This window comes from Pantoea sp. SM3, from assembly GCF_000963995.1.
Taxonomy (GTDB): Bacteria; Pseudomonadota; Gammaproteobacteria; order Enterobacterales; family Enterobacteriaceae; genus Pantoea; species Pantoea rwandensis_B.
Window position 1 is genome coordinate 1 of the sequence record NZ_JZRD01000039.1, and the last position, 56900, is coordinate 56900.

The following is a 56900-nucleotide window of genomic DNA, read 5'->3' on the forward strand; positions in this document are numbered from 1 at the left end:
CTGATCCTTAACTGATCGGCATTAAGCCCATTGTGGCTGGCTTTTTTTTGCCCGGTCGCCATAAGTGGCAACCCTACGATGATATTGCGTAATGCTTGTCACTTCAGTGCGCTTTGGTCGCCATTAATGGCGCCCCTACAAAGTTGGGTATGGTATTCGTAGGGGGCGCATTTATGCGTACCGGGTTAAATACGCACTCATTGGCTTATCTACGGGGTTATTCCCGCCGCCGTCTCAACGCCAGCCAGCCCGCCACCAGGGTAAACACCAACACCACAATCACCAGCAGTAAGAAACCGTGCGGATTATTCGCCAGCGGAATCCCGCCCACATTCATACCGAAAAAGCCGGCAATGATGTTAATCGGCAGCGCCAGCACGGTGATCACCGTCAGTAAAAACAGCGTGCGGTTACTCTGCTCCATCAAACTCGCGGCAATCTCTTCCTGCAACAAGCGAATGCGTTCCATCAGTCCCGCCAGGTCATTCAATGCGACGCTGAACTCTTCGGTAAAGATGCGCAGTTCGCTTAGCGGTTCGCGCTTGAGCCACTTTGGTGGCCGATTTAACAAACGAAATAGTGCGGCGGGTTCCGGTGCCAGCAAACGCTGCACACGCAGTAGCATACGGCGTAAATGGCCCAACTCACTGCGGTTGCTTTTAATCGCGGCACTGAGCAAACGCTCTTCAATGGCATCCACCGCCTGACTGGAGCGGCGCACCACTTGCTCTAGTTGCGCTTCCTGCTCACCCAGCAACCACAACAGCATCGCATCCGGCTCGGCGAACGGGAGACGATCAATTTGCTGATGCATGCGCTCAATCATTCCCACCGGACGATAACGCGCGGTGACAATGGTGTGCGTACAGCACCAAATCCACAGCGTGGCATTCTGTGTACTGCGCTCTTCTTTACTGAAAGTCACATCATTGAGCACGGCCAGCAGCGCATCGTTTTGATGGGCCAAACGCGTGCGCGGTGAAGCAGAATGGATCTCATCGAAAAAATCATCGTCTACACTAAAGTGGTCCTGAACCCAGCGCTCGGCACGGGCATGATTCAGGTTGATGTGTAACCAAAGAAAATAGGATTCCGGCAAATTCTGCTGCGCGAGCTGCGAAGCTTCACGCGCGTTGAGCCGCTGTGGCGGTGCTTCCGGCGTGAACAGATACCCATGAATGAGTCCGGCCACTTCATTATTGAAGTCCGGCAATGAGGCAAGCGGCAAGACAGGCTGGAGCATGGCAGCGTGAGGATCCCGAAGCGGTCAGATCCACAGACTGCGACAGCCGTGTTACAGCAAGATGACAGAGCGTGATCGCGATCATCATTCTGTCATACAAACCACGTATCACACTGCGGGTAACGGATGCCAATCGAGCATCGTCAATCCACACCGGGGTGTGTTATGGCTGAAAACAGTTTACCTGCATCTACATCAACATCATCGTCCCAAAACGGTCGCCCGAATCTTAACCAGGGCAATGGAAAAATCTCACGCATCATCTTCCTGATCTTGCTGTGCGGCGGCCTGCTGTTCACCGCCATCAACCTGTTTAATGACGTTGAGGAGACCGGCGCGCCTGTCACCAGTTATACGCCGTTCCTGCTGCTGGGCGTGGCTTTAGTGATTGCGCTCGGCTTTGAGTTTGTTAACGGCTTCCACGATACCGCCAATGCCGTCGCCACCGTGATTTATACTCATTCGCTGTCGCCGGGTGTTGCCGTGGTGTGGTCTGGCTTCTGCAACTTCCTGGGTGTTTTGCTCTCCAGCGGGGTGGTGGCGTTTGGCATTATCTCACTGCTGCCGGTGGAGCTGATTCTGCAGGCAGGTAGCGGCAACGGCTTCGCTATGGTGTATGCGCTGCTGTTCTCAGCGATCATCTGGAATCTCGGCACCTGGTACTTCGGCCTGCCGGCGTCCTCTTCGCACACGCTGATCGGTTCGATCATCGGCGTGGGCGTGGCGAATGCCCTGCTGCACGGTCGTAGTGGTACCAGCGGTGTGGATTGGGATCAGGCGATCAAAGTGGGTTACGCCCTGCTGCTGTCGCCGATTGTCGGCTTTATTTGTGCGGCGCTCCTGCTGCTGGCGATGAAGGCCTTTATCCGCAACCGCCAGCTGTATGAAGCACCAAAGGGCAATCAGCCTCCACCGGCATGGATTCGCGGCCTGCTGATCCTGACCTGTACCGGTGTCTCATTTGCCCACGGTTCAAACGACGGCCAGAAAGGCATGGGCCTCATCATGCTGATTCTGGTGGGCACCATGCCCATTGCTTACGCCCTGAACCGTTCGCTGCCGCCGGATCAAATCCCGCGCGTGGCCGCGTTAACCCAGGTCACCGAACAGCAGTTGCTGACGCTGCAACCGGCACCCGCCGCGATGCCCGCGCCGCGTGAAGTGCTGACCGAGTACGTGCGCACCAGCCAGAACCGCCCTCAGGTACTCCCTGCCCTCGGCATGATGCTGGGCGATATCGGCGATCAGATCCGTCGTTATGGTGCGGTGGAGAATATCCCGGCTCAGGCGGTGACTAACACCCGTAATGATATGTACCTCGCCTCCGAAACCATCAAACATCTGCAATCGGCCAAAGTCGCGATGCCGGAAGAGATTGCCAGCAATCTCACCGCCGTGAAGAAAGAGTTGGATGCCGCCACGCGCTTTATCCCGATGTGGGTGAAAGTGGTGGTGGCGATTGCCCTTGGCCTCGGCACCATGGTGGGCTGGCGCCGCATTGTGATCACCGTCGGTGAGCGCATCGGCAAAACCCATCTGACCTACGCACAGGGTGCCAGTGCGGAGCTGGTGGCGATGGCAACCATCGGCGCGGCGGATGTGTTCGGTTTGCCGGTCTCCACCACTCATGTCCTGTCATCAGGCGTGGCCGGTTCGATGGCCGCTAACAAATCTGGCCTGCAGCTCTCGACGATTCGTAACCTCGCGCTAGCGTGGGTGCTGACACTGCCGGTCTCAGTCTTACTTTCAGGGCTGCTTTACGCTCTGTTTATTCATCTGTAACGGGGAAAAGTCATGGCGACACACGACAATAGCTTCCACAGCGAGACCTTCAATGCGCGTCTGCTGCAGGAGTTTTACGACAGCTACGACGAAGAGCTGGAAGTGGAGCTGGACGATCTGCGCTTCAATGATAACGGTGAGCCGCAGCAGGAAGGCGATAAGGCTTTCCGCCGCCGCTACTTCCGTGAGTTGCTGCATCTGCAGGGCGAGCTGGTGAAGTTGCAGGATTGGGTGATGCGCACCGGACATCGCGTGGTGATTTTGTTTGAAGGCCGTGATGCCGCCGGGAAAGGCGGGGTGATCAAGCGAATCACCCAGCGTTTAAACCCACGTACCTGTCGCGTCGCCGCCCTGCCCGCGCCGAACGATCGTGAGAAAACCCAGTGGTATTTCCAGCGCTATATCGCTCACCTGCCTGCAGCCGGTGAGATTGTGATGTTTGACCGCAGCTGGTACAACCGCGCAGGCGTAGAGCGCGTGATGGGCTTCTGTAATGAAGCCGAAGTCGAAGAGTTTTATCGCAGCGTGCCGGAATTCGAAAAAATGCTGACCCGCAGCGGCATACAGATCATCAAATACTGGTTCTCGATCACCGATGAAGAGCAGGAGCTGCGCTTCCTGAGCCGCATCCACGATCCGCTGAAACAGTGGAAATTGAGCCCGATGGATCTCGAAAGCCGCCGCCGTTGGGAAGATTACACCGAAGCGAAAGAAGAGATGCTGGAGCGCACGCACATCCCTGAAGCGCCATGGTGGGTAGTGCAAGGTGTGGATAAGAAGCGTGCGCGCCTGAACTGCATCAGCCATCTGCTGCAACAGGTGCCGTACGAAGAGAGCGAGAGCAAAACCATAATGTTACCGACGCGCGAACGCCATGAAGATTATCGCCGCGCGCCAGTACCAGAAAACATGGTGGTACCAGAGAAGTATTAGTTAACAGTTTGCACGGCTGCCTCGCGGCCGTGCTGCTGTTGCAGACGCAATGTTATGGCAAATGCGCCCAGCACCATCAGGGCCGCCGCCAGATACACTGATTGCATCCCCCAATGACCAATCAGCAATCCCGCCACCGGACCGGTTAATCCCAGCCCTAAATCAAGAAACGCCGAGTAGGTACCCAGCGCCGAGCCCTGATCCTGCTGCTGCACGCGTTTAACCGCTTCCACGCCCAGCGCCGGGAACACCAGCGAGAAACCACCGCCGGTCAGGAATGCACCGATATCCACCAGCCAACTGCTATCAGCCTGCCAGATTAACAGCAGACCGGCACACTCCAGCACAAATGACACCAGCGACACTTTCAACCCGCCAAAACGAGTGATGTAGCGGCCACCGGCCAGACGCACCAGCACAAAGCCCAGACTAAACAACGTCAGGGCAAAAGCAGCGCCGCTCCAGTCGCGGCTGGCAAAATAGAGCGTGATAAACGTTGAGATGACGCCAAATCCAATGGTGCCAAAGCCCAACGCCAGCCCAAACAGCCAGACGCGGCTGACCACGCGATGAAAAGGGATACGCACGCCCGCGGTGACGCTGACCGCCGCTTTACGGCTCGCCATGCAGAAACCGATGACGCCCATCAACGCCACAAGCCCGGCAAAGCCGCTGATGCCGAACATTTGATTGAGCAGCACCCCGAGCGGTGCGCCTATCGCCATCGCAAAGTAGGTGGCAACGCCATTCCATGAGATCACTCGCGCCGTCTGCAACGGCCCGACAATGTTCATCCCCCACAGCGTTGAGCCAGTACTGCTAAAGCTTTCACCCACCCCCAGAAACAGCCTTCCCACTGCCAATAGCGCCAGACTGAGCATCGGCACATCGGTGAACAACGCAGCGAAAAGGGAAAGTACGCCACTCATGCCGCAGCACACCAACCCCATCATCACCACACGTTTCGGGCCATAACGATCGGCCAGACGGCCCGAATGCGGACGGCTGAGCAGCGTGGCGAAGTACTGCAGGCTGATGATCAATCCGGCGATGAATGAACTGAACCCCAGTTGGTTATGCACAAATCCCGGTAGCACCGCGAGCGGTAGCCCTACCGAGAGGTAGCAGAAAAACGTGAAGACAATAACGGAGATGATGCGTTTATTTAACTGAGCATGACTCAGTACAGCGGCGTCAGACATAAGTGATGGCATTACAAATGAATGTGAAACGCTACTATAGCGCAATTAGCGTTGAGCTTGAACCTGACTTTACATGGGACTGTGTCATAGGGTAATTCTGTATAATTCCATTATCAGGCTTATTTAAATATCGCCCCGGCATTTCACCTTCGATTAATAACAGAAATTAATTCAATTTCTTTTACACATCAGCCTGACAAATCTGAAAAAAAACCTTTTCGGAAAACGATTATCCAAAAAATATTCCATTAAAATAGCAACAAAACCAACTGTTAATCTTTTCAGGTCGCGCGAATGCTGAGAGAGGCGCGCGCAATCATTCACATTAAGACATAGATTCCGCCCCCGATTGCCTTTAGGTTACAGACTAATCAATCAAATACCGATCGTTACTTTCGGTGCGTAATAGGCATAACGGCAACGTTGAGCCTGTGCACCCGCTTAAGCCAATTTCTGACCTCTGTTCATTCTGTTCCCTACCGACCAGGAGAGATTATGAAGATAATCATCAGTGGAAGCGGATATCCTGAAAAAAGAAATATCATCACTAACCCACACAACAAATATATTGATTGCCGCAAAAAGAATATCTATTTCTATTTAAATGCCGTCAAAGCAAAAATCTTACATAAAAATAAACAATTTATTTTTCTTCCGCTCCCCGGCTTACTGCCACACGATGCGGATGTCATTCACCTTTTCAATGAAGTGGCCGACACAAAAAGGAACTGGATCGCCACCTTTGAAACCGAGATCCCACGCGTGCTGCCGGTGCCCGGTGTGGCAAAATACGACAATCCTGAATTGAAGTCGCAGCTGCGATTAATCGCGAAAGCGGAATGCCTGACGTTGATTGCCATCTCGCAAGCGACCCTCGACATCCAGTGGAAGCTGCTCGATGCGTTTCCCGCGATCAAAGCCGCCGTCAGACACAAGCTACACGTTCTGCATCCGCCGCAACCGCTATTGTGCGTTAAACCGCGCCTGATCTCGCCCGGAGAAATACGTTTCATTTTTATCGGCAATGAGTTCTATCGCAAAGGCGGCGCGGAAGTGGTACTGGCCATCTCGCAATTAACCGAAGAGGATGTGTTCACCCGCGGCCAGATTCAGGTCACGCTGATCGGTGACATCACACAGCGCCATAATATTGCCCATCGTCAATTTCAGGATGATGAGACGTTTTACACGCGCATTGAGCAGTTAATCAAAACCTCGCCCCACATTCAGCATTTCACCACCCTGCCCAACAATCAGGTATTGACCTTACTGCAGCATTCGCACGTGGGATTGTTGCCCAGCTGGCAGGATACTTACGGCTTCTCGGTGCTGGAGATGCAAGCCAGTGGCTGTCCGGTGATCACCACCAACATTCGTGCCTTGCCAGAGATCAATCCACCCGGTGCAGGGTGGCTGATTCAGCAGCCGGTCAATGACGAATATGAGTATGTGGTTGATTCTCTGGAGAGTAAATTGCAGATCCGCCGACAAATCGTGCAGCAGCTAAAGGGGCATATCATTGATATTTTGCGCAATCCGGGCGTGATCACGCAATACTCTGCGCAATCGCTGAAAAGAATTGCTGAGCAGCACGATCCGGGGAAATTCAGTGAGCAACTCGCCCTGTTTTACTCAGCCAGCAAGCAGATGCACTATACAACGGCATTTAAATGAGGAAGGGTTAAACCGGTGCGGTTAACTGAAGAGCGTGGCGCTCAATCGCCGTGGCGATCTCGGCCGATACGCGCAGGGTGCGGATTTCACTGAACAGCCCATCGGCTTCGTTATAGGCTTTTCGCAAATAGCCGAGCCACTGTTTGATGCGGGCGACGTGATACATGCCAGTATCGCCCTGCTTCTCTAACTGCGTGTATTTGAGCAACAGTTCGACCACTTCAGGCCACGGCATCGGTGCTTCGTTATATTTCACCACACGACCGAGGTTCGGGATGTTGAGCGCACCGCGGCCCAGCATCACCGCATCGCAACCGGTGACGCGCAGACAGTCTTGCGCATCCTGCCAGCTCCAGATCTCACCGTTGGCGATCACCGGAATCGACAGACGCTGGCGAATTTCGCCAATCGCCTGCCAGTTAATGCTTTCAGCGCGATAGCCCTCTTCTTTGGTGCGACCGTGCACCACCAGTTCGCTGGCGCCGGCCTGCTGCACCGCGTCGGCAATTTCAAAGCGGCGCTCGCCCGAATCCCATCCCAGACGCACTTTCACCGTGACGGGAAGGTGATCGGGTACGGCTTCACGCATCGCTTTCGCGCCGCGATAAATCAGCTCAGGATCTTTGAGTAAGGTGGCGCCGCCGCCACTGCCGTTCACCAGCTTTGATGGACAGCCGCAGTTGAGATCGACGCCCCAGGAGCCAAGCTCCACCGCACGCGCGGCGTTTTCTGCCAGCCACTCAGGATATTGTCCGAGGAGCTGCATCCGCACGCGCGTACCGGAAGCCGTTCGGCTGCTGTTGTGCAGCTCGGGACACAAACGGTAGAAGGATTTTACTGGCAGCAGTTGATCGACCACGCGTAAAAACTCAGTGACGCACAGATCATAATCATTTACCCCGGAGAGCAATTCACGTACCAGCGAATCCAGTACGCCCTCCATCGGTGCCAGTAATACCCTCATCGCGTTAGATGTTCCCGCTCTTTTTCGCTGCCGGACGACGACGACCGCTGTTGGCGGCTGGCGCATTTTGACCGGCACTGCTGCCCTGGCGACGTGCCGGGCGCGCTTCGCCTTGTGGACGTGCGCCATTGCCACCCTGTGGACGCTGACCGTTGCCACTGTGCGGGCGAGAGACATTACCGCCTTGTCCACGACCCTGACCACCCTGACCACGGCCCTGGCCGCGACCCTGCTGCTGGCGACCATTCTGGATCGGTTCCGCTTTGATACTCGGGTCCACTTCGAAACCTTCCAGCTCAATACGCGGGATCTCACGCTTCAGCAAACGCTCAATGTCACGCAGCAGTTTGTGTTCATCGACACACACCAGTGACAGCGCGGCGCCGGTTGCCGCAGCACGACCGGTACGACCAATACGATGCACATAATCTTCCGCCACGTTTGGCAACTCGTAGTTCACAACGTGTGGCAGTTCTTCGATATCCAGACCACGCGCGGCGATATCCGTCGCCACCAGCACACGAATGCCACCGGATTTAAAGTCAGCTAACGCACGGGTACGCGCGCCCTGGCTTTTGTTACCGTGGATCGCCGCTGCGGTGATGCCATCTTTGTTCAGCTGTTCAGCCAGATGGTTAGCGCCGTGTTTGGTACGAGTGAACACCAGCACTTGCTGCCAGTTATCGCGACCAATCATCAGCGACAGCAGTTCCCGCTTACGCTTCTTATCAACGAAGTGTACTTGCTGTGAAACCTGTTCAGAGGCGGTGTTACGACGCGCCACTTCAACCTGCTCTGGGTTAGTGAGCAGTTTTTCCGCCAGGGTTTTGATCTCATCCGAGAAGGTGGCAGAGAACAGCAAATTCTGACGTTTCGCCGGTAGACGCGCCAGTACACGGCGGATGTCGTGGATAAAGCCCATGTCGAGCATGCGATCCGCCTCATCCAGTACCAGAATTTCGACCTGTGACAGATCAACCGCATTTTGATGCGCCAGATCCAGCAGACGGCCCGGCGTCGCCACCAGCACATCCACACCCCCGCGCAATTTCATCATTTGCGGATTGATGCTCACGCCACCGAAGACCACCAGTGAACGGATATTGAGATACTGACTGTACTCACGGACGTTCTCGCCCACCTGCGCCGCCAGTTCACGGGTTGGGGTGAGGATCAACGCACGTACCGGACGACGGCCGCGCGCGTTAGAAGGATTCGCAGTGAGACGCTGCAACAGTGGCAGCGTGAAACCGGCGGTTTTACCGGTACCGGTTTGGGCGCTCGCCAGCAGGTCACGGCCCGCCAGCACTACGGGAATGGCCTGACGCTGAATCGGCGTTGGTTCCTGGTAGCCTTGTTCCGCTACCGCACGCAAAATATCGGCACTTAAGCCGAGAGAGTCAAATGACATGCAGGTGTATTACTCCGAACCGCCCTGTTCGCCGTCAGCGATGTAGTTTTCAGGGGGTATATGACGCAAGCCTGGTGGGCTCACGTGTGAAAAGGGCACAAACTACCATGCGTAAGGGCGGGAGTTTAGCAGGTTTCCGCTGCCACCGCGACTGACAATAGTCACGGCACTGTAACATGATGTGGGTAATCTTCCTGATGTGGCATGCGTGGTGCCGTTGCTCACCGCGCCCGTTATCGCGCGGCGTATAACAAAAAAGGAGCCGCATTCGGCTCCTTTCTGTTCGCCACTGAGCTTGAGCTTAGCTGCGTTTTTTCTCCACGCGATGCGCGGGTTCTTTCGCCAGCAGTGACACCAGTGCCGGCCCGACCAACATCACCACGCCCAGGCAACCGATCAACAGGTTGTTATGGATGAAGCGAGAGATCAGGAACAGCGTCAACATCGCTGCGCCGAAGTAGTACGTTGTCGTGACTTCTTCCAGCGCGTCACCCATGCGACGTAAACGGGCACTACGCTGCAGAGCCAGCATGGCGATAAACACCACTGCATAAGCTGCTACCAGGGTACTGCTCACTTCAACCAGCGCCTTGTGCTTCCAGCCCCAAACCAGCGCGGCAATCACCAGCAGGTGCATGGCAATGTGCAAACAGGTTTGACCGGTAACGATCTGAACACGATTAGACCATTTCATTCTCTTCTCCTGGCAGACCCAACAGGTCGCCCAAGTGTATCTGGCTGCGGCCAGACGGATTTCCTCAATGTAAAGCAAATTTCGGATAACGCCCTAATTTTCTGCGCCCTTCACCACCCATTTGTGACAAAGACTACACTTTGTGCTGTTGATGATGAAAAGGAGCGCGTCGAAGTATGCCACAAAACACGCAAGGATTTTCATTTAAAGTCCTGACGATCAATACCCACAAGGGGTTCACCAGCTTTAACCGCCGTTTTATCCTGCCGGAATTGCGCGACGCTGTCCGCGCCACCTCGGCGGATATTGTCTTCCTGCAAGAGGTGATGGGCACCCACGCTATCCATTCGCTGCACATTGAGAACTGGCCGGAAAACTCTCATTACGAGTATCTGGCCGATACCATGTGGCATGATTTTGCCTATGGCCGTAACGCAGTTTATCCCGAGGGACATCACGGGAACGCGATATTGTCACGTTTCCCTATTATTGAATATGAAAATCTCGATATTTCTGTGGCGGGAAGTGAAAAGCGCGGCATGTTGCACTGTCAGATTCGCCTGCCGGATCGCCCCGAACCGCTGCATGTCATCTGTGTGCATTTAGGGCTAAAAGCACAGCATCGCCAGGCGCAGATGAAGATGATGAGCGATCGCATCAACGCCCTGCCGCACGATGCGCCGCTGGTGGTAGCCGGGGATTTCAACGACTGGCAGGTGCGTGCCAACCGCTTCCTGAAGCGCAGCGCGGGATTGCAGGAAGTGTTCAGCATGAAAAATGGCCGCCCGGCACGCACCTTCCCGGCACGTTTTCCGCTGTTGCGGCTTGATCGCATTTATATCCGCAACGCCACCGTCAGTCAGCCCTGGGCGCTGCCAGTGAAACCCTGGTCACACCTTTCCGATCATGCTCCTTTGGCCGTGGAGATTTTTCTATGAATTTCAGCTGGCGTGAAGGCAATCAATTACGGTTGCTGGAGAACGGCGATCAATTCTTTCCCTGCGTTTCAGCCGCGATTCAACGTGCCGAGCGCTCGCTGTTGCTGGAGACGTTTATTCTGTTTGAAGACGACGTCGGCAATGCGCTGCATAGCGATCTGCTGGCGGCAGCGCAGCGGGGTGTGAAGGTCGAAGTGATGGTGGATGGCTATGGCTCACACGATCTCTCCGACGCGTTTGTGAACACGCTAACCGAAGCCGGCGTGCGTTTTCTCTATTACGATCCGCGCCCGCTGGTGATGGGCATGCGCACCAATGTTTTCCGCCGCCTGCACCGTAAAATTGTGGTGGTGGATAATGCCCTCGCCTTTGTTGGCGGCATCAACTTCTCCGCTGAGCACAACACCGATTACGGCCCGGAGGCAAAGCAGGATTATGCGGTTGAAGTTAAGGGACCGGTGGTGCTGGATATTGCTCGCTATGTGCAGCAGGCCATCGGCAGCAAACAGACCACACGGCGCTGGTGGGGAGGACGTTCGCAGCGACTGGCGGTCAACGCCATGCCCGGCGATGCGCAGGTGCTGTTTGTCTATCGCGATAACGATGACCATCGCGACGACATTGAACAGCACTATCTCGATATGCTGCGCAAGGCAAAGCAGGATGTGATCATCGCCAATGCCTATTTCTTCCCCGGCTATCGCCTGTTACGTGAAATGCGCAGTGCAGCACAAAGAGGTGTGCGCGTGCGGCTGATCGTGCAGGGCGAACCGGATATGCCCATTGTCAAAGTGGGCGCCGAATTGCTTTACAACTATCTGGTGGATGCCGGGGTTGAAGTCTACGAATATTGCCGCCGCCCGTTGCACGGCAAAATTGCGGTGCAGGATCAGCACTGGGCCACGGTAGGCTCCAGCAATCTCGATCCCCTGAGTTTATCGCTCAATCTGGAAGCCAATCTCATCGTGCACGATCGCACTTTCAATCAGACGCTGCGTGACAATCTGGAAGCCTTGCTTCAGCACGATTGTGTGCGCGTGCAGGATGACAAACTGCCGCCGCGCACCTGGTGGCATCTCACCAAAAGCGTGATTGTGTTCCATTTCCTGCGTCACTTCCCGGCCATTGCCGGTTGGTTGCCCGCGCACACGCCTTCGCTGGCGCAGGTTGATCCCCCGGTTCAACCGGAAATGGAAACCCAGGATCGGGTCGAAACCGGCAACGAAGGAGCGAAACCCTGATGAGCAAAAAACATTCGCGCTGGCAATGGGCAAAGAAAATCCTTACCTGGCTGTTCTTTATTGCGGTAATCGTGCTGCTGGTGATCTATGCGCGCAAAGTGAACTGGCAGGACGTTTATCAGGTGATCGTCGGCTATAACCGCTATGTGGTACTGGGTGCGGCGGCGCTGGTGGTGGTCAGCTATCTCACCTATGGCGTGTATGACTTGATCGGCCGCGCCTACTGCGGTCACAAACTGGCCAAGCGTCAGGTGATGCTGGTGTCGTTTATTTGTTACGCCTTCAACCTGACGCTCAGTACCTGGGTGGGCGGCGTGGCAATGCGTTATCGTCTCTATTCCCGTCTCGGCCTGCCCGGCGGCACTATAACGCGCATCTTTTCCATGAGTATCGCCACCAACTGGCTTGGCTATCTTTTGCTGGCGGGCGTGGTGTTTGTCGCGGGCATGGTGCCGATTCCGCCGCGCTGGTTTATCGGCGAAAGCACTCTGCGCATTATAGGTGCCGTGTTATTAGCGCTGGTCGCGATTTATTTATGGGCCTGCGCCTTTGCGAAAAAACGCCGCTGGACAGTCAAGGGGCAGCATTTACAGTTGCCGTCGCTACGTATGGCGCTGATTCAGTTTGCCGTCTCCAGTGCAAACTGGCTGGTGATGGGCACCATTATCTGGCTGCTGCTGGCGCGACAGGTGGATTACCCGCAAGTGCTGGGGGTGTTACTGATCAGCAGTATCGCTGGGGTGATCATTCATATTCCTGCGGGCATCGGGGTGCTGGAAGCGGTGTTTCTGGCGCTACTGGCTGGCGAGCATGTTTCGCACGGAACCATTATTGCCGCCCTGCTGGCTTATCGCGTGCTCTACTTTATTTTGCCGCTGCTGCTGGCGCTGATGTTGTATCTGGTGCTGGAGAGCCGTGCAAAACATCTGCGGCAGAAGAATGAGCGCAAGATGGCGAAATCGGACGCGGGATAACCGAAGAGAAGGTACTCACACGCAGAGGGCACCATCAATGGCGCCCTCTAAAAAATGCGGTGCAGATGGATACGGTCTACATTGATGCGCGCGGGCCAAAATCAATTTCGCCCCCTACACGCATCCTGTTCGGAGGTTGTAGGAGGCGCATTCACACAAGCCAGAAGCGGTGAGCGGAGGTTAACGGCGGTTGCCGAAAATACGCAGCAGCATCAGGAACAGGTTGATGAAGTCGAGATACAGCGTCAATGCACCCATGATTGAGTAACGGCGCAGGTTCTCTTTGTCATTGACGTCAATGGTCTCGCCAATCGATTTCAGCTTCTGGGTGTCATAAGCGGTCAGACCGACAAACACCACTACGCCGATATAGGTGATCGCCCACATCAGTGCCGGGCTTTTCAGCCAGAAGTTCACCAGAGACGCCAGCACGATACCAATCAGCGCCATAAACAGCAGGCTGCCAAAGCGGCTAAGATCACGCTTGGTGGTGTAACCGTAGAAGCTCATGGCACCGAACATCCCTGCCGTCACGAAGAAGGTGCTGGCAATCGAGGAGTAGGTGTAGACGAGGAAAATGCTGGCCAGCGTCAGGCCCGTCAGCGCCGAATAGAGCATAAACAACCCGGTGGCTAAGGTACTGCTCAGGCGATGCACCATGCCCGACAGCACAAAGACCACCGCCAGCTGCACAATGATCAGCCCGAAGAAGGTGATGCGATTGGCAAACACCAGCTCCATCACCGCCGGCGTGCGCGCTGCAAACCAGGAGACAAAGGCGGTTAGCAGCAAGCCGCAAGTCATCCAGCCATAAACCTGCGCCATATACGCCTGCAGCCCGGTGGACGCCTGCTGCACGATAGAATTATTACGTGGATATCGGTCCATGATGCACCTCTTTAAGTTAGACAAACGCTCTAAGTGTGGAGTCTACACCGCATTGCGTCAACGGCGCGTCAAGCACTGCTGATATCGGCCATTTACGCGCTGGGCAAACCAGGCGGTAGTCAGGTTGCGGGTAATCTTGGGGCTTTCCAGTTTAATGCCCGGCAGCATTTCACGCGGCAGACGTTTACCGGCCATTTTATCAGCCAGAATAAACGTCTGCTTCCAGAGCGTGCTGTTGCTGAAGCTTTCCGTATCGCCCTTCTCCAGGTCGCGACGGATTTCCCGATTGCTCATGTCCAGTTGCTTGCTCAGCGTGCGTACCGCTAATTCGGTGGAGCCCGCTTGCTCGCTACCGTACATAATCAGATCACCATCCAGCGCCAGTTTGATGCCGCTGGCGCGCGCCACGGCTGCCTGGAAAGCGGCGTTGCGGCTGGCGTACCAACCGGCATTGAAATCGGCAAAACGGTACAGCATCTGGCTGTAATCCGCCGGATAGCCGAGCAGATGCAGCGTGCCAAAGTAGATGCCGCCTCGGCGGGTAAACACCTCACGACGAATCGAGCCATCAATCGCGTACGGATAGCCTTTGGCATGTACTTCAGCAAATTCAATGCTGACCTGCATCGGGCCGCCGGTGTGAATCGGATTGAGATTGCCAAACAGCTTCTGCCCCATCGGCACCATGTCGATAAAATCATCGAAAATTGCGCTCAGCTCTTTCTCACTGCGCACCTTATCCAGTCGCGCGGCGTAGCTTTCCCCGGTGGGCGATTTAATCAGTAAAGCGGTGCGCACTAAGAACGCGGGGACATGGACTTTGGCAGCGCGGCGATCAATTTCACCCCAGGCAATTTTGGGTAAACCTGGCACTGGCGCATCGGCACTGAAATTGGACTCCTGATCGGCCACCGCGATCACTGCACACACATTACTGGCGCTGGGATCGATCTGCTGGACGCGAAATGCCGTGTAGATGTCGTCCGCCCAGGCGCTTTTTTGGCTGACATCGTTCGGCAGTAACTTCTGAATTTGGGATTTGACGTCGGCAGGTTGACGTGCAGGTGCCTGCGGTTCTTTTTTGGTACTACATCCGGCCAGTACCAGCGCGGTGAGCAGCGCCGCGCCTTTGAGCAATTTAGTGGTATTCATCTTGTTCCCTGACAGACCAGCAAAACCCGTACCTTAACGTTTTCAACTCGCTACGGCTATCAGAGCTGGTCGGTTTTACGTGCTACTTCCAGCGATCGGCGGCCTGATGGTCACTGTCGCGCGCATCGACCCAACGATCGCCCTGTTCAGTGGCTTCACGCTTCCAGAACGGCGCGCGGGTTTTCAGGTAGTCCATGATGAATTCGGTGGCGGCAAACGCGCTACTGCGATGGGCGCTGCTCGCTCCCACAAACACAATTTCATCGCCGGGGAACAGTTCGCCCACGCGATGAATCACCGTCACCTGCTGCAACGCCCAGCGCAGACGCGCCTCTTCGACAATTTCTGCCAGCGCTTTTTCCGTCATACCCGGATAGTGTTCCAGGGTTAAAGCGGCCACGCTGTCACCGAGATTGTGATTGCGCACTTTGCCGGTAAAGGTGACCACCGCGCCATCACTGTCATGCGCGGCGAGTTGGCGATACTCCTCGCCGACATCAAAAGGCTCAACGCCAACGCGAATACGTGTGGCCATGCTCATCCTCCGGTGACCGGCGGGAAGAATGCCACTTCATCACCCGCACGCAGTGGATGAGTCATCGGCACCAGCGTCTGATTGACCGCTGCCAGCAACTTGCCGGATTCAAGCGCCAGCGCCCAGCGATCGTTCTTGCTGGCCAGCGCGGCTCGCAGCGTGGCGACATCCTGATACTCCGGTGCCAGCTCCAGCGTGCTGGTGCCGGTCAATTCACGGACCTGGGCGAAAAACAGCACCTTAATCATGTGCCACCGCCTGAAAATCGCCGGATTTGCCGCCGCTTTTACTGAGCAAACGCAACTGATCGATCACGATATCTTTCTGCACCGCTTTGCACATGTCGTAAATGGTCAGCGCGGCCACCGATGCGGCGGTCAGCGCTTCCATTTCCACGCCGGTTTTTCCGGTCAGACGGCAACGCGAGGTCACGCGCACGCGGTTGTGCTCAGGCTCGGCCACCAGCGTCACTTCCACCTTGCTCAACATCAGCGGATGGCACAGCGGGATCAACTCCCAGGTGCGTTTCGCGGCCTGGATCCCGGCGATGCGTGCCGTGGCGAACACATCGCCTTTATGATGGCTGCCGTCGATGATCATCTGCAGCGTTTCCGCGCTCATCAGCACCAGCGCTTCGGCCTGGGCTTCACGCACTGTTTCGTTTTTACCGGAGACATCCACCATGTGGGCTTCGCCAGCGGCATTGATATGAGTTAATGATGACATGCTTACAACTTCTTCAAATGAGAGACAAAATTACAAGGGCGCGTGCGTGCATCCAGCTGTTCTTCAATGATGCGTTCCCAACCGCTGCGGCAGGCGTTGGTCGATCCCGGCACGGCAAAAATCAGCGTCTGATTCGCCAGCCCGGCCACCGCGCGTGATTGCAGCGTGGAACTGCCAATCTCTTCGTATGAGATCATGCGGAACAGTTCGCCAAAACCGTCAATTTCCCGATCAAACAGCGGCAGCAGCGCTTCCGGCGTACTGTTTTTGCTGTTAAAGCCGGTGCCGCCGTTGACGATCACCACCTGCACATCATCGCTGGCAATCCAGCGCGACACCGTGGCGCGAATGCGGTAACGGTTATCAGGCACGATCGCGCGATCCACCACCTGATGCCCGGCTTCTGTCAGTGCCTCACGCAAGTAGTCGCCCGAGCTATCATTGCTGGTATCACGGCTGTCCGAGACGGTCATCACCGCCACATTCAAGGCGACAAACTCGCCGGTAGGTTTACCCATGGCTGTAACTCCTGTGTTTAGCCGCCAATGAAGGAGAGGTTTTGTGTGATGCCGGTGTTGCCCTGATGCAGGAAGTGCGTCTGCTTTTTCTGTCCGAGACTGTGTGCAATACGCGCCTGTAACTCACTCTGCTGGGCATCGGATGCCAGTAAATCGCGCAGCGGAACACCGCCGTCGCCAAACAGGCACAGATGAAGATTACCCATGGCTGACACGCGCAGACGGTTGCAACTGGCGCAGAAATCTTTTTCGTAAGGCATGATCAGACCGACTTCACCCTGATAGTCAGGATGGCGGAACACCTGCGCAGGACCGTCACTGCGACCGCGCGACTGGCGTTGCCAACCCTGCATGATCAGCTGATCGCGAATCACCTCACCCGAGATGTGATGACGCCGGAACAGATCACCGCCCTCGCCGGTTTCCATCAGTTCGATAAAGCGCAGCTGAATCGGACGGGTGCGGATCCAGTCGAGGAAGGTCGCCAGGCTGTGGCTGTTGAGATCGCGCATCAATACGCTGTTGATTTTGACCTTCTCGAACCCGGCATCAAACGCAGCATCAATTCCGGCCATCACTTCCGCGAATTTGTCCTGGCCGGTGATGGCGTGAAACTGGCGCGCATCAAGGCTATCGACACTGACGTTAATGTGGGTGAGCCCGGCATCACGCCACGCGCGCACGTCTCGCGCCATTCGGTAGCCGTTGGTGGTCATGGCGATCTGGCGAATGGCATCGTTTTCGCGCACCGCAGCGATGATGTCGGTGAAGTCGCGACGCATGGAGGGTTCGCCGCCGGTGAGACGCACTTTTTCCGTGCCCGCGGCCGCAAAGGCACGCGTCACGCGGCGAATCTCGTCCAGCGAGAGGAAACTTTTGTTGTGATTACCGTTCGGTTTATAACCATCGGGTAAACAGTAGGTACAACGGAAGTTACACACATCCGTGACCGACAGGCGCAGATAGTAGAAGCTGCGCGCATAGGCATCTGTAAATTGTGGCACCTGAACACCTTTCCAAATACGGGAGATGCAGTCATTTCTTTCTGCACCCTGGCAGCGATGCTGCGGCCAGGCATCCATGTCGTTATGACTTAGGCATGCCAGGCTTGGGAGTCTGTTGTCATTGTGGACAACACGGTTAATTCGAATGGTAGCGCGATTTCTCCCTCGCATCCATCAGTGAATTTCGCTATATATATTGATACATAACGTTTTTTCACCGCATTTTCGCCGCAGGATACGGTAAAATGCGCGACAGATATTGATACACATCACTTCAACTGCACGACAACCTGCAGTTGTCAGTTAAAAGGAACAGCATGAATCGTACCCTGGCAGATTTGGATCGCGTGGTAGCACTGGGCGGCGGGCACGGCCTGGGTCGTGTGATGTCGGCGCTGGCACCGCTGGGCTCACGCCTGACCGGCATCGTGACCACCACCGATAACGGCGGATCCACCGGACGCATTCGTCGTTCGGAAGGCGGTATTGCCTGGGGAGATATGCGTAATTGCCTGAACCAGTTGATCATGGAACCGAGCGTGGCGTCGGCAATGTTTGAATACCGCTTTGCCGGTAACGGTGAACTGGCCGGCCATAACCTCGGTAACCTGATGCTGAAGGCGCTCGATCACCTTAGCGTGCGGCCGCTGGAAGCCATCAACATCATCCGCAATCTGCTCAAAGTCGATGCCTTCTTGATTCCGATGTCGGAGCAACCGGTAGACCTGGTGGCGCAAGATTGCGAAGGCAATATGGTGTATGGCGAAACGGCAATTGATGAGATGAAGCTACCGCCGCAAGAGTTGATGCTGCATCCCAATGTCACTCCCACTAAAGAAGCACTGGATGCGATTGCGGAAGCGGATTTGATCCTGATTGGCCCAGGCAGTTTTTACACCAGCCTGATGCCCATTCTGCTGATGGAGGAGATGGCACGCGCACTGCGCCGCACCCCAGCCACCATGGTGTTTATTGGCAATCTTGGACGCGAGTTAAGCCCGGCCGCCAGCCTGACGGTGGCGGATAAACTGGCGATGATTGAAAAAGCCATCGGCAGGCGAGTGATTGATGCCGTGGTGGTTAGCCCATCAGCGGACGTCAGCGGTGTGGAAGATCGCCTGATTGTACGCGAACCGCTGGAGGCCGCCGATATCAAGTATCGCCATGACCGCCAGCTGCTGCGGATTGCATTAGAACATGCGATTCAGGCGGTGTGACCCTGCGAAAGCCGTGCGCGTGATGGCGCTCCCTACGAAGACAGATATAGCACGCTGCCAGCATAGGGGCGCTATTCACAGGAGATAACGAAAGCTTTCGTTGGGCCCTCATGTGATGACGACCCAAACTCTCACGCTTCTACTAAGAGGCGGCGATAAACAATTCGCGCAGCTGGTGCAACTGGTCGCGCACGCTGGCGGCCTCTTCGAACTCCAGATTCTGCGCGTGCTGCTGCATCTGCACTTCCAGCTCGTGAATTTTCTTCTGCATGGCTTGTGGCGTCAGCGCCAGATAGTTGGCCTCTTCTTCTGCCGCCACACGTGAGGCAGTTTTGCCCTTGCCGCGCGTTTTCACCACATTTTTGCCCAGCTCAAGAATATCGGTGATTTTCTTGTTGAGGCCCTGCGGCACAATGCCATTCTCTTCGTTGTAACGCTGCTGCTTCTCTCGACGACGTTCGGTTTCACCCATCGCGCGTTCCATCGAAGGGGTGATCTTATCAGCGTACAGAATCGCCTTACCGTTGATGTTACGCGCCGCACGGCCAATAGTCTGGATCAGTGAGCGTTCGGAACGCAGGAAGCCCTCTTTATCCGCATCGAGGATCGCCACCAGCGACACTTCCGGCATGTCGAGACCTTCGCGCAGTAAGTTGATGCCCACCAGCACATCGAATTCACCGAGGCGCAAATCACGAATGATCTCCATACGTTCAACCGTATCGATATCGGAGTGCAGATAGCGCACCTTCTCGCCGTGCTCCACCAGATATTCGGTAAGATCTTCCGCCATGCGTTTGGTCAGCGTGGTGACCAGCACACGTTCATTGATCGCCACGCGTTTGCGAATTTCTGACAGTAAGTCATCCACCTGAGTGGCGACCGGTCGCACTTCCAGAATCGGATCCAGTAGCCCGGTGGGACGTACCACCTGATCAATCACTTCGTCACCGGATTTTTCCAGCTCATATTTACCCGGCGTGGCCGAGACATAAATGGTTTGCGGTGCCAGCGCTTCAAACTCTTCAAAGCGCATCGGACGGTTATCCAGCGCCGAAGGCAAGCGGAACCCATATTCTACCAGCGTCTCTTTACGTGCGCGGTCGCCACGATACATGCCGCCAATCTGGGGAATGGTAACGTGCGATTCGTCCACCACCAGCAAACCATCGGCGGGCAGATAGTCAAATAAGGTCGGCGGTGGCTCGCCCGGACCGCGACCCGAGAGATAGCGCGAGTAGTTTTCAATGCCGGAGCAGTAGCCGAGTTCGTTCATCATTTCGAGATCGAACTGGGTACGCTGGCTGATGCGCTGCTCTTCCAGCAGTTTGTTGTTTTCCAGCAGCACCTTACGGCGATCCACCAGCTCAACTTTGATCTCTTCCATCGCCTGCAGAATACGCTCGCGCGGCGTCACGTAGTGCGTTTTCGGATAGATAGTGAAACGCGGAATCACGGACTCAATCTGGCCGGTCAGCGGATCGAACAGCGACAAGCGCTCAACTTCTTCGTCAAACAGCTCGACACGCAAGCCGATGTCGTCGGATTCAGCCGGGAAGATGTCGATCACTTCGCCACGCACGCGGAAGGTGCCACGCTGGAACACCTGGTCGTTGCGGGTATATTGCAGCTCCGCCAGACGACGCAGAATGCTGCGCTGGTCGATAATCATGCCGCGCGTTAAGTGCAGCATCATTTTCAGATAGAGATCGGGATCACCCAGGCCGTAAATCGCCGAGACCGAGGCCACCACAATCACATCACGGCGCTCCAGCATCGCTTTGGTGGCCGAGAGACGCATCTGCTCAATGTGTTCGTTCACCGCCGCATCCTTCTCAATAAAGGTGTCGGAACTCGGCACATAGGCTTCAGGCTGGTAGTAATCGTAGTACGAGACGAAAAACTCCACGGCGTTATCCGGGAAGAACTCTTTCATCTCACCGTACAACTGCGCCGCCAGCGTTTTGTTCGGTGCCATCACCATCGTCGGGCGATTGAGATCGGCAATCACGTTGGCGATGGTAAAGGTTTTACCCGATCCAGTTACCCCCAACAGGGTTTGATGTGCGAGACCATCCTCCAGCCCCTCTTCAAGACGACGAATGGCCTCAGGCTGATCGCCTGAAGGTTTGAATTCAGAGTTGAGTTTGAAGGCTTTACTCATGGTTTTGCGGTTCCTGCAGAAGATGTCAGCGAGCAGGCTGATAATTCTACTCTGCTATGACGAATTTGCCAGAAAAAAATACTGGATATATTTACAGATATCTTGCACGATAACGGGGAAAGCACCTGTTTCGCTTCAGTGCAATTTAAGCGGCAAAAGGCAAAAGCTTGTTGCGCAAGGTTATCCCCAGAGCCGTGACGCTTTTAACATTTGTCAAGAGAGCGTCATTAAATTGCAGTCCGATGACAAGGCAGAAAAATCTCAGGCTTGCTTTTAATTAACCTGCTGATTTTATTGACAATGACTTCAAAGTCCAGTTTCGCAGCATAATGTATGCAGGCCGCGTATTTCCTCGCTTCCACACGGTTTTCAGTCGCTAATGCACAAGGTTATCCACAGGAATAGTGGATAACTGAATCCAGCCCCGAGCCCATCAGCTGTGTATAATTTTCTCCGCTCTTATCCTGGCGTGCGAAATATTTTTTTTTGCGTTTTTTTTCCGCCTGCCTTAAACCGCTTTAACTATCCTTTTCACAAGTCAAGCACCATTGTTGTCGTAAAAACCGTACCTTGAGACCACTTATTTCTTCAGTGATTGCCTTATCAGTGAACAGATGCACCAGAAACGTTAAGCATTCAGCACCGTCAAAGTGCAGCCAGGTTATTACCCAGTGGAATTATTAAGCATTACTCACCTTTTAAGCCCGCTTTCACCTGATTCTGACGCAGAATGCCTCTTCCCACTAACCTGGCCTGGTAATTGCAATAGTTTAACGATGGAGTGACGAGTCCATACGGCTTGCCTTGCGAGCTAACAACAGCAGTGTCCACCCTAATCGTGCACGACTGTATGCCAGACGACACAGAGCGGGAGCATTCAGGCAAATAATCTGGAAGGAGTATGTCAGATGCTGAGTTTACGTTCGGTGAATCAGTTCTACGGTCACAACCATATCCTCTGGGATGTGGATCTCGATCTGCCGCCCGGTACCTGTACGGGTGTGCTGGGCAGTCCTGGCATGGGCAAAACCACGCTGGTGAACTGCATTATGGGTCGCTTGCCCATTAACAGTGGCTCGATGATCTGGCAGGAAGATGGCTCGCCACCCGAGAATTTGTTGCTGCAGCCCGCTGAACAGCGTGCGCGCATGGGGATCGGTTATGTGCCGCAAGGTCGCCATATCTTTTCGCAGATGAGCGTGGAAGATAATTTAATGATCGCCCTGATGGCCGCCCAGGACGATCGCAGCCGTGCCATTCCTGAAATGGTGTTTGATCTGTTCCCGGCACTCTATTCCTTGCGTCATCAGCGCAGTGGTGAATTGCCGATGGATCAACAGCAGCAGCTGGCACTGGCGCGAGCATTAGTGCTGCAACCTAAGCTACTGATTCTGGACGAGCCGACCGAAGGGATGTCTCCGTGGCTGGAAGAGGAGATGGGCAACCTGATCCGCCGTCTTAATCGCGATTACGGCCTGACCATTTTGCTGCTGGAGCAGCATGTCTCCTTCATCCGCCGCGTGGCAGACTATTTCCTGCTGCTTCACCGTGGTCGCAATGTGGCGCAGGGTAAGGTGGCCATGCTGGATGATGTGACGGTGAATAAGTGGCTGACAGCGACCTGATGAGCTGGTCGCCATCAATCAACTGCACCCCAAAATGTTGGATCATAATCTGACATTGAAGGTGCGGGTCTATGGCAGCCCTACGGACGAAATGACGTCAGGTGCGCATTGTTGCGCTCCTGAGATAGATTCGCCATCCATAACGATCCTACGGGCGATATAAACCAGAGTGCGCATGGATGCGCATCTAAAACCGGCTCATTACTGCGGCAACGTCAAATACTGACCGCACTCGGCCTGTTGTGCTTCACTGTCCAGGTAGGGAATTTCACCGAGGAACGGTGCTTCAATACGTTGACGCAGGGTGGCCATATACTCAGCATGTCGCTTACCCGGCGGCTGAATATCATTGGCAATCCACCCGGCTAACCGCAACCCACGCGCCTTCACCGCTTCCGCTGTCAGCATCGCATGGTTAATACAACCCAGCTTTACACCCACCACCAGAATCACCGGCAGCTGTTCTGCTTCGACCCAGTCGGCATAGGTCTGCGTTTCGGATAACGGCGTAAACCAGCCGCCCGCGCCCTCTACCAATACCCATTCGGCCTGCTGCTCGAGCGCACGCAATCCGGCGGATAAGGCAGAAAAGGCGATCGGCCTGCCCTCTTCCGCGCTGACAATATGCGGTGACGTCGGCTCGACAAATGCCAGTGGATTAACCTGCTCATAGCTGAGCGTCAGGCTGCTGTAGCGCTGCAATGCCAGCGCATCGCTGTTGCGCACGCCTTCAGAGGTGATCTCACAGCCCGATGCCACAGGCTTGTATCCTGCGGTACGTAATCCCGCTGCGCTTGCCGCCTGCAACAGTGCGCCACTGGCGACCGTTTTCCCCACTTCGGTATCCGTTCCGGTAATAAACCAGCGTGTCATTTATGCAAAACTCCATACATCAGGTGATAACTAAGGCGATAACCCTGCGCATCCTGCGGCCAGTGCTGCTCCAGTTGCGCGAGCTGCGAGCGCGTGAGCGGCTGCGCGCCACGTCCGTCGTGCAGATGCGTGGCGCCGATGCCTTTCAGAGAACGCATGGCACTCAGCGCGCTGGGGAAATGCAGCGTGATAATCTGCGGCTGGCACTGTGCCGGTAAACCACTGAGAGCGGCAGAGAACTGCGCTGCACTGAGAAAACGGTTGGCGTGCTGACGGCCATCTAACCGAGCCCAGGCTTCATGCACTTCATGCAGGGAGTCATCAAGCAAGGTCGAGAACAGCACGCTCCCCCCTGGCCGCGTGACGCGCAGGAACTGCTGCAGCGCCAGACGCAGATTGCTGCTCCACTGCACCGCCAGATTGCTCCATACACCATCAACGCACGCATCCGGCAGCGGCAGGTTATCGATATCGCCTTGCAGATAGTGCTGCGCCGAGCGCTGCTCTCGTGCGGCATCCAGCATCGCGCTAGAGAGATCCAGCGCCGTCAGTTCGCGCCCACGATCGCGCCAGTAGCGGCTGTACCAGCCGGTACCACAACCCGCATCCAGCAGATGCGGCCCGAAACCCGCAGGCGCCAGTGCCAGCAGTGCATCGCCGCTCAGGCGTTGCAGTTCGGCATGCTGCTCATAATGCTGTGCCGCACGGCCAAATGCTTTGGCAACGGCTTGCTTGTTAACCTGCAGCGTCATACAGCGCCTCCAGCAGACGATTAATATCGTCATGATGATGAGCAGCCGTGAGCGTAATACGCAGCCGTGCCGTGCCCGGTGGTACGGTCGGTGGGCGAATAGCACTGACCCAGTATCCGGCTTGTGCCAGCCGTTGTGATAACGCCAGCGCCGCGCTATTTTCACCGACAATCAACGGCTGAATCGCACTGTGCGATGGCATCAGCTGCCAGGGCAAATCAGCGGCACCGGCGCGGAACCGCGCAATGTGGCTGTTGAGCCGCTCACGCAACGCATCGCCTTGCTGAATTTGCTGCACTGCCGCCAGCAGCGCACAACACTGTGCCGGTGGCATCGCGGTGGAATAGATGAGATGGCGTGAAAACTGCTCGACATAATCCGCCGTGGCATCATCACACAGCAGCGCGGCACCGCTGACGCCGAAGCCTTTGCCAAAGGTGACAATCAGCAGTTCCGGCTTCACGCCTTGCTGCCAGCAACTGCCGCGCCCCTGCTCACCACATACGCCAATGCCGTGCGCATCATCCACCAGCAGCCAGCCGTTGGCGCGCCGCGTCTGTTCAGCAAGGGCGGCGAGCGGTGCGCTGTCACCATCCATGCTGAATACGCCTTCCGTCACCACCAGCGTGCCGCCTTCTGACGAGTTAGCCAGCAGCTTCGCCAGGCTCTCTGGCTGATTATGCGCAAAGCGGCGTAACGTCGCCGGGCTGTGGCTGGCCGCATCCAGTAACGAAGCATGCGCCAGCTTATCGGCAAGGATACGATCCTGCTTTTCCGCCAGCAGGTGGATCACCGCCTGGTTGGCGGCAAAGCCAGAGATAAACAGCAGCGCACGCTTGTAGCCCAGCCAGTCAGCCAGCTGCTCTTCCAGCCGTGCATGATGACGGCTATAGCCGGTGACATGTCCCGATGCGCCAGCCCCCGCACCCGCTTCTGCTGCGCCCTGTTGCCAGGCCGCAATCACTGCTGGATGCTGGCTCAGCCCGAGATAATCATTGCTGGAAAAATGGCGGTAGGTACGCCCCTCCAGCGTTATCTCACGCACGCTGTTGTGTTCAACCCGGCGCCGCAGACGCCAGCCATCGGCTTCACGTCGCGCCGCCAGCGCCTGTTCGATGCGTGATGACCAGACCATTACACCGCCGCGTTGTAGAACTGCTCGGTATCGGCGTGCACCAGCTGCTCGCTGAGCTGATACTGCTGTTCGTTATCACCGGCAGTCGTGGCGGTATGTTCTGGATTAAGACCCAGCTTGCGGAACAGGATCAGATCTTTGTCCTCTTCCGGGTTTGGCGTGGTCAGCAGTTTGCAGCCATAGAAAATCGAGTTCGCACCCGCCATAAAGCACATCGCCTGAGTCTGCTCACTCATCTGTTCACGTCCTGCGGACAGTCGGACATGCGACGATGGCATCATGATGCGCGCCACGGCGATGGTGCGGATAAAGTCGAACGGCTCAACGTCATCGTTATCGGCCAGTGGCGTGCCTTTCACTTTCACCAGCATGTTGATAGGCACGCTTTCTGGCGGTGTTGGTAGGTTCGCCAGCTGCACTAGCAAGCCAGCGCGGTCTTTCACGGTTTCACCCAGCCCGACGATGCCGCCAGAACAGACTTTGATACCTGCGCCGCGCACTTTATCCAGCGTATCCAGGCGTTCCTGATAGCTGCGCGTCGTGATGATGCTGCCATAGAATTCCGGCGAGGTATCAAGGTTGTGGTTGTAGAAATCCAGCCCGGCGCCGGCCAAACGCTCAGCCTGGCTGTTATCCAACGTGCCCAGCGTCATGCAGGTTTCCATGCCCATCGCTTTAACGCCCTGCACCATCTGCTCCAGATACGGCATGTCGCGTTCGTGCGGGTTTTTCCACGCAGCGCCCATGCAAAAACGGCTGGATCCCGCCGCTTTCGCTTTACGCGCCGATTCCAGCACCGCTTCCACTTCCATCAGCCGCTCGGACTCCAGCCCGGTTTTGTAGCGCGCACTCTGCGGGCAGTATTTGCAGTCTTCCGGGCAGGCACCGGTTTTGATCGACAGCAAGGTACTGACCTGCACCTGGCGCGGGTCAAAATGTTGACGGTGAACTTGCTGCGCTTCGAACATCAGCTCAAGGAAAGGTTTATCGAACAGTGCCTGGGCTTGTGTCAGTGTCCAGCGGTTTGCCATTGCTTACTCCAAAAAAAGGGGTTCATCCCGACGATTAACGTGGTTATACTCGTAAACTAAATCTTTTCAAAATGGTTTACAAGATCGATGTTCACCCAAGACGACCTCCACTTTGATCGCCAGCATATCTGGCATCCTTACACGTCAATGCGCGATCCCCTGCCCTGTTATCCGGTGGTCGCGGCGCACGGTTGCCAGCTTCAGTTGGCCGATGGACGCGAACTGGTCGACGGCATGTCGTCGTGGTGGGCAGCGATTCACGGCTATAACCATCCTCGTCTCAATAAGGCGCTGACGCAGCAAATGGCGCAGATGTCACACGTGATGTTTGGTGGCATTACCCATCCGGCAGCCGTTGAACTGAGCCGCCAGCTGGTTGCCATGACACCGGAAGCGCTGGAGTGTGTGTTCCTCGCCGATTCGGGGTCGATTGCCGTCGAAGTGTCGATGAAAATGGCGTTGCAGTACTGGCTGGGGCGCGGTGAAACGCGACAAAAATTCCTGACGTTAAAACGTGGCTATCACGGCGATACCTTTGCCGCGATGTCTGTGTGCGATCCAGAAAATTCGATGCACAGCCTGTGGCGTGGCTATCTGCCAGAACATCTGTTTGCTGCCGCACCGCAGTGCGGTTTTGATGATGCATGGAACGAAGCGGACTTCGCCGATTTCGCCCGGTTAGCCGAGACGCACCATCGCGAGATTGCCGCCGTGATCCTTGAACCCATTGTGCAGGGAGCGGGCGGCATGCGTTTCTATCACCCGCGCTACCTGCAACAGGTGCGTGAGCTGTGCGACCGCTACGGCATCCTGCTGATTGCCGATGAGATCGCCACCGGCTTTGGCCGCAGCGGCAAACTGTTTGCCTGCGAACACGCCGGAATGACGCCAGACATTCTCTGCCTCGGTAAAGCACTGACCGGCGGTACCATGACGCTGTCCGCCACGCTGACCACGCGTGAAGTCGCCGACACCATCAGCCGCAGTGCGGCAGGCTGCTTTATGCATGGCCCGACCTTTATGGGTAATCCGCTGGCCTGTGCGGTGGCCGTTGAAAGCCTGACGATGATCAACGAGGGGCACTGGCCCGCGCAGGTGGCGGCGATTGAACAGCAATTGCGTCGTGAGCTGTTACCGTTGCGTGAGCATCATGCAGTGGTGGATGCACGCGTGCTGGGTGCCATTGGCGTGATTGAAACGCGTTCACCGGTCAATATGGCGGCACTGCAGCAATTCTTTGTCGAGCGTGGCGTATGGATTAGGCCGTTCGGCAAGTTGATCTATCTGATGCCACCTTATCTGATTTCTGCCACAGAGCTGGCGCAGTTAACCCAGGCGGTGCGCGCGGCATTGGACGTTGAGGCGCATTTCCTGCCTTAAGCTAACTGGAAGTGCCGCGCGTTTTCCACCATGATGGAGAACACACTGCACAACGGAAAAAGGAGAAGTCATGCGCGTAGTTAGCCAGGATTTTAAAGACGGCGATAAAATGCCCGAACGTCACGTTTTCAATGGGATGGGACGTCACGGTGACAATCTGTCACCCCATCTGGCGTGGGATGAAGTGCCTGCTGGGACAAAGAGTTTTGTGGTGACCTGCTTCGATCCGGATGCCCCCACCGGTTCTGGCTGGTGGCACTGGGTCGTGGCAAATATTCCGGCTGACGTCACCGAGTTGCCGCAAGGCTCTGGTTCAGGCGTGGTCGAACTGCCTCAAGGTGCACTTCAAACCCGTACCGATTTCGGTCAAACCGGTTACGGTGGCGCAGCACCACCACAGGGTGACCCGCATCGCTATATCTTTACGGTGCACGCGATGGACACCGATAAGATTGATGTCGACGCCGGCGCGAGCGGCGCCATGGTCGGCTTTAATGTGCACTTCCATGCACTGGCGAGTGCATCAATCACGGTGATGTATTCTTAATACGCAAACGGCGCCAAAAGGCGCCGTTTCTCAACCTGGATTCAAATCAATCCAGGGTGTGAATCACCACCCACATCGGGCCTTGACCCACCGCATAACGCGCCAGCGGCTGCAACAGACCGCGATCGGCAATCTTGTAGACTTCGATATGGTGCGACTTCTGCCCTGCCGCCACCAGATACTGACCGCTGTTATCGATATTGAAGCCGCGCGGCTGAGTTTCGGTCGGCTGATAACCTTCAATCGCCAGCACTGAGCCATCTTCGCTGATGCTAAATACGGTAATGGTGCTGCTGGTGCGATCACAGGCATAGAGGAAACGGCCGTCTGGCGTGATATGGATATCGGCTGCCCAGCGCGTATCGCTGAAATCTTTCGGCATCATATCCAGACTCTGCACGCGCTCAACCTGACCGTGCACGTTGTTCAATGCCCACACATCTACGGTGCTGTCGAGTTCATTGACCACATAGCCATAATCGCCATTCGGATGGAAAGCCATATGACGCGGGCCTGCACCTTCAACCGTGGTGACCTGCGCTTGCTCGCGCGGTGTCAGAGTGCCATCCGCATTGAGCTGGAACAGGCAGATACGATCCTGCTTCAGTGCCGGTACAAACAGCGTTTGGTTGCTGAGATCGATATTGGCTGAGTGGCAGCCATCCATGCCGCCAATCACCTGGCTTGGGGCTTGCGGTAAACCGTCGCTGTCGATCGGGCTGATGCTGACGCACGCGTCGTTGTAGGAGCCGCAGAACAGATAGTTACCCTGGCGATCGGTCGAAATATGCGTTGGGCTGCCCGGCAACGGCGCTTCACCCGCCAGACTCAGGGAACCATCGGCCGCAATGCGATACGCCAGCACGCGAAAATTCGGACGAACGCCGACATAGAGGAAATCTTTCTTCGGGCTCACCACCATCGGCTGCACCTGACCGGCCACGTCCGTGACCTGCAATAACGTCAGTGCGCCATCTTCCTGCAACTGCCATGCGTGGATCTGCTGGCTCTCTGGACTGGCGGTATACACGACTTGTTTCATGCGTTTTTCCTTATTCGCTGCCTGATGAAAGGGATAACTGTAGCGCGTTTCATTTTGCCGCGCTGGATTCATTTGTGCCCTGTTTTTTGTCTCAGGGCCGCTGCCGGGTGTAGACTTAACGCTTTGCTAACTCCCGGACGGAAAGTGTAATGAGCTACCGCGTAATCGCCCTTGACCTTGACGGCACCCTGCTGACCCCCACAAAAACCATTTTGCCTGAATCGATCGAAGCTTTAGCCCGCGCACAACAGGCGGGTGTCAAAGTGCTCATCGTTACCGGTCGCCACCACTGCGCGATTCATCCTTTTTATCAGGCGCTGCAGTTGGATACACCCGCAATCTGCTGTAATGGCACCTACTTGTACGATTATGCAGCGAAGAAGGTACTCGCTGCCGATCCGCTGGAGAAAAGCCAGGCGACCCGCGTCATTGAGATGCTCGATCAGGAGAACATTCACGGTCTGCTGTATGTCGATGATGCCATGCTGTATCAAGAGCCGACTGGCCATGTGACCCGCACCCTGAACTGGGCACAATCCCTGCCGGAAGCGCAGCGTCCCCTGTTCCTGCAAGTGCCGAGCCTGGCGCAGGCAGCGCTGGATGCTCGTTCCATCTGGAAGTTTGCCCTTTCTCATCCTGACACCCGCGCGTTACAGCAATTCGCTGAACGTACTGAATCCGAATTGGGTCTGGCATGTGAGTGGTCGTGGCACGATCAGGTTGATATCGCTCAGGCAGGCAACAGCAAAGGCAAGCGTCTGGCACAGTGGGTTGAGAGTCAGGGCTTCAGCATGCAGGATGTGCTGGCGTTCGGCGATAACTACAACGATCTCAGCATGCTGGAACAGGTCGGTTTAGGCGTGGCGATGGGCAATGCTGACGAGGCGATTAAAGCGCGCGCCAAAAAGGTGATTGGCACCAACCTGGAGCCGGGTATTGCCGAAGTGATTTACAAAGAGGTTCTATAACTCTCTGATTTAACAGGTGTGCATAAATGCGCTAATGCCGCTAACTTAGGCCAATGAGAGCATATTTAATCCGGTACGCCTGAATGCGACCCCTACGAAAACCGCACCAACTTTGTAGGGTCGCCATTAATGGCAACCGAAACGCACTTAAATGACCAGCAGTAGTGGATAAATGCACACCTTACAAATGACTCTGGGCCGTTATTGATCATGCCCCTAACTATGCCGTAATCGCCACGCTCTTAATTTGCGCATAAAGCCACTGATCGGGTCGAATCCCCAGCTCGTCTCGCGCCCACGGCGAAATCCGCGCCCACAGCTCGCTAATGCCAATGCGCAGCTTCACTTCAACCTGATCATCAATCTCTAATAACTCGACCACCTGGGCTGGCAGGATATTGCGTACCGAGGTGTTTTGCGGCGGCTGTAAGGCCAAGGAAACGTCTCCAGAAGCGATACGAATGCGCAGTGCCGTTTTCAGCGGCTGGTTAACACGGCTGACCCAGATATGCTGATCGCCCAGTGAGAGAGCCGTCATGGGATAATCGGGATGCTGCTCCAGCACCTGCACTCTGAGCACACTGCTGCGATCGGCAATCGGCAGCCACGGGCGCATGGCTGCACTGCTCCACACTTTCTCCAGCGAACCAAAGGCTTTGACTTTGCCGTTGTCGAGCACCAGCACGTTGTCCGCCAGTTGCAGAATTTCATCCAGACTGTGAGAGACATAGAGAATCGGAATATCGACCTGTTTCGCCAGCTTTTGCAAATACGGCATCAATTCGCGCTTGCGTGGTAAATCCAGCGACGCCAGCGGCTCATCCATCAACAAAATATCTGGCGCGGTGAGCAGCGCACGGCCAATCGCCACACGTTGCTTCTCACCACCTGACAGCGACGCCGGAAAGCGGCTCAGTAAAGGCTCCAGGCCAAGCAAAGTCACCAGCGCGTTAAACTGTGGCTTCATCGCCGCAGCCATCCCGTATTGCAGGTTGCCGCGTACCCGATAGTGCGGGAAGAGACGTGCATCCTGGAACACGTAGCCAACGCGGCGTTTTTCCGGTGGCAGATTGACCTGCGTCGCTGAATCAAACAGCAGACGATCGTTGAGCTGAATCTGGCCGCTTTGCGGTTGTGTCAAACCGCCAATCGCGTTGATCAGCGACGTTTTGCCCGCACCGGATACACCAAAAACAGCCGTAATGCCGCTGCCGGGCACCTGCACGTTGACGTCCAGTTGGTGATCGCCCAGCAACTGGGAAATATTGAGATTAAGCATCAGGCGGCACCTAACCGCTTACGGCCCCAACGTGCCAGCAGTTCAGAGGCCACCAGCGATAACAGCGCCAGGGCAATCGCCACCGCACACAAGCGGGCGGCGGTACCTTCTGCGCCGGGGGTTTCAATCAGGGTAAACATCGCCGAGGGAATGGTGCGCGTTTCGCCGGGGATATTTGAAACGAAGGTGATGGTGGCACCAAATTCACCCAATGAGCGAGCGAAAGCGAGAACGGTGCCGACAATGATGCCCGGCAGCGTCAGCGGCAAGGTGATCGTGAAAAACACGCGCCAGCGACCGGCTCCCAGCGTGCACGCTGCCTGTTCCAGTTTGGTATCAACCGCTTCCAGCGCCAGACGAATGGCGCGCACCATCAACGGAAAAGCCATCACTGCCGAAGCCAGTACCGCCCCGCGCCAGCTGAAAGCCAGGGTGAAGCCGAACCAGTCGTATAGCCACTCGCCGATAAATCCACGTCGGCCCAGTGCAATCAGCAACAGATATCCCACCACGACCGGTGGCAACACCAGCGGCAAATGGATAAGACTGTCGAGTAAGGTTTTACCTGGAAACCGGCAACGTGCCAGAATCCAGGCCATCATGATGCCAAACGGCAAACTCAACAGCACCGCTACGCTGGAAACTTTTAAGCTGAGAAAAACGGCCTGCCATTCGGGATCACTGAGTATCATTTCTTCGGCGCAAATCCATACTGTTTAAACACAGCAGCGGCATCCGGCCCCTGCAAATATTTGTAGAAGGCTTCAACCGTTGCGTTCTGATGATCTTTTACCACCGCCATCGGATATTCCACTGGCTTGTGGCTATCATCCGGGAAACGTCCTACCACCTGCACTTTGTCACTGGCGACCGCATCAGAACCGTACACGATGCCAAAAGGTGATTCATTGCGTTCTACCAGCGCCAGTGCCGCACGAACATTATTCGCCGGAGCCAGTTGCGTCGAGATGCTGTCCCACGCGCCCAGTTTTTGCAGCGCCTCTTTGGCATAAATCCCCGCCGGAACATGATCCGGGTCGCCCACCGCCAGACGTTCGCCTTTCAACAAACTTTTCCAGTCGGTTTGGGCATTAATGGTCACCGCTTTTGCGCTGTCGCTTTTCGGTGCCACCAACACTAAATCATTGCCCAGCAGCGTGTAGCGCGTGTTCTCCACCACACTCTTTTTATCCACTGCATAGTCCATCCACTGCTGGTCGGCAGAGATAAACAGATCGGCCGGTGCGCCCTGCTCAATTTGACGCGCCAGCGTGGAGGAGGAAGCGAAGGACGATACCACTTCAACGCCGCTCTTTTTCTGATATTGCGTGGCAATATCCTGCATCGCATTGGTTAACGATGCCGCAGCAAACAAAGTGATCTTCTCTGCCGCCACGGCGTGACCGGCCATGGAAACAGTCAATACGGTAACAGCGGCCCAGCGGTAATTGATTTTCAGCATTTTTTACTCCTTGTTACATTATATATTCGATAATACAACGTGGGAACAAATGCTGTCATGAACTTAATATCGGCAGGATTGAGGGGAAGTTAAAGAAAAAACGCCCGCTGAGTGCGGGCGCTTATAAAATCAGTGTTGCGAGCTGTTGGCAGGACGATCGTCGCGGCGGCCAAATTTGGAGATGACGTTGAACACTTCACCCAGGCCGTAAATCAGACCGAGCATAATGGCCATCACAATTGGCACCATGATGACAGCCACAGCCAGGCTTTTAAGCAGTTCCAGCATGGAAACCTCACGCAGAAAATAAAAAAGTGATTGTAACGGTTAGGGAAAAAAACGCACTGCCCTTTTCGTGCTTTTACTTTTGGCCTTACACTTGTCGCACTAACTTAAGGAGCTGACATGCAGGCAGAACTTTCCCTACACATTCGTCTTCAGCAAAAGCTGTTTGCCGACCCACGCCGCATTGAACTGCTTAAGCGCGTTCAGGAAACCGGCTCCATCAGCCAGGGCGCTAAATTAGCGGGCATCAGCTACAAAAGCGCCTGGGACGCCATCAACGATATGAATCAGATGGCTGATCAAACCTTAGTTGACCGCGCCACCGGTGGCAAAGGCGGCGGCGGTGCGCAGTTGACCCGTTATGGTGAACGTCTGATTCAGCTGTTTCAGCTAATGGAACAGATTCAGCAGAAAGCCTTTGATGCGCTGCAAAACGACAGCCTGCCGCTGGACAGCCTGCTGGCAGCGATTGCGCGTTTCTCGCTGCAAACCAGCGCCCGAAATCAGTTGTTTGGTACGGTCATGGCGCGCGACCATCAGCAGGTGCAGCAACACCTTGATGTGCTGCTGGCCGACGGCGTCACACGGTTGCAGGTGGCGATCACCGAACGCAGCGCTGAGCGCCTGCAGCTCGACAGCGGCAAAGAGGTATTAGTACTGATTAAAGCGCCATGGATTCAGGTGAGCCGTGATGCCCTAAACAGTGATAATCAATTGCAGGTGACGATAAGCGCGATCGAGCCGGGTGAACAGGTGAGCGAAGTGTTGATGACATTGCCGAGTGGTGAAACCCTGTGTGCAACGGTGAACAACGCGCAGGTGCAACAGCAGAATCTGCAGCCAGGCGATAGTGTGACCGCCAGTTTTAATGCTGAACATGCCATCATCGCCACACTGCTCTGAAATCCACGCCATGATTTGACTTCGTCTGCGTCGCTCGCTACAACTGAGTAACACGATGCATAAAACGGAATGAATCATGGCTTCATTGCAAATTTCGCAAGGCACATTTCACCTTAGCGACACCCGAGCACTGTCCCTTAACGATCTTATCCTCAACAGCGGCGAAAGTTGGGCCTTTGTCGGCGCCAACGGCAGCGGCAAATCCTCGTTAGCGCGAGCGCTTTCCGGTGAACTCTCACCAGGTAAAGGCAGGGTCACGCAGGATTTTCAGCGTCGCACACGCCTCTCACTGGAGCAGTTACAGAAGCTGGTGGCGCAGGAGTGGGAACGCAATAACACCGATCTGCTGAGTGAGGGCGAAGACGATACGGGTCGTACCGCCGCACAGATCATTCAGGATGAAGTCAAAGATGCGGCACGTTGTCAGGCACTGGCTCAGCAGTTTGGCATCACCTATCTGCTTGATCGTCGCTTCAAATACCTCTCCACCGGCGAGACGCGCAAAACGCTGTTGTGCCAGGCGCTGATGGCGCAGCCGGATTTGTTGATTCTTGATGAGCCTTTCGATGGACTCGATGTGGCCTCACGCGCCAGCCTGGCGGAGACGCTGAGCGATCTGCACCAGCAGGGTTTTACTGTGGTGTTGGTCCTCAATCGCTTTGACGATATTCCCGAATTTGTGCAGCAGGTCGGTGTGCTTGCCGAGTGCACCCTGACCCACGTGGGCGAGCGCCAGGCGATACTGGCAGAAGCACTGGTGGCGCAACTGGCGCACAGTGAGAAACTCGATGGCATGGCGTTGCCAGAAGCGGATGCACCGGATCAGTTACCCCAACTGGCAGAAGATGCGCCGCGTGTTATTCTGCGAAATGGCGTGGTGTCGTATAACGATAAAGCGGTGATCGAGGGGCTAAGCTGGCAGGTGAATCCCGGCGAGCACTGGCAAATTGTGGGGCCCAACGGCGCGGGAAAATCGACCCTGTTGAGCCTGGTGACCGGCGATCATCCACAAGGCTACAGCAACGATTTAACCCTGTTTGGCATTCGTCGCGGCAGCGGTGAAACCATCTGGGACATCAAGCAGCACATCGGCTACGTCAGTAGCAGTTTGCATCTCGATTATCGCGTCAGCTGTAACGTCCGCACCGTGGTGCTTTCCGGCTTTTTCGATTCGATAGGCTTGTATCAGCCCGCATCAGACCGCCAGAAAGCGTTGGCGCGCCAGTGGCTGGCACTGCTGGGCATGGATAATCATCTGGCTGATGCACCGTTCCACGGTTTGTCATGGGGCCAGCAGCGCCTGGTGCTGATTGCGCGTGCACTGGTCAAACACCCTACCTTGTTGATTCTCGATGAGCCGCTGCAGGGGTTGGATCCGATCAATCGCCAGTTGGTACGCCGCTTTGTTGATGTTCTGATCGGTGAGGGACGAACGCAGTTACTGTTTGTCTCACACCATGCCGAAGATGCGCCGCAGTGTATTACTCACCGCCTGAGTTTTGTGAAACAAGATGAGGGGTACGGATTCCAGCAGGACGATTTACGCTAATCTCGTCGTCATCAACCCCGCCCCTGCATCGTAGGGGCATATTTATGCTGCTATCCGGTCGTCAGCTAAGCCCTCAAGCATTGTCGTGTGCGCATTGATATGCACTTCATTGAACAGCCGATGTAACCGCTACCATTTAACCGCCTGGTATTTCAGCAAACGCATGCCATAACCCCACAAAATGAGAATCGTCACCTTGTGTAAACGATACCATTTATCCAGACTGGATCACGCTTTGGGGCCCGCCTTTGTGCTACCTTGATCGCAGTGATTTTGATCCGTTTGCCGTTTACCAGGACTCGTTATGGAAAAATTTAATCCGGTTGATCATCCACATCGCCGTTATAACCCATTGATCGATCAGTGGGTGCTGGTCTCTCCGCATCGTGCCAAGCGTCCGTGGCAGGGTGCGCAGGAAACGCCTGCGCTGGAACAACTGCCTGCGCACGATCCTGACTGCTTCCTGTGCGCAGGTAATACCCGCATCACCGGGGATAAAAACCCGGATTACCAAACCACCTATGTTTTCACCAACGACTTTGCCGCGCTGATGACCGATACACCCGATGCGCCGCAAAGCGACGATCTGCTGATGCGCTGTGAGAGCGCACGCGGCACCAGCCGGGTTATTTGCTTCTCACCTGACCACAGTAAAACGCTGCCGGAATTGCCGCTCAGTGGACTGGAAGATATCGTGCGCACCTGGCAAGAGCAGACCGCCGATCTCGGTCAGCACTATCCGTGGGTGCAGGTGTTTGAGAATAAAGGCGCAGCGATGGGCTGCTCAAATCCGCATCCGCACGGCCAGATCTGGGCTAACAGTTTTCTGCCAAATGAAGCGCAAAAAGAAGATGATAACCAGCGCCGCTACTTTGACGAAAAAGGTTCGCCGATGCTGGTGGATTACGCCGCACGCGAGCTGAAAGACGGTAGTCGCACCGTGGTGGAGACCGAACACTGGCTGGCCGTGGTGCCGTGGTGGGCGGCGTGGCCATTTGAAACCCTGCTGCTGCCGAAAGCCCATATCAAACGCATTACCGATCTTACCCCGGCGCAGCGCAGCGATCTGGCGCTGGCACTTAAGCAGCTGACCAGCCGTTACGACAACCTGTTCCAGTGCTCCTTCCCCTATTCGATGGGCTGGCACGGCGCGCCATTCAACGGTGAAGCCAACGATCACTGGCAGCTGCATGCTCACTTCTATCCGCCGCTGCTGCGTTCAGCCACGGTACGTAAATTTATGGTTGGCTACGAAATGCTGGCCGAAACCCAACGTGATTTAACGGCGGAACAGGCAGCAGAACGTCTGCGTTCTGTCAGCGATATCCATTTCCGCGAGGCGCAATAAATGTCATTAAAATCCATCACTCAACAGGTTTTCGCTGACACTTTTGGCTATCAACCCACGCACAGCATTCAGGCACCAGGCCGTGTGAACCTGATTGGCGAACACACTGACTACAATGACGGTTTTGTCCTGCCCTGCGCCATCGACTACCAAACCGTGATTGCCTGCGCGAAGCGTGACGATCGCCAGGTGCGCGTGGTCGCGGTTGATTACGACAACCAGCAAGACAGCTTCTCGCTGGATGCACCGATTGAAGCCTTAAAAGAGCCGATGTGGGCCAACTACGTGCGTGGCGTGGTAAAACATCTGCAAAAGCGTGATGCCAGCTTTGGCGGTGCCGATCTGGTGATCAGCGGCAACGTGCCACAGGGTGCGGGCCTGAGTTCATCAGCGTCACTGGAAGTGGCGGTCGGCACCGTATTCCAGCAGCTCTATCAGATGAAGCTGGATGGCGCGGCCATTGCCGTGAACGGCCAGGAGGCGGAAAACCAGTTCGTCGGCTGTAATTGCGGCATCATGGATCAACTCATCTCGGCACTCGGCCAACCCGATCACGCGATGCTGCTGGACTGCCGCACGCTCGGCACACGCGCCGTCTCGATGCCGGAAGATGTCGCGGTGGTGATCATCAACTCCAACTTCCGTCGCAGCCTGGTCGGTAGCGAATACAACACCCGCCGCGAGCAGTGCGAAACCGGTGCGCGCTTCTTCAACAAGCCCGCACTGCGCGACGTCACGCTGGCCGAATTTGAGGCCTCTGAATCGCAACTGGATGCACTGGTGGCAAAACGCGTGCGCCATGTCATCACCGAAAATGCCCGTACGCTGGAAGCCGCCGATGCGCTGAGCAGTGGCGATCTGAAGCGCATGGGTGAGTTGATGGCCGAATCCCACGCCTCAATGCGTGATGATTTTGAAATCACCGTTCCCCCGATCGATCAGCTGGTGGAAATCGTTAAGGCAGAACTCGGCCCACGTGGCGGCGTTCGTATGACGGGCGGCGGCTTCGGCGGCTGCATTGTGGCCTTGATGCCAACCGAACTGGTGGATCAGGTGAAAGCTGCCGTTGCCGAAAAATATGAGGCGCAGACCGGCATCAAAGAAACTTTCTACGTATGCAAAGCCTCTGCAGGAGCGGGCCAATGGTAAGTGATGTCAATTCACATGCGCCAGACGGGCAACCGTGGCGCATCACCGTATTACGCAATCATAACGGCATGGTCGTGACGTTTATGGATTGGGGCGCGACCTGGCTCTCCGCGCGCGTCCCCATGCAGGATGGCAGCGTACGCGAAGCGCTGCTGGGTTGTGCCACACCATCGGACTATTTGCATCAGGATGCTTACCTTGGCGCAACGGTGGGCCGCTACGCCAACCGTATCGCTTCGGCAGAGCTAAAACCGTTAAACCTGCTGCTGGCCGCTAATCAGGGTGCGCATCAACTGCACGGCGGACCGGAAGGGTTTGATAAACGCCGCTGGCAGATTGTCAGCCAGAGCGAGACCGAAGTGCACTATCGCCTCGATTCACCGGATGGCGATCAGGGCTTCCCCGGCAATCTGATTGCCGACGTGGTTTACCATCTTGACGATGATAACTGCCTGTCGATCCGCTATGAGGCGCAGACTGACAAGCCCTGCCCGGTGAACCTGACCAATCATGCTTACTTTAATCTTGATGCGCATCATGGCGATGCGCGCCAGCATCGCTTACAACTGCATGCGGATCGTTACTTACCGGTCAACAGCGAAGGCATTCCTAACGCGCCATTGAAAGCCGTGTCTGGCACCAGCTTCGATTTTACGCAGCCGAAGCGCGTGATGGATGACTTCCTCGCCGATGACGATCAAAAAGCGGTGAAAGGCTATGACCATGCATTTCTGCTTAACACCGCAGGCGACAGCAGCCAACCCGCCGCCGAACTGTGGTCGGCCGATGGCAAACTGGCGCTGACCGTGTATACCGCCGCACCGGCGCTGCAGTTCTACTCCGGCAACTATCTGGATGGAACACGCGCCCGTGAACAGGGCAGCTATACTGCTTTCCAGGGCATCGCGTTGGAGAGTGAATTTTTACCGGATTCGCCCAACCATACCGAATGGCCGCAGCCTGATTGCTGGCTGCAACCCGGCGACCGCTGGCAGTCTGTGACGCGTTATCGCTTCACACCGCAGTAAGCCAGCGGATGAAAAACGCGCACTGCGTTAGCGACAGGCTTACGCCGTGCGTTGTTTTCCGCTATGGTATGGCGCTATCAGTGTGCCGCTTTTCAGGTGGCCGCAGCCGGTTTCTATAATCATCGAAACATCAAGCATTAAGGAGTTAAGCTATGGCCGTAACTAAGCTGGTTCTGGTGCGACACGGCGAAAGCCAGTGGAACCAGGAAAACCGCTTCACCGGATGGTATGACGTGGATCTGTCAGACAAAGGTCGCACCGAAGCCAAAGCAGCCGGTCAGCTGCTGAAGAAAGAAGGTTTCGTGTTTGATTTCGCCTATACCTCCGTGCTGAAACGTGCCATCCACACCCTGTGGAACGTGCTGGATGAGCTGGATCAGGCGTGGCTGCCGGTTGAGAAAACCTGGCGTCTGAATGAGCGTCACTACGGTGCGCTGCAGGGTCTGGATAAAGCCGAAACCGCCGCTAAATACGGCGACGACCAGGTGAAACAGTGGCGTCGTGGCTTTGCCATCACCCCACCAGAACTGGATCGTGCGGATGAGCGTTTCCCGGGCCACGACCCACGTTACGCATCACTGACCGATGCACAGCTGCCAACCACCGAAAGCCTGGCGCTGACCATCGAACGTGTTATTCCTTTCTGGAATGAAAGCATTCTGCCGCGCATTAAAAGCGGTGAGAAAGTGATCGTTGCTGCACACGGTAACTCACTGCGTGCACTGGTAAAATATCTTGATAACCTGAGCGAAGATGAAATCCTCGAGCTGAACATCCCAACTGGCGTGCCGTTGGTGTATGAGTTCGACGAGAACTTCAAACCGCTGAAGCGTTACTACCTGGGTGATGCAGACGAGATTGCCGCGAAAGCGGCAGCCGTTGCTAACCAGGGTAAAGCCAAGTAATTCCCGGCTTAAAAGCAAAAAGGCCAGACGCGAGTCTGGCCTTTTTTATTGCGCGTTAAGCGATTAGCCGCGGCGCTGTTTGATCGCCTGCGCCAGTTGGCGCAACGCTTTCTCGGTATCGTCCCAACCAATACAAGCATCCGTCACGCTCTGGCCGTACACCAGCGGTTTACCACTGTCGAGACTCTGATTCCCTTCCACCAGATGACTCTCGATCATCACGCCGGTAATCGCCTGCTCACCGCCCGCGATCTGCTGCGCCACATCATCAGCGACGACCATTTGACGCTGGAACTGCTTGCTGCTGTTGGCATGGCTAAAGTCGATCATCACCTGCGGACGCAAGCCCGCTTTCTCCAGACCGGTTTTCACCGCTGCCACGTGTTCTGCACTGTAGTTCGGCTCTTTGCCGCCGCGCAGAATGATATGGCAATCTTCGTTACCGCTGGTTTCGACAATCGCCGAATGACCGAATTTGGTGACGGAGAGGAAGCAGTGTGGCGCGCTGGCAGCACCGATAGCGTCGATGGCCACTTTGATGGTGCCATCCGTGCCATTTTTGAAGCCGACCGGGCAAGATAAACCGGAAGAGAGTTCACGGTGCACCTGGGATTCGGTGGTACGCGCACCAATTGCGCCCCAGCTCATCAGATCCGCCATATATTGTGGGGTGATCATATCCAGGAACTCGCCAGCCGCAGGCAAACCGATGTCGTTGATGTCCACCAGCAGCTTACGCGCCAGACGCAGGCCATCGTTGATCTGGAAACTGCCATCCATAAACGGATCGTTGATCAGCCCTTTCCAACCCACGGTCGTGCGCGGTTTTTCGAAATAGACGCGCATCACCACTTCAAGCTCGCCTTTCAACTCGTCACGCAGTGTCAGCAGACGGCTCGCGTACTCTTTAGCGGCTTCGGTATCGTGGATCGAGCAGGGACCGATCACCACAAGCAGACGATCGTCCTGGCCGTGCAGAATACGGTGAATCGCCTGACGTGCCTGCGCAACAGTTTCAGCGGCTTTATCGGTAGAGGGGAATTTTTCGAGCAAAGCAACAGGCGGTAATAATTCTTTGATTTCTCTGATGCGTAAATCGTCGTTCTGATAATCCATACATAATTCCATTCAAATTTCTGGCCCTGCGTACGCCGGGCGCAACCCGTTAAATGTATCCCTTCAGGCTGCAGGTGTAAATTCCACGCTCGCGTAAATGCTTCTGTGAAATTTGCATTTACACACCCATGGACTAAGCTTTTTAAACGCAAGCACTGAGGAATGAGGTTCTTGCGATATTTAATTTTTAAGCGAAGCGTTAAAGATGGAATTTTATTCCGTCACGGTACGTTATTTTCGGCACTCAACACCCGTGGTGTTTGACGGCAACTCTCCATCGATTAAAGGAGCATAATGATGAATAAGTTTGCAATTATCTTTCTGACGGCAGCAATGACCCTGGGCAGCGGCGCGGCAATGGCTGCAGCAAATAACAATGGTGAGGCTAATGCCTCAGCTGAAGCGGGCGCAGCAGCTGGCGGTGCAAAACAGAATCTGCCACCGAATAATGTTGATAACAGTAAAATCAACAATGGCAGCATGAATTCCAATAGTGCTGCTACATCTGGCACTGATTCCAGCAATATGTCTGCTGACGAAGTCCACAAAAACACCATGTGCAAAGACGGCAAATGCCCAGATGTAAATAAGAAAGTCGAAACGAAAGAAGGTGGTGGTGACGTGAATAAGAAAACGGACGGCACTACACAATAAGTATTTGATGGTCACATTATGGGGAGCTATGGCTCTCCCTTTCTATTTCCGCTCACGCTTTTCCGCTATGCTGAAGCCATGAAATTCAGAGGAACTGTTTCATGGCTTCACTGCTGCTTATTGATGATCATCCTTTAGTTGAAGTCGCGCTGGAAGCGGCCTGTATTCACTCCCCTATCCCGGTAAAACTGCACGCCGCCGCGACCGAAGCTGAGGCGCGTCAGCTTTTACAGCAGCATCAATTTGATCTTATTGTGCTCGATATCGGCCTGCCGGACAGTGATGGTCTCGAACTGTTGCGCCGTCTGCGCGCCCGCGATCCGCACTGCCCGGTGTTGATTTACTCCGCGCAGCAGAGTCGCCACACATTACTCAGCGCCGTTTCGCTCGGTGCCGCGGGCTATGTGGTGAAGAGTCAAAGCATGGCGCAGTTGCTCAGTGCGATTCTGGCCGTGCTTGGCGGACAGCAGGCGTTTCCACCGCTGCCTGAACGTATCGAACTGCCGCTCACCGAGAAAGAGCAGCAAATAGTCGCACTACTGGTGCGCGGCCTCTCGAATTTGCAGATTGGTGAACAGCTGCATATCAGCAATAAAACCGTCAGCACCCATAAGAAAAACATTCTGGAGAAAACCGGCGTGCAGTCAGTGGTGGAACTGGCTGAACTGTGGAAAGCCCAACAGTGAAAGCCATTCTCTGGCTGTGTCTGCTGCTGATTAGCTTTACCGCGCGAGCCGACCTACAGCCTGCCAGCAGCGTGATGCTCCCCGCCATGATGCCTGCACCACATGTCGAGCCATGGCCGCAACCCACCTTACGCGTTGCCGTGCCGGCGCAAAACAGCGCGCCCTGGGCGATGCAAATTGGCAATCGTATCTGGGGCATTGATGCCGATTACCTCAGCGCGCTGAGCCAATTGACCGGCACGCACTTTAGCCTGCAAAGTTACGCCGATCGCGCCCAGCAGTTGGCAGCACTTGAGCGCGGTGACGTCGATGTCGTGCTGAGCAACGAACATGCGCAGTTGCCGGAAAACATCCTGGTTAGCGACAGTTGGGTTAACAGCCCGATCCGCATCTACCGCAATCGTGATAATCAACGCGCGGTGATGTTCAACAGTGAAAACGCCCAGCTCACCATCGCGCAAGCGACACTGGCGCAACTGCCTGATGCCTTTGTGCAAAACCATCGCTGGCACAGCCTGCCCGGCGATTTGCAGGCGCTGTATGCGCTGCTCAATCAGCAAAGTGACTATCTGGTGGCGGATGAAACCAGCGCCGGCTTTCTGCTCAATCAACTGCAGCAGGGGCAAATTTACCAGATCACCGCCGATCCCGGTGCCGGTGAACTGTCGCTACGGGCGCTGGCGCGCGATCCCACACTGATTCACTGGCTCAATACTCAGTTACGTCTGCTGCCCGCAGAGTTCAGTAATCGCGTGCAACAGCGCTGGAGTCCGCCATTGCTGCGCTATCAGGATACGCAAACGTTGATGCTGTCGGCTGCCGAGAAGCAGTGGCTGGCCGCACACAGTGAGATTCCTTATGCCGCAGAAGTGGATAACGCCCCCTGGAGCTATCGCGATGGCAACGGTAATGCGCGCGGTTTTGGCATTGATCTGCTTAATGCGTTAAGCCAAAGCACCGGATTGCGCTTTACGCCGCGCTGGGTAAACAATCCACAACAGGCGCAGACGCTGATGCAACAACATCAGGTGATGCTCAATCTGTTACAGCCTTTGAACGGCGACGATGCCAGCAGCAACACACTGCCGGTATGGCGTGCAATTTGGGGGATCTACACGCTTAACACGCAGCAGCCGATGAGTTGGCCCTCTCTGCAAAAGCAGCGTGTGGGCGTGCTGCGAGCCGATCTGGCGCAACGCTTGCTGCCTGAAGACATCACGCCCCAACTGTTCGATGACCGTGCGCAACTCTGGCAAGCCCTGAACAATGGTCAGATTGATGCGCTGGTGGATAATGTGCTGTCAGCACGCTGGCGCATGGCCAGCCACGCGGATAATCGTGTCCATTTAGCCTTTGCCGCCAGCGATGTTGCCTGGCCACTGGCACCTCAGGTGAGCCAGGATCAGCCGCAACTCCAGGCGCTGCTGGACCATGCACTGCAGCAAATCCCACCGGATACGCTCAATCAGATGCGCGTTAACTGGTCACAGCCCCCCCAGCCCGGCACCAGTATGGCGATGCGTAATGTGCCGCTGATGATTTTGATGGCTGCCGGGATGATCATTGTGCTGCTGTTAGTGCTGCTGCTGCGCCGCTACCTGCAACAGCGGCGCGATCGCCTGCAGCGTGAACAGGCAGAGCGCGCTAACGCCGCTAAAAGTCAGTTCCTCGCCACCGCCAGCCACGAATTGCGCACGCCAATGCAGGCGATTCTGGGCCTGCTGGAGCTCGAACAGCAGCAGCATCCCAGTGAACGTTTGACACTGATGCACAGCAGTGCGCGCTCGCTGATGGCGCTGCTGAACGATCTGCAAGACCATGCGCGTATTGAGAATCAGAGTTTTCGCCTCGCACCGCATCCTCTCAATCTGGCAGATTGGCTGCAGCAACAGCAGCAGTTCTATCACCCTTTGATGCGTGAATCCGGTCCGATATTGTTGGTTGAGGCGCTCACGCCCTTGCCGACGCGCGTGATGCTGGATGGCGATCGTTTGCAGCAGGTGGTGAACAATCTGGTGGCCAACGCGCTGAAGTTCACGCGCCAGGGCGAAGTGCGGCTGTCGCTCGCCGTGACGGATCGGATTCAGTTCACCGTCGCCGACAGCGGCAGCGGCATTCCGCTCAGCGAACAAGCTCAGCTGTTTGAACCCTGGTATCAGGCTCCGTCCGGCAAAAGCCATGCGGTGCAGGGCAGCGGGCTGGGTTTGTTTATCTGCCGCGAGATAGTGCAACGTATGGGCGGCCAGTTAACGCTGACTTCTGCGCCGGAGCAAGGCACCACGGTTGAGGTGATATTACCGCTCGACATTTGTGAGGATGCGCCCACCGAACGCCATGCTGCCTGGCCGCGCTATCCGCACCTGCGCGTGGCGATTGTCGATGACCATCCCACCAATCTGCTGGTATTGCAGCAGCAGCTGGCTCAATTCGCTATCACGGCACAGGTGTTCGAAGAGGGGCGCAGCCTGTTGCGCGCCGATGCGCTTCAGCCGTTTGATGTGCTGTTGATCGACCAGATGATGCCGCGCCTGGATGGATTAACACTGCTGCGCATTTTACGTCGCCGCCAGCAGCGCCGCAGCAAGCCGGCACTGCGCGTGCTCTGCTCTGCCGATGTGCAACTGCTGAAGATCGCGTTGCAAGAGGACGAAGCGCTGTTGTTGAAACCGATTGAGCTCGATCATCTGGCAGCACTGCTGGCACGGACGGTGCGCGATCCTCTCCGTCAATTGCCTGACAGTTTATTGATTCTGGCACAGCACAATACGGCCTTTATCCCGCGGATTTGCCAGACACTGCAACGCACGCTGCAGCAGGATCACGATGCGCTGCTGGCCGCCAGCCTCCAGCCTGACTGGCCCGCTGTCGAGCGTGCCGCCCATCGCATGAAAGGCAGTTGGCTGTTGCTGGGCATGGATGAGATTGCCGAATATTGTCAGCAGCTGACTGATCAGGCAAAACAGCAGCGTCTGGACGATGATGCGTTCAATTTACTGATATCATTAACGAACAGGTTACTCGAACAACTGGAAAGTTATGGCACACACTCATTCTCACGGCGCGCATAACGGCAATCGTACGCGTCTGGCGGCGGCGTTCGGCGTCACCGCGCTGTTTATGGTTGCCGAAGTGGTTGGCGGCGTGGTGTCGGGTTCGCTGGCGCTGCTGGCGGATGCCGGACATATGCTCACTGACGCCGCCGCGCTGTTGATGGCTTTGCTGGCGGTGCAGTTTGCCCAGCGCAAACCCAGCGCCCGTCACACCTTTGGCTTGCTGCGACTCACCACACTTGCCGCCTTTGTGAATGCGATCGCGCTGTTGGTGATTACCGTATTGATTGTCTGGGAAGCCCTGCGCCGCTTCTATCAGCCACAACCCATTCAGGGTGGGTTGATGCTCGGCATCGCCATTGCCGGCCTGCTGGCCAATCTGCTCTCTTTCTGGCTGTTACATCGTGGCAGTGAAGAGAAGAATCTCAACGTGCGCGCGGCAGCACTGCATGTGTTGGGCGATCTGCTCGGCTCCGTCGGCGCGATTGCCGCCGCCATAATCATCATGCTAACCGGCTGGACGCCGATTGACCCGATTCTCTCGCTGCTGGTTTCACTGTTGGTGGTACGCAGCGCGTGGTCGTTGCTGCGGGAAAGTCTGCATGAGCTGCTGGAGGGCGCGCCGAGCGGCATTAACGTGGATAAACTGGCGCGCGAACTGACACGCAACATCGCGGAAGTGCGCAACGTGCATCATGTGCATGTATGGCAAGTGGGAGAGAAGCCGGTGCTGACATTACATGTGCAGGTGATCCCACCTTATGATCATGATGGGTTGCTGGTGCGTATTCATCAGTATTTGCATGAGCACTATCAGATTGCGCACGCCACCGTGCAAATGGAGTATCAGCCTTGTACTGGTCATGATTGCGAACTCTGCGCGGAACAGAGCTCGCATCATCACTCACATGAGCATCTCACGCTGGATGGCCACGCCCATCACCCTCATTGATTCGACAGCGCGCGTGATCCGTGTTCGCGCGCGCTTTGCATCCACAAGCGTGAACCGTTAAGTGCAATCAACGTTAGAATCACGTACTCCAGCGACATCGCGTAAACGCCCTGGCGGGCAAAGATCATCACGCTAATCACGTTGATCACCACCCACAGTAGCCAGTTCTCGACGTATTTTCGCGTCATCAGAATCATCGCCACAATCGACAACACCATCATGCAGGAATCCCAGAACGGGAACGCATCCGGCTGCAGTTGTGGCATCGTCACGTTCAGGCCGAAACTTTGCATGATACCGACGGCAGTTTTGGTCAGAAACGCGAAGACCGGATCGATATACAGCGTCATCAGCGCAATGGCGATGACGCACGCCGCGCCCCAGCCGAGGGCTTTCGGCAACGGCAGCCAGCGAATCTTCAGTGCGGCTTCGTTGGCGGTGTTTTGTCGACTCCACGCGTACCAGCCGTAAACATTGGCGACAAAGAAGAACAGCTGCAGCAGTAAGCTGGCATACAGCTGAATCTGGAAGAAGATCACCGCAAACAAGGTGACGTTAATCAGCCCGAAGAAGTAGTTGATGATCTTCTCCAGGCTGGCAAGCCAGATGCACAGCAAGCCCGCAAGCGTGCCCACCGCTTCGATCCATGAGAGGTCATAGCCCCCAACGCCGATAGGAATGTGAACCAAAATATTTTGTGTGCTGAAGAAGTCCATGATCTGCACCTGTATGAAAGCCGCCTCAGGCGTTCCCTTTCACCTTGAGTTTGAGTTGTGCTGCAAAGTCTAGCATGCGATTTAGCGGTATCAATGCGGCTTCACGCAGCGCGTCATCGACATGAATTTCATGCTCGCTACCGCCGTGCTCCAGCCCTTCCGCAATCGCTTTCAGGCCATTCATCGCCATCCACGGACAGTGCGCACAGCTGCGGCAGGTCGCGCCCTCACCTGCGGTTGGCGCTTCCAGCAACTCTTTATCCGGCACCGCCTGCTGCATCTTGTAGAAGATGCCGCGATCGGTCGCCACAATCATTTGCGGATGTGGCAGGTTTTTCGCCGCCTGAATCAACTGGCTGGTGGATCCCACTGCATCTGCCAGGTCGACGATCGCCTGCGGGGATTCCGGATGCACGAGGATCGCCGCTTCTGGATAGAGCGTCTTCATGCGCTGTAAGGCCTGGGTTTTGAACTCATCATGCACGATGCACGCGCCCTGCCAGCACAGTACGTCCGCTTTGGTCTGTTGGGTGACGTAACGGCCCAGATGACGATCCGGCGCCCAGATGATTTTTTCGCCCAGGCTGTCGAGATGCTCGATCAGTTCAACCGCAATGCTGGAGGTGACGACCCAATCTGCGCGCGCTTTGACGGCGGCTGAGGTGTTGGCGTACACCACCACGGTGCGATCCGGATGTTCATCACAGAAGCGATTGAACTCGTCGATCGGACAGCCGAGATCCAGCGAACACTCTGCATGCAGTGTCGGCATCAACACCGTTTTTTCCGGGCTGAGAATTTTTGCGGTTTCCCCCATAAAACGCACGCCCGCCACCAGTAGCGTTTTCGCCGGATGGGTGCTGCCGAAACGCGCCATTTCCAGTGAGTCCGAGACACAGCCGCCGGTCTCTTCCACCAGCGCCTGAATTTCAGGATCGGTATAATAGTGCGCGACCAGCACTGCATCGCGCTCTTTTAATAAGCGTTTGATTTCAGAGATGTAATGGGATTTTTCATCCTGGCTGAGACGCGCCGGCTTCGGCGGAAAGGGATAAATCGCGCTTTCAGGATCGAACATCAGACTCATGACACGGCTCTCGTTTTCTCAATTTAACAAAATCGCCTGTTACAGCGATGATGCGGCATCAAAACCGCTATCGTGTTTTATATGCTAAACACGATAGCGGAAATGCGCGAGAGTGTCGTCTCTTTTTTATCCGGTTTACAAGCCACCTAACGATTTCTGCGGGTTTTCCAGTTCCAGCAAGAAAGCTTTCACCGCCAGACCGCCCGCAAAGCCGGTGAGCTTACCGTTGCTGCCAATCACCCGATGGCAGGGCGCCATGATCGACAGAGGATTTTTACCGTTAGCTGCGCCCACCGCGCGCATGGCTTTCGGGTTGCCGATCTGTTCCGCGATTTGCTGATAGCTGCGGGTTTCACCAAACGGAATGGTGAGCAGCGCTTGCCAGACTTTTTTCTGGAATTCAGTGCCGACCGTGTCGTAAGGCATGTCGAACTGCTGGCGCCCTCCGGCGAAATATTCACGAAGCTGGCGCTCGGCCTCGCACAGAATCGGATGCTGATCGTTACGGATGATGGGTTTCAGCGGCACGCGTTGCGAGCCTTCGTTTTCCCACAGAATCGCTGATAACCCATTATCGGTCGCAATCAACGTCAGCTCACCAACTGGCGTTGGAATGATTTTGGCATGATACATAAGGCACCTCCGGCATAAATCAGTGTGTCATTATCGCACTTCTGCCGCGATAAACTGGCTGTTTTCGGTCATGAGCATAAACTGGTTAGCTGTCCGAAAGCAGCGAGTTTTGCTTTGCCACTTGCGCGACGATACCCAAAATACTGCAAGGCGCAGGAAGGCGGCAAACGAGAGACTCTTCGAACAGCCGACTCAAACCGCGCTGGCCCGCAGGGGAACCTTCCTTAGGAAGTTCATCATCCCGATGCACTTTATCAAGTACGTGATTCGGATGAACGAGAGCAGCCAGCGCTTCTGCGCTTTAAAGCAGGAAAGGTATAGCCGGTTTATGAGCTGGAGACGATGATGTTTGATCCCGAGATTGCATACCAGGCGCTGACCTCGCGCGACAGTCGTTTCGACGGCGTGTTCTTTGTTGGCGTAACCTCAACCGGCATTTACTGTCGGCCCATTTGTCCGGTAAAAGCGCCGATGCAGAAGAACTGCCTGTTTTTTAACAGCGCCGAAGCCGCCGAGAAAGCGCATTTCAGACCGTGCCTGCGCTGTCGTCCTGAACTGGCACCGGGCTTCGCCCCGGTCGATAGCCATCACCGCATCGCCGATCGCTTGATTCGTCGTATTGAAGAAGGCTTGCTGGAGGAACAAGAGACGCTGGCTGATATTGCCAGCGAGTTTGACCTGAGTGAACGCCAGCTACGCCGCGTGATCCAGCAGGAGCTGGGCGTGTCACCGTTGGAGCTGCGCCAAACGCGGCGCATGCTGCTGGCGAAGCAACTCTTAACTGAAACTTCGTTGCCCGTCACCGAAATCGCCTACGCCAGCGGCTTTCGCAGTTTGCGCCGCTTTAATGATGTGTTTCAGGCTCGCTACCGTATGACGCCTTCGCGTCTGCGCAAGCAGAGTCAGCCGGAGAGCGTGACCACCGTGCAGGAGAGCGCTGAACTGCGTCTGAGTTATCGTCCCCCTTATGACTGGGATGCCATTCTGGATTTTCTTCAACAGCGCGTGATGAAAGAGGCCGAGTGGGTTAGTGAAGGGGCTTATCACCGTACCGTGGCGCTGGGAAACTGTCGGGGCTGGGTGCGTGTCAGCCATTTGCCGGAAAAACAGGCGCTCAAGGTGCAGTTCACCACCACCTTAACGCCGGTTTTGCCTGCTCTGCTGCGTCGCCTGCGTGACCTGTTTGATTTGGATGCCCAGCCACAGCGCATCAGCGAGCAGCTAAGCCAGGATCCGTTGTTAGCTGAGAGTCTGGCACGTTATCCTGGGTTACGCGTTCCTGGGGCGTTTGACGGCTTTGAGTTGGGGGTGCGCGCAATTATTGGCCAGCAGGTGACGGTGAAAGCGGCCACCACACTGAGCAGTCGCGTGGCGCAGCGTTTCGGCGAGCCTTTAGTAACGCCCTGGCCTGAACTCTCCCGGCTGCCCCCGACGGCGGAATCGCTCGCTAGCGCAACCATAGATGATATCGCCAGTCTCGGCATTGTGAGCGCTCGCTCGCAGGCGATTCAGGCGCTGGCACAGGCCTGCGCCTCCGGTGCGTTGCGTTTTAACGGCGCAGTGAATCCTGATGTGGTTCAGCAGCAGTTGCTGGCATTAAAGGGCGTTGGTCCTTGGACGGCGAGTTATATTGCCATGCGCGCCCTGCGCTGGCCGGATGCGTTCCCTAAAGAGGATATTGCGATTCGCAATAATCTGGGTGGGGTGAGTGCCAAAGTGGCAGAACAGTTATCGCAGGTTTGGCGCCCGTGGCGCAGCTATGCGGTGTTGCATATCTGGAAGAGTTTGACGCCGGGTAAGAAATAAATTCGTGCGGTTAAGGCGGGAGCGGAAGAGCTAAGCGTCCGAGCCATGTATAGGGCCATCGAGTGCACACTTAAGCCGTTAGTAAAACAACGACTGTGCGTTCCAGTCGGCAATAAGGGGCGGTTGCGTAAAGACGCCGTAAATACATCCCTGTAGGCTCTGGTGGCGCATCCCTGCGCCACAAGCTTTACTCCACCGCCCCTTATCACCGCCTTCATGTCACTTTTGTGCGCTTTTTAGGAAGCAACGATTAAGCCTCATAAGCCAGTCAAGGCGGGAGCGGAAGAGCGAAGCGTCCGAGCCATGGATGGCGAGGCCGATCCACAGGGATGTGAGATTCCTTCGCGATCCGTTCCGCCTTGACGAGCTGACGCACGGGCTCACAGTCATCCCAGCTAACTTTTTTGAGAAACGCAGAAAAGCAAAAAGGCGCCTTTAGGGCGCCTTTCTACATAGTGGTGGGTCGTGCAGGATTCGAACCTGCGACCAATTGATTAAAAGTCAACTGCTCTACCAACTGAGCTAACGACCCGCTCGAGGAGCGTCTTACAACTTTAAACTTGATGGTGGGTCGTGCAGGATTCGAACCTGCGACCAATTGATTAAAAGTCAACTGCTCTACCAACTGAGCTAACGACCCATCAAGGTTGTGAAGCTTCTGAAGAAAACATCTAACATACAGCAGGTTAAGATGGTGGGTCGTGCAGGATTCGAACCTGCGACCAATTGATTAAAAGTCAACTGCTCTACCAACTGAGCTAACGACCCATCTTCAGGCTGCCGGACACTTTGTTAAACTGCCCGGGCAACGGCGGCATATATTACTGATTTAGCGGGAGGGCGCAACCCTTATTTATCACCAAATCACTCAATTGCTTACCTTTCATGCTGCAAGACCAGAAATCATACGAAATCCGGTCTCTGCTGCACAAATTACATCCCAGCCAGACGCTTTTGCGCCAGCTTGGCAGACTCGCTGGTCGGGAATTGTTTGATCACTTGTTGATAGACCGCTTTGGCTTTCGCCGTATCGTTCTTCTCTTGCATGATCACACCAACCTTAAACAGCGCTTCCGGGGCTTTCGGCGATTTCGCGTAATTTTTTACCACAGTGGCAAAATAGTAAGCGGCATCATCTTTCTTGCCCTTGTTGTAATACAACTGACCGAGCCAGTAATTGGCATTGGGCTGATAGGTGGAGTCGGGATATTTCTTCACCCACGCCTGCAGGGCCGTGATGGCCTGATCGAACTGCTTCTTCTCAAGAATCAGCGCGACTGCTGCGTTGTAATCGGTATTCGCATCGCCGGTTTGTGCAGGGGCAGCGGTACTTCCACTGGCATTGCTACCACCTGCATCAGCGTTTCCCGCTGCTGCACCAGCCGCTGCGGCATCACCGCCACCACTCGCCTGTGCACCCGCATTACCGCTACTCAATGTATCAATCTGCTGATAGAGCTGCTTCTGGCGCTCAATCACCTGATTCAGTTGATAGCTGTTCTGCTGGATTTGGCCGCGCAGCGAATCGATATCGCTTTGGTTGTCACTCATCTGCTGCTGCAACTGCTGCAGAAGCTGAGCCTGGGCATTGGAGATACGTTCAAGATTGGTGACACGGTCTTCGACCGAGCCTGAGCCAACGCTACTGATTGACGCCTGGGCATTAGCGGCCCAGGGGGCCGCTACGCCAACCAGTAACGACAGACTCAATAGATGAAGTCTGAAGTTACTCATCATGTGATGCTCTTAGTAAACCAGTACGGCACGACGGTTTTTAGCGTAAGCCGCTTCGTCATGACCCAGTACAGCTGGTTTTTCTTTACCGTAAGATACGATAGACATCTGGTCAGCAGAAACGCCTTTACCCTGCAGGTACATTTTAACGGCGCTAGCACGACGTTCGCCCAGGGCGATGTTGTATTCTGGAGTACCGCGCTCATCCGCATGACCTTCGATGGTCACTTTGTAAGACGGGTTGCCACGCAGGAATGCTGCGTGCTGATCCAGCATCTGAGCGTAGTCAGAAGCCACGTCATACTTATCCAGACCGAAGTAAACGATGTTGTTCTGCTGCAGCTGCTGCATCTGCAGACGCGCTTGCTCATCAGAAGACATGTTACCGTTCTGGCCAGCACCGTAAGCGCCGTTGTCTGCGCCCATACCAGTCTGGTCGTTGTTGTTGTTTTTGTGCGAGCTACATGCAGCTACCGCGATTACCGGCAGAGCCAGCATCAAACCCTTCAGCACTTTGTTCAGTTGCATTTCTTTATCCTATTATTTTGTTTGCTATACATTGTCATCCCCCGCTATGCAGGGGATTCATGCATTACAGATACGGCGACCAGGCAGGGAATTTGACCTGTCCATCAGTTGCCGGAAGACGCGCTTTGAAACGCCCATCTGTTGAAACCAACTGCAACACGGAACCCATCCCCTGAGTAGAGCTATAGATTACCATCGTGCCGTTAGGCGCCAGACTTGGCGTCTCATCCAGGAACGTGTCCGTTATTGTTTGAACGGCTCCCGTTACCAGATCCTGTTTGGCGACATGCTGAGCGCCACCGGCGCTGCTGATCATCACCATGGTTTTGCCGTCAGTTGACACATCCGCATCCTGGTTCTGAGAACCTTCCCAGGTAATACGTTGTGGCGCACCGCCGTTGATACCCACTTTATAAATCTGAGGCGCACCTGCCTGATCCGAGGTATAGGCCAGTGTCTGGCTATCCGGGAACCAGGTCGGTTCGGTGCTGTTGTAGCGACCGTCGGTCACCTGACGCGTCTGACCTGAGGCCAGATCCATCACGTACAAGTTCAGACTGCCAGTTTTAGACAGCGCGAACGCCAGTTTCGATCCATCCGGCGAGAAGGCCGGAGCGCCATTGTGGCGCGGGTAGGATGCAACCTGACGAATGGCACCGTTTGACAACGTTTGTACCACTAACGCCGACTTACCGCTTTCAAAGGTCACGTAGGCCACTTTGCTGCCGTCTGGAGACCAGGCCGGTGACATCAACGGTTCGGGTGAACGGTGCACGGTGAACTGGTTGTAACCATCGTAGTCAGATACGCGCAATTCATACGGGAACTGGCCGCCGTTGGTTTGCACCACATACGCGATACGCGTGCGGAATGCGCCTTTAATACCGGTCAGCTTCTCAAACACTTCATCACTGGCGGTGTGGCCTGCATAACGCAGCCATTGCTTGGTGACTTTGTAGGAGTTCTGCGCCAGCACCGTGCCCGGTGCACCGCCGGTGTCCACCAGCTGGTAAGCGATCTGGTAGCTACCATCCGGGTTCGGCGTGACCTGACCCACGACAACCGCATCAATACCCAATGCGCTCCAGGCAGCAGGTTGCACTTCCTGCGCGCTGGTAGGCTGCTGCGGCAGACGTGAGCGATCCAGCGGGTTGAATTTACCGCTGTTGCGCAAGTCAGCCGCCACGATGCCGCCAATGTCTTCTGGCGCCGCGCCTGGGCCTGCCCATTTGAACGGCACCACACCAATTGGGCGTGCGGTGTTCACGCCCTGCGTAATTTCAATGCGCACTTCTGCGTGCAGCATGGCTGCCCACAGCAGTACAAAAAAACCTAAGGTTACACGAAGTGCCTGCTTCATCTTTTCTCCCTTATCTGAACCTGAGTCCACGATAATTCGCACAGTTCCTGAAAAACACGAGTGTTCATAAATTACGGCAAGCTAACCTTAGTTCAACCTGCCGTGGGTTACTGCATTATTCCGGTTTGAAACGCATTGGGGCGTTTTTAAACACTTCATACACTGCTTGCGATGGTGGCTTAGGAATACGAGCCTGCTTCGCTGCGGTGATTGCAGCCTGGCACAATGCCGGGTCGCCACCTTCTGCTGTCACGTCAATCAACAAGCCGTCTGGTGCCAGCTTAATACGCAGATTACACTCTTTACCCTTAAAGGTATCCGCATCATAGAAGCGACTTTGAATCGCGCCAACGACCTGGCCCATATAAGAGTTAATCTCTGCGCCTGACGCACCCGCCTTCTTCTGATTCCCCTGCCCTGCCGCACCGCCAGAAGCCGTGCCACTTTTCGGTGCATTCTTACCAGACGAGAGTCCACCTAACAGGTCATCAACGTCACTTTCATTCTTCGCTGCCTCGGCTGCCGCTTTCTTTTTGGCATCCGCTGCGGCTTTCGCTTTGGCTGCTGCATCAGCTTTCGCTTTCGCGGCAGCATCCGCTTTAGCTTTCGCGTCGGCAGCCGCTTTCTCTTTCGCTGCCTCAGCGGCTTTTTCTTTTGCTTCTGCGGCGGCTTGCTCTTTAGCTTCTTTGGCTTCCTGAGCCGCTCTAGCCTTCGCATCAGCAGCAGCCTGTGCTTTGGCCTCGGCGGCAGCTTGCGCTTTTGCTTCGGCGGCGGCTTTGGCTTGCTCTACTGCTTTCTCTTTCGCCGCTTCAGCAGCCGCTGCTTTAGCCTGCTCATCCGCTTTCTTCTTCGCGTCTGCTGCTGCCTGCTTCGCCTCTTCTACCGCTTTCGCTTTGGCATCTGCTGCCGCTTTAGCCTGCGCATCAGCTTCGGCTTTGGCGTCAGCCTTGGCCTTTGCGGCAGCTGCTTCTGCAGCTTTCTGCTGATCCTGCGCCTGTTTCGCTGCTGCTTCAGCGGCTTTCTGCTGCTCAGCCTGCTGTTTCGCCTGCTCTTTGGCTTCCTGCTGCGCCTGTAAACGCTCTTTTTCCATCTCTTTCAGACGCTGCTGCTCAGCGGCTTGCTTCTGCTGCAACTCTTCAGCCTGCTGCTGCGCCTGCTTCTGGCGCTGTTGTGCCGCACGCTGGCTGTCACGCTGTTGATTCTGCTGGCGGTTATACTGTTCAACTACCGCGCCGGAATCGACCATCACGGCATCAATATCGCTGCCACCGCCACCGCCGCTGGATTCGATCTTTTCGTTAAACGAGCTCCAGATCAGCAGGGCGATCAGCACGATGTGCAGAATCACCGAAATGATTATCGCGCGTTTTAACTTGTCGTTCTGCTCGGTTACCTTCGACACTCTCGGATCCCAAAAACGGTTCGCTTTAAATCGGCTGTGTCATCAAACCGACAGATTTCACGCCTGCCTGATGTAACAGGTTCAACGCCTTGATGATTTCGTCGTAAGGCACGTCTTTCGCTCCACCAATCAGGAACACCGTCTTTGGATTGGCTTCAATGCGACGCTGTGCTTCACTCACCACCTGTTCCGGCGGCAGCTGCGTCATACGATCGTGATCCACCACCAGGCTGTATTGCCCGACGCCAGCCACTTCAACAATGACCGGAGGATTATCATCCGTTGAGACCGTTTTCGAGTCGGTCGCATCAGGCAGATCCACTTCCACGCTCTGCGTAATAATCGGCGCGGTTGCCATAAAGATGAGCAGCAACACCAACAGCACGTCCAGCAGTGGAACTATGTTGATTTCCGACTTAAGGTCGCGGCGCCCGCGACCACGGGTTCTGGCCATCGTTAACCTCGACTTACTTCGTGTTGTCGGTGGAGAAAGCCTGACGATGCAGGATAGCCGTGAACTCTTCCATAAAGTTGTCGTAGCCCTGCTCCAGCTTGTTGACACGCTGGTTCAGACGGTTGTACGCCATAACGGCAGGAATGGCCGCGAACAAACCGATTGCCGTGGCGATCAACGCTTCGGCAATACCCGGGGCAA

Annotated in this window: 54 protein-coding genes, 3 tRNA genes and 1 riboswitch (1 of these 58 running past the window's edge); of the genes, 22 read left to right on the top strand and 35 right to left on the bottom strand. The window is 55.6% G+C overall.

Annotation, left to right across the window (positions count from 1 at the left end; translation table 11 throughout):
* Positions 1-217 precede the first annotated feature (217 nt).
* Positions 218-1243 (bottom strand): transporter, encoded by a 1026-nt coding sequence (locus tag VI01_RS20390; protein WP_045816455.1) that lies wholly within the window; start codon positions 1241-1243, stop codon positions 218-220.
* 165 nt (positions 1244-1408) lie between these two features.
* Between VI01_RS20390 and VI01_RS20395 the strand changes: the two genes are divergently transcribed.
* Together VI01_RS20395 and ppk2 are read left to right on the top strand one after the other, a co-directional pair.
* Positions 1409-3025 (top strand): inorganic phosphate transporter, encoded by a 1617-nt coding sequence (locus tag VI01_RS20395; RefSeq protein ID WP_045816456.1) that lies wholly within the window; start codon positions 1409-1411, stop codon positions 3023-3025.
* Between the two features lie 12 nt (positions 3026-3037).
* Positions 3038-3958 (top strand): polyphosphate kinase 2, encoded by a 921-nt coding sequence (gene ppk2 / locus VI01_RS20400; protein ID WP_045816457.1) that lies wholly within the window; start codon positions 3038-3040, stop codon positions 3956-3958.
* Here the strand turns inward: ppk2 and VI01_RS20405 are convergent.
* Positions 3955-5160 carry an MFS transporter gene (locus VI01_RS20405; protein WP_075564123.1) on the bottom strand — a complete coding sequence of 402 codons (1206 nt, stop codon included), beginning with the start codon at positions 5158-5160 and terminating at the stop codon, positions 3955-3957. The two genes, ppk2 and VI01_RS20405, sit on opposite strands and share 4 nt — an antisense overlap.
* Before the next feature lie 495 nt (positions 5161-5655).
* Between VI01_RS20405 and VI01_RS20410 the strand changes: the two genes are divergently transcribed.
* Complete coding sequence (locus VI01_RS20410) at positions 5656-6834, top strand: glycosyltransferase family 4 protein (RefSeq protein WP_045816459.1); 1179 nt, start codon at positions 5656-5658, stop codon at positions 6832-6834.
* Positions 6835-6841: 7 nt separating this feature from the next.
* Here the strand turns inward: VI01_RS20410 and dusC are convergent, their stop codons facing one another.
* From dusC to VI01_RS20425, 3 genes are all read right to left on the bottom strand, one after another.
* On the bottom strand, positions 6842-7798 hold the full coding sequence (gene dusC / locus VI01_RS20415; protein ID WP_045816460.1) for a tRNA dihydrouridine(16) synthase DusC: 957 nt from the start codon (positions 7796-7798) through the stop codon (positions 6842-6844).
* A 4-nt stretch (positions 7799-7802) separates the two neighbouring features.
* The gene (gene rhlE / locus VI01_RS20420; protein ID WP_045816461.1) at positions 7803-9209 is read right to left on the bottom strand and encodes an ATP-dependent RNA helicase RhlE; all 1407 of its coding nucleotides are present in this window, start codon (positions 9207-9209) and stop codon (positions 7803-7805) included.
* A 301-nt stretch (positions 9210-9510) separates the two neighbouring features.
* Positions 9511-9903: a YbhQ family protein gene (locus VI01_RS20425; protein ID WP_034821088.1), complete on the bottom strand. Its 393-nt coding sequence runs from the start codon at positions 9901-9903 to the stop codon at positions 9511-9513.
* 176 nt (positions 9904-10079) lie between these two features.
* Between VI01_RS20425 and VI01_RS20430 the strand changes: the two genes are divergently transcribed.
* From VI01_RS20430 to VI01_RS20440, 3 genes are read left to right on the top strand one after another with little or no spacing between them, the layout of a single operon-like run.
* Entirely contained in the window at positions 10080-10841 is a 762-nt protein-coding gene (locus VI01_RS20430; protein ID WP_045816462.1) for an endonuclease/exonuclease/phosphatase family protein, read from the top strand.
* Entirely contained in the window at positions 10838-12082 is a 1245-nt protein-coding gene (gene clsB, locus VI01_RS20435) for a cardiolipin synthase ClsB (protein ID WP_045816463.1), read from the top strand. Before VI01_RS20430 ends, clsB begins: the two co-directional genes overlap by 4 nt.
* Positions 12082-13056: a lysylphosphatidylglycerol synthase domain-containing protein gene (locus VI01_RS20440; RefSeq protein WP_045816464.1), complete on the top strand. Its 975-nt coding sequence runs from the start codon at positions 12082-12084 to the stop codon at positions 13054-13056. Before clsB ends, VI01_RS20440 begins: the two co-directional genes overlap by 1 nt.
* A gap of 180 nt (positions 13057-13236) precedes the next feature.
* On the opposite strand, the gene VI01_RS20445 is transcribed toward VI01_RS20440, so the two are convergent.
* From VI01_RS20445 to moaA, 7 genes are all read right to left on the bottom strand, one after another.
* Positions 13237-13944 (bottom strand): Bax inhibitor-1/YccA family protein, encoded by a 708-nt coding sequence (locus tag VI01_RS20445; RefSeq protein ID WP_038648093.1) that lies wholly within the window; start codon positions 13942-13944, stop codon positions 13237-13239.
* Positions 13945-14001: 57 nt separating this feature from the next.
* On the bottom strand, positions 14002-15096 hold the full coding sequence (locus VI01_RS20450; protein ID WP_045816465.1) for a DUF1615 domain-containing protein: 1095 nt from the start codon (positions 15094-15096) through the stop codon (positions 14002-14004).
* A gap of 82 nt (positions 15097-15178) precedes the next feature.
* Positions 15179-15631 carry a molybdopterin synthase catalytic subunit MoaE gene (moaE, locus tag VI01_RS20455; RefSeq protein WP_045816466.1) on the bottom strand — a complete coding sequence of 151 codons (453 nt, stop codon included), beginning with the start codon at positions 15629-15631 and terminating at the stop codon, positions 15179-15181.
* 2 nt (positions 15632-15633) lie between these two features.
* A complete protein-coding gene (moaD, locus tag VI01_RS20460; RefSeq protein ID WP_038648100.1) occupies positions 15634-15879 on the bottom strand; it encodes a molybdopterin synthase sulfur carrier subunit in 246 nt (81 codons plus the stop codon).
* Positions 15872-16357 carry a cyclic pyranopterin monophosphate synthase MoaC gene (gene moaC / locus VI01_RS20465; RefSeq protein WP_038648103.1) on the bottom strand — a complete coding sequence of 162 codons (486 nt, stop codon included), beginning with the start codon at positions 16355-16357 and terminating at the stop codon, positions 15872-15874. The genes moaD and moaC overlap by 8 nt, the downstream gene beginning before the upstream one ends.
* A gap of 2 nt (positions 16358-16359) precedes the next feature.
* Positions 16360-16875: a molybdenum cofactor biosynthesis protein B gene (gene moaB, locus VI01_RS20470; RefSeq protein WP_038648106.1), complete on the bottom strand. Its 516-nt coding sequence runs from the start codon at positions 16873-16875 to the stop codon at positions 16360-16362.
* 17 nt (positions 16876-16892) lie between these two features.
* Complete coding sequence (moaA, locus tag VI01_RS20475) at positions 16893-17879, bottom strand: GTP 3',8-cyclase MoaA (protein WP_045816528.1); 987 nt, start codon at positions 17877-17879, stop codon at positions 16893-16895.
* A riboswitch (molybdenum cofactor riboswitch) is annotated at positions 17868-18002 on the bottom strand. (Overlaps the previous gene by 12 nt.)
* Positions 18003-18196: 194 nt before the next feature.
* Here moaA and yvcK point away from each other — a divergent pair.
* Positions 18197-19096, top strand: coding sequence for a uridine diphosphate-N-acetylglucosamine-binding protein YvcK (yvcK, locus tag VI01_RS20480; RefSeq protein WP_045816467.1), 900 nt, complete (start codon positions 18197-18199; stop codon positions 19094-19096).
* A 142-nt stretch (positions 19097-19238) separates the two neighbouring features.
* Here yvcK and uvrB read toward each other — a convergent pair whose 3' ends face one another.
* Positions 19239-21260: an excinuclease ABC subunit UvrB gene (uvrB, locus tag VI01_RS20485; protein WP_038648108.1), complete on the bottom strand. Its 2022-nt coding sequence runs from the start codon at positions 21258-21260 to the stop codon at positions 19239-19241.
* Positions 21261-22168: 908 nt separating this feature from the next.
* Here uvrB and VI01_RS20495 point away from each other — a divergent pair.
* Positions 22169-22885, top strand: a complete 717-nt coding sequence (locus VI01_RS20495; RefSeq protein ID WP_045816468.1) for an ABC transporter ATP-binding protein — start codon at positions 22169-22171, stop codon at positions 22883-22885.
* A gap of 201 nt (positions 22886-23086) precedes the next feature.
* Here VI01_RS20495 and bioD read toward each other — a convergent pair whose 3' ends face one another.
* Genes bioD through bioB form a run of 4 tightly spaced genes read right to left on the bottom strand, consistent with a single transcriptional unit; the run spans position 23087 to position 26676 of the window.
* Entirely contained in the window at positions 23087-23758 is a 672-nt protein-coding gene (gene bioD / locus VI01_RS20500) for a dethiobiotin synthase (protein ID WP_045816469.1), read from the bottom strand.
* Positions 23755-24510, bottom strand: a complete 756-nt coding sequence (gene bioC / locus VI01_RS20505; RefSeq protein ID WP_045816470.1) for a malonyl-ACP O-methyltransferase BioC — start codon at positions 24508-24510, stop codon at positions 23755-23757. Before bioC ends, bioD begins: the two co-directional genes overlap by 4 nt.
* Positions 24494-25645, bottom strand: a complete 1152-nt coding sequence (bioF, locus tag VI01_RS20510) for an 8-amino-7-oxononanoate synthase (RefSeq protein ID WP_045816471.1) — start codon at positions 25643-25645, stop codon at positions 24494-24496. Before bioF ends, bioC begins: the two co-directional genes overlap by 17 nt.
* On the bottom strand, positions 25645-26676 hold the full coding sequence (gene bioB, locus VI01_RS20515; protein WP_045816472.1) for a biotin synthase BioB: 1032 nt from the start codon (positions 26674-26676) through the stop codon (positions 25645-25647). The genes bioF and bioB overlap by 1 nt, the downstream gene beginning before the upstream one ends.
* An 87-nt stretch (positions 26677-26763) precedes the next feature.
* On the opposite strand from bioB, the gene bioA reads away from it, so the two are divergent.
* The gene (gene bioA, locus VI01_RS20520) at positions 26764-28056 is read left to right on the top strand and encodes an adenosylmethionine--8-amino-7-oxononanoate transaminase (RefSeq protein ID WP_045816473.1); all 1293 of its coding nucleotides are present in this window, start codon (positions 26764-26766) and stop codon (positions 28054-28056) included.
* Between the two features lie 70 nt (positions 28057-28126).
* Complete coding sequence (locus VI01_RS20525; protein WP_045816474.1) at positions 28127-28603, top strand: kinase inhibitor; 477 nt, start codon at positions 28127-28129, stop codon at positions 28601-28603.
* 46 nt (positions 28604-28649) lie between these two features.
* Here VI01_RS20525 and pgl read toward each other — a convergent pair whose 3' ends face one another.
* Positions 28650-29645: a 6-phosphogluconolactonase gene (gene pgl, locus VI01_RS20530; protein WP_045816529.1), complete on the bottom strand. Its 996-nt coding sequence runs from the start codon at positions 29643-29645 to the stop codon at positions 28650-28652.
* Between the two features lie 149 nt (positions 29646-29794).
* Between pgl and VI01_RS20535 the strand changes: the two genes are divergently transcribed.
* Positions 29795-30613 (top strand): pyridoxal phosphatase, encoded by an 819-nt coding sequence (locus VI01_RS20535; protein WP_045816475.1) that lies wholly within the window; start codon positions 29795-29797, stop codon positions 30611-30613.
* Between the two features lie 220 nt (positions 30614-30833).
* Here the strand turns inward: VI01_RS20535 and modC are convergent, their stop codons facing one another.
* The 4 genes from modC to VI01_RS25060 form a co-directional block, all read right to left on the bottom strand.
* Positions 30834-31892: a molybdenum ABC transporter ATP-binding protein ModC gene (gene modC, locus VI01_RS20540; RefSeq protein WP_045816476.1), complete on the bottom strand. Its 1059-nt coding sequence runs from the start codon at positions 31890-31892 to the stop codon at positions 30834-30836.
* On the bottom strand, positions 31892-32584 hold the full coding sequence (gene modB, locus VI01_RS20545) for a molybdate ABC transporter permease subunit (RefSeq protein ID WP_045816477.1): 693 nt from the start codon (positions 32582-32584) through the stop codon (positions 31892-31894). The genes modC and modB overlap by 1 nt, the downstream gene beginning before the upstream one ends.
* The gene (gene modA, locus VI01_RS20550; protein ID WP_045816478.1) at positions 32581-33354 is read right to left on the bottom strand and encodes a molybdate ABC transporter substrate-binding protein; all 774 of its coding nucleotides are present in this window, start codon (positions 33352-33354) and stop codon (positions 32581-32583) included. Before modA ends, modB begins: the two co-directional genes overlap by 4 nt.
* A gap of 129 nt (positions 33355-33483) precedes the next feature.
* A complete protein-coding gene (locus VI01_RS25060) occupies positions 33484-33642 on the bottom strand; it encodes an AcrZ family multidrug efflux pump-associated protein (protein ID WP_013508338.1) in 159 nt (52 codons plus the stop codon).
* A 117-nt stretch (positions 33643-33759) separates the two neighbouring features.
* Here VI01_RS25060 and modE point away from each other — a divergent pair, with 117 nt between their 5' ends.
* The 6 genes from modE to gpmA all read left to right on the top strand — a co-directional run bounded on the left by modE (position 33760) and on the right by gpmA (position 40521).
* Complete coding sequence (gene modE, locus VI01_RS20560) at positions 33760-34542, top strand: molybdenum-dependent transcriptional regulator (RefSeq protein ID WP_045816479.1); 783 nt, start codon at positions 33760-33762, stop codon at positions 34540-34542.
* A gap of 76 nt (positions 34543-34618) precedes the next feature.
* On the top strand, positions 34619-36091 hold the full coding sequence (modF, locus tag VI01_RS20565; protein ID WP_045816480.1) for a molybdate ABC transporter ATP-binding protein ModF: 1473 nt from the start codon (positions 34619-34621) through the stop codon (positions 36089-36091).
* A 304-nt stretch (positions 36092-36395) separates the two neighbouring features.
* Complete coding sequence (gene galT / locus VI01_RS20570) at positions 36396-37439, top strand: galactose-1-phosphate uridylyltransferase (RefSeq protein WP_038648145.1); 1044 nt, start codon at positions 36396-36398, stop codon at positions 37437-37439.
* Positions 37440-38588, top strand: coding sequence for a galactokinase (gene galK, locus VI01_RS20575; protein WP_045816481.1), 1149 nt, complete (start codon positions 37440-37442; stop codon positions 38586-38588). It begins immediately after the preceding gene.
* Entirely contained in the window at positions 38582-39616 is a 1035-nt protein-coding gene (gene galM / locus VI01_RS20580) for a galactose-1-epimerase (RefSeq protein ID WP_045816482.1), read from the top strand. Before galK ends, galM begins: the two co-directional genes overlap by 7 nt.
* Positions 39617-39768: 152 nt before the next feature.
* On the top strand, positions 39769-40521 hold the full coding sequence (gene gpmA, locus VI01_RS20585; RefSeq protein ID WP_045816483.1) for a 2,3-diphosphoglycerate-dependent phosphoglycerate mutase: 753 nt from the start codon (positions 39769-39771) through the stop codon (positions 40519-40521).
* 63 nt (positions 40522-40584) lie between these two features.
* Here gpmA and aroG read toward each other — a convergent pair whose 3' ends face one another.
* Positions 40585-41637, bottom strand: a complete 1053-nt coding sequence (gene aroG, locus VI01_RS20590; protein ID WP_045816484.1) for a 3-deoxy-7-phosphoheptulonate synthase AroG — start codon at positions 41635-41637, stop codon at positions 40585-40587.
* A gap of 294 nt (positions 41638-41931) precedes the next feature.
* Between aroG and VI01_RS20595 the strand changes: the two genes are divergently transcribed.
* The 4 genes from VI01_RS20595 (at position 41932) to zitB (ending at position 46979) form a co-directional block, all read left to right on the top strand.
* Positions 41932-42291, top strand: coding sequence for a YbgS-like family protein (locus VI01_RS20595; protein WP_045816485.1), 360 nt, complete (start codon positions 41932-41934; stop codon positions 42289-42291).
* Positions 42292-42392: 101 nt separating this feature from the next.
* Positions 42393-42977 (top strand): response regulator transcription factor, encoded by a 585-nt coding sequence (locus tag VI01_RS20600; RefSeq protein WP_038648159.1) that lies wholly within the window; start codon positions 42393-42395, stop codon positions 42975-42977.
* Complete coding sequence (locus VI01_RS20605) at positions 42959-46045, top strand: ATP-binding protein (RefSeq protein ID WP_045816486.1); 3087 nt, start codon at positions 42959-42961, stop codon at positions 46043-46045. Before VI01_RS20600 ends, VI01_RS20605 begins: the two co-directional genes overlap by 19 nt.
* The gene (zitB, locus tag VI01_RS20610; protein ID WP_045816487.1) at positions 46014-46979 is read left to right on the top strand and encodes a CDF family zinc transporter ZitB; all 966 of its coding nucleotides are present in this window, start codon (positions 46014-46016) and stop codon (positions 46977-46979) included. Before VI01_RS20605 ends, zitB begins: the two co-directional genes overlap by 32 nt.
* Here zitB and pnuC read toward each other — a convergent pair.
* The 3 genes from pnuC to VI01_RS20625 all read right to left on the bottom strand — a co-directional run bounded on the left by pnuC (position 46973) and on the right by VI01_RS20625 (position 49415).
* Entirely contained in the window at positions 46973-47695 is a 723-nt protein-coding gene (gene pnuC, locus VI01_RS20615) for a nicotinamide riboside transporter PnuC (RefSeq protein ID WP_038648167.1), read from the bottom strand. The genes zitB and pnuC overlap by 7 nt on opposite strands.
* A 25-nt stretch (positions 47696-47720) precedes the next feature.
* Complete coding sequence (gene nadA / locus VI01_RS20620) at positions 47721-48782, bottom strand: quinolinate synthase NadA (protein WP_045816488.1); 1062 nt, start codon at positions 48780-48782, stop codon at positions 47721-47723.
* A gap of 135 nt (positions 48783-48917) precedes the next feature.
* Positions 48918-49415 carry a methylated-DNA--[protein]-cysteine S-methyltransferase gene (locus VI01_RS20625; protein ID WP_045816489.1) on the bottom strand — a complete coding sequence of 166 codons (498 nt, stop codon included), beginning with the start codon at positions 49413-49415 and terminating at the stop codon, positions 48918-48920.
* 345 nt (positions 49416-49760) lie between these two features.
* Between VI01_RS20625 and VI01_RS20635 the strand changes: the two genes are divergently transcribed.
* A complete protein-coding gene (locus VI01_RS20635; protein ID WP_045816491.1) occupies positions 49761-51221 on the top strand; it encodes an AlkA N-terminal domain-containing protein in 1461 nt (486 codons plus the stop codon).
* Positions 51222-51677: 456 nt separating this feature from the next.
* On the opposite strand, the gene VI01_RS20640 is transcribed toward VI01_RS20635, so the two are convergent.
* The 9 genes from VI01_RS20640 to tolQ form a co-directional block, all read right to left on the bottom strand.
* Positions 51678-51753 (bottom strand) — tRNA-Lys (locus VI01_RS20640).
* A gap of 32 nt (positions 51754-51785) precedes the next feature.
* A tRNA-Lys gene (locus tag VI01_RS20645) sits at positions 51786-51861 on the bottom strand.
* Between the two features lie 52 nt (positions 51862-51913).
* Positions 51914-51989: transfer RNA gene (locus VI01_RS20650), tRNA-Lys, on the bottom strand.
* A 165-nt stretch (positions 51990-52154) separates the two neighbouring features.
* The gene (gene cpoB, locus VI01_RS20655) at positions 52155-52958 is read right to left on the bottom strand and encodes a cell division protein CpoB (protein WP_034829170.1); all 804 of its coding nucleotides are present in this window, start codon (positions 52956-52958) and stop codon (positions 52155-52157) included.
* A gap of 9 nt (positions 52959-52967) precedes the next feature.
* Positions 52968-53483, bottom strand: coding sequence for a peptidoglycan-associated lipoprotein Pal (pal, locus tag VI01_RS20660; protein WP_034829168.1), 516 nt, complete (start codon positions 53481-53483; stop codon positions 52968-52970).
* 64 nt (positions 53484-53547) lie between these two features.
* A complete protein-coding gene (tolB, locus tag VI01_RS20665; protein ID WP_038648180.1) occupies positions 53548-54843 on the bottom strand; it encodes a Tol-Pal system beta propeller repeat protein TolB in 1296 nt (431 codons plus the stop codon).
* 115 nt (positions 54844-54958) lie between these two features.
* On the bottom strand, positions 54959-56245 hold the full coding sequence (tolA, locus tag VI01_RS20670) for a cell envelope integrity protein TolA (RefSeq protein ID WP_045816492.1): 1287 nt from the start codon (positions 56243-56245) through the stop codon (positions 54959-54961).
* Positions 56246-56270: 25 nt separating this feature from the next.
* Positions 56271-56699, bottom strand: coding sequence for a colicin uptake protein TolR (tolR, locus tag VI01_RS20675; protein ID WP_034829164.1), 429 nt, complete (start codon positions 56697-56699; stop codon positions 56271-56273).
* 13 nt (positions 56700-56712) lie between these two features.
* Positions 56713-56900, bottom strand: the 3' portion of a protein-coding gene (tolQ, locus tag VI01_RS20680; RefSeq protein ID WP_034829162.1) for a Tol-Pal system protein TolQ. 499 nt of this gene lie beyond the right edge of the window; only the last 188 of its 687 coding nucleotides appear in the window; its start codon lies beyond the right edge, outside the window; the stop codon is at positions 56713-56715.

Excerpts from the sequence above, each read along its gene's own strand:
- VI01_RS20390 (WP_045816455.1), bottom strand. The coding sequence starts at position 1,243 with ATGCTCCAGCCTGTCTTGCCGCTTGCCTCATTGCCGGACTTCAATAAT.
- VI01_RS20395 (WP_045816456.1), top strand. The coding sequence starts at position 1,409 with ATGGCTGAAAACAGTTTACCTGCATCTACATCAACATCATCGTCCCAA.
- ppk2 (WP_045816457.1), top strand. The coding sequence starts at position 3,038 with ATGGCGACACACGACAATAGCTTCCACAGCGAGACCTTCAATGCGCGT.
- VI01_RS20405 (WP_075564123.1), bottom strand. The coding sequence starts at position 5,160 with ATGTCTGACGCCGCTGTACTGAGTCATGCTCAGTTAAATAAACGCATC.
- VI01_RS20410 (WP_045816459.1), top strand. The coding sequence starts at position 5,656 with ATGAAGATAATCATCAGTGGAAGCGGATATCCTGAAAAAAGAAATATC.
- dusC (WP_045816460.1), bottom strand. The coding sequence starts at position 7,798 with ATGAGGGTATTACTGGCACCGATGGAGGGCGTACTGGATTCGCTGGTA.
- rhlE (WP_045816461.1), bottom strand. The coding sequence starts at position 9,209 with ATGTCATTTGACTCTCTCGGCTTAAGTGCCGATATTTTGCGTGCGGTA.
- VI01_RS20425 (WP_034821088.1), bottom strand. The coding sequence starts at position 9,903 with ATGAAATGGTCTAATCGTGTTCAGATCGTTACCGGTCAAACCTGTTTG.
- VI01_RS20430 (WP_045816462.1), top strand. The coding sequence starts at position 10,080 with ATGCCACAAAACACGCAAGGATTTTCATTTAAAGTCCTGACGATCAAT.
- clsB (WP_045816463.1), top strand. The coding sequence starts at position 10,838 with ATGAATTTCAGCTGGCGTGAAGGCAATCAATTACGGTTGCTGGAGAAC.
- VI01_RS20440 (WP_045816464.1), top strand. The coding sequence starts at position 12,082 with ATGAGCAAAAAACATTCGCGCTGGCAATGGGCAAAGAAAATCCTTACC.
- VI01_RS20445 (WP_038648093.1), bottom strand. The coding sequence starts at position 13,944 with ATGGACCGATATCCACGTAATAATTCTATCGTGCAGCAGGCGTCCACC.
- VI01_RS20450 (WP_045816465.1), bottom strand. The coding sequence starts at position 15,096 with ATGAATACCACTAAATTGCTCAAAGGCGCGGCGCTGCTCACCGCGCTG.
- moaE (WP_045816466.1), bottom strand. The coding sequence starts at position 15,631 with ATGGCCACACGTATTCGCGTTGGCGTTGAGCCTTTTGATGTCGGCGAG.
- moaD (WP_038648100.1), bottom strand. The coding sequence starts at position 15,879 with ATGATTAAGGTGCTGTTTTTCGCCCAGGTCCGTGAATTGACCGGCACC.
- moaC (WP_038648103.1), bottom strand. The coding sequence starts at position 16,357 with ATGTCATCATTAACTCATATCAATGCCGCTGGCGAAGCCCACATGGTG.
- moaB (WP_038648106.1), bottom strand. The coding sequence starts at position 16,875 with ATGGGTAAACCTACCGGCGAGTTTGTCGCCTTGAATGTGGCGGTGATG.
- yvcK (WP_045816467.1), top strand. The coding sequence starts at position 18,197 with ATGAATCGTACCCTGGCAGATTTGGATCGCGTGGTAGCACTGGGCGGC.
- uvrB (WP_038648108.1), bottom strand. The coding sequence starts at position 21,260 with ATGAGTAAAGCCTTCAAACTCAACTCTGAATTCAAACCTTCAGGCGAT.
- VI01_RS20495 (WP_045816468.1), top strand. The coding sequence starts at position 22,169 with ATGCTGAGTTTACGTTCGGTGAATCAGTTCTACGGTCACAACCATATC.
- bioD (WP_045816469.1), bottom strand. The coding sequence starts at position 23,758 with ATGACACGCTGGTTTATTACCGGAACGGATACCGAAGTGGGGAAAACG.
- bioC (WP_045816470.1), bottom strand. The coding sequence starts at position 24,510 with ATGACGCTGCAGGTTAACAAGCAAGCCGTTGCCAAAGCATTTGGCCGT.
- bioF (WP_045816471.1), bottom strand. The coding sequence starts at position 25,645 with ATGGTCTGGTCATCACGCATCGAACAGGCGCTGGCGGCGCGACGTGAA.
- bioB (WP_045816472.1), bottom strand. The coding sequence starts at position 26,676 with ATGGCAAACCGCTGGACACTGACACAAGCCCAGGCACTGTTCGATAAA.
- bioA (WP_045816473.1), top strand. The coding sequence starts at position 26,764 with ATGTTCACCCAAGACGACCTCCACTTTGATCGCCAGCATATCTGGCAT.
- VI01_RS20525 (WP_045816474.1), top strand. The coding sequence starts at position 28,127 with ATGCGCGTAGTTAGCCAGGATTTTAAAGACGGCGATAAAATGCCCGAA.
- pgl (WP_045816529.1), bottom strand. The coding sequence starts at position 29,645 with ATGAAACAAGTCGTGTATACCGCCAGTCCAGAGAGCCAGCAGATCCAC.
- VI01_RS20535 (WP_045816475.1), top strand. The coding sequence starts at position 29,795 with ATGAGCTACCGCGTAATCGCCCTTGACCTTGACGGCACCCTGCTGACC.
- modC (WP_045816476.1), bottom strand. The coding sequence starts at position 31,892 with ATGCTTAATCTCAATATTTCCCAGTTGCTGGGCGATCACCAACTGGAC.
- modB (WP_045816477.1), bottom strand. The coding sequence starts at position 32,584 with ATGATACTCAGTGATCCCGAATGGCAGGCCGTTTTTCTCAGCTTAAAA.
- modA (WP_045816478.1), bottom strand. The coding sequence starts at position 33,354 with ATGCTGAAAATCAATTACCGCTGGGCCGCTGTTACCGTATTGACTGTT.
- VI01_RS25060 (WP_013508338.1), bottom strand. The coding sequence starts at position 33,642 with ATGCTGGAACTGCTTAAAAGCCTGGCTGTGGCTGTCATCATGGTGCCA.
- modE (WP_045816479.1), top strand. The coding sequence starts at position 33,760 with ATGCAGGCAGAACTTTCCCTACACATTCGTCTTCAGCAAAAGCTGTTT.
- modF (WP_045816480.1), top strand. The coding sequence starts at position 34,619 with ATGGCTTCATTGCAAATTTCGCAAGGCACATTTCACCTTAGCGACACC.
- galT (WP_038648145.1), top strand. The coding sequence starts at position 36,396 with ATGGAAAAATTTAATCCGGTTGATCATCCACATCGCCGTTATAACCCA.
- galK (WP_045816481.1), top strand. The coding sequence starts at position 37,440 with ATGTCATTAAAATCCATCACTCAACAGGTTTTCGCTGACACTTTTGGC.
- galM (WP_045816482.1), top strand. The coding sequence starts at position 38,582 with ATGGTAAGTGATGTCAATTCACATGCGCCAGACGGGCAACCGTGGCGC.
- gpmA (WP_045816483.1), top strand. The coding sequence starts at position 39,769 with ATGGCCGTAACTAAGCTGGTTCTGGTGCGACACGGCGAAAGCCAGTGG.
- aroG (WP_045816484.1), bottom strand. The coding sequence starts at position 41,637 with ATGGATTATCAGAACGACGATTTACGCATCAGAGAAATCAAAGAATTA.
- VI01_RS20595 (WP_045816485.1), top strand. The coding sequence starts at position 41,932 with ATGATGAATAAGTTTGCAATTATCTTTCTGACGGCAGCAATGACCCTG.
- VI01_RS20600 (WP_038648159.1), top strand. The coding sequence starts at position 42,393 with ATGGCTTCACTGCTGCTTATTGATGATCATCCTTTAGTTGAAGTCGCG.
- zitB (WP_045816487.1), top strand. The coding sequence starts at position 46,014 with ATGGCACACACTCATTCTCACGGCGCGCATAACGGCAATCGTACGCGT.
- pnuC (WP_038648167.1), bottom strand. The coding sequence starts at position 47,695 with ATGGACTTCTTCAGCACACAAAATATTTTGGTTCACATTCCTATCGGC.
- nadA (WP_045816488.1), bottom strand. The coding sequence starts at position 48,782 with ATGAGTCTGATGTTCGATCCTGAAAGCGCGATTTATCCCTTTCCGCCG.
- VI01_RS20625 (WP_045816489.1), bottom strand. The coding sequence starts at position 49,415 with ATGTATCATGCCAAAATCATTCCAACGCCAGTTGGTGAGCTGACGTTG.
- VI01_RS20635 (WP_045816491.1), top strand. The coding sequence starts at position 49,761 with ATGTTTGATCCCGAGATTGCATACCAGGCGCTGACCTCGCGCGACAGT.
- cpoB (WP_034829170.1), bottom strand. The coding sequence starts at position 52,958 with ATGATGAGTAACTTCAGACTTCATCTATTGAGTCTGTCGTTACTGGTT.
- pal (WP_034829168.1), bottom strand. The coding sequence starts at position 53,483 with ATGCAACTGAACAAAGTGCTGAAGGGTTTGATGCTGGCTCTGCCGGTA.
- tolB (WP_038648180.1), bottom strand. The coding sequence starts at position 54,843 with ATGAAGCAGGCACTTCGTGTAACCTTAGGTTTTTTTGTACTGCTGTGG.
- tolR (WP_034829164.1), bottom strand. The coding sequence starts at position 56,699 with ATGGCCAGAACCCGTGGTCGCGGGCGCCGCGACCTTAAGTCGGAAATC.